Origin of the sequence: Enterocloster lavalensis, assembly GCF_046603895.1 — a bacterium.
Classification (GTDB): domain Bacteria; phylum Bacillota; class Clostridia; order Lachnospirales; family Lachnospiraceae; genus Enterocloster; species Enterocloster lavalensis.
The window spans coordinates 2,360,974-2,417,817 of sequence record NZ_CP176637.1; the positions used below are offsets into that span (position 1 = coordinate 2,360,974).

Sequence of the window (56,844 nt, forward strand, 5' to 3'; positions counted from 1 at the left end):
CCCCGGGACAGCTCCGAGCTTGGCATCTCCAGCACCTCCACGCCGTTCTCCCTGAGAATCCCGTTGGTAATGTAGTTCCGGTCGTAGACCACCACCTTGCCCGGCGCGATGCACAGCGTATTGGAGCCGTCGTTCCACTGCTCCCGCTCCGACGCCACCCGGTCCTTTCCGCCGCAGCGGATCATGGTGACCTGATCCAGCCCCAGGTGGGTGCCCAGGATCACCGGCAGGGAGCTGTCCAGCTCCGTGACATTTAACGTATCCCGGTGGTCGCCCCGGCAGATCTCATACACCCTGAGGCTCCCAAGAATCCCGGGATGCACCGTAAATTTGTCGTAATCGATCTGGGTCATTACCGTGTCCAGGTGCATGTAGGCCCGGATGCTGGGGATATCGAAGGCCAGGATCGTCTCGATCTCCGCCGTGTCGTCCCCGAAAATGTTCTGGGCCAGCAGCTCGATGGCCTCCGGCGTGGTCCGCTGGGAAATGCCCACGGCCAGCACACGGCGGCTCAAATTCAGGATATCGCCGCCCTCGATGGAAAACGGATAGTCCCGCCGGTAATAAAAAGGCGTGCTCCCCGCAAAGTCCGGGTGTTCCTCCAGAATGTAGGACCCGTAGATGGTCTCCCGCCTTCTGGTTCTGGAATACATGTAGTTGAGGCCCACCCCGCAGCCGATGGAGGCAAAGGGGTCCCGGGTAAAGTACAGGTTAGGGATGGGGTCCAGTATGAACCGGCTGTCCGGCCTCACCCGGTCCGCCAGAGGACTGTGTCCCCCCGCCTTCAGCTCGTTCATCCTCACCCCGGCCATGGTCTTTTGAACCAGCTCCCGCTCGTCCTCAATTCCGTCCAGCAGCCGGAACAGCTGGTCCTTGAACTTCTGGGCGATATTCCCGCCCTCCTCGATAAACTGGCGGATGAAGCGCTCCCGAAGCTGGGGCCTGCCCTTTAACGTTCCGGCCATCAGGTCCTCCAGATAAACCACCTCCACCCCCTGCTCCCGCAGTATCCCGGCGAATACGTCGTGCTCCTGCCTGGCGGCCCTCAGATAGGGGATATCGTCAAACAAAAGCCGTTCCAGCTCCCCGGGGACCAGGTGCTCCAGCTCCTGCCCCGGACGGTGGAGCATCACCCGTTTTAGTGTTCCGATCTCATTTTTTACATGGATTGGCATCGCATTCCCTCGCTTTTCGTGTTCTTGATTTCATACTATCCTGAAATGAGCGGACGCGTCGGACAAGATCAGACAAATTTATTGTATTTTAAAATGATTTTCCAAAACGCCTGAAAACACCCTCAGATGAACAAGGTCCGAACCAATCCCCGGCCCGTCTCATAATATATATTAGTTCGAATGGCGGAAAAACCGGTAAAAATGAGGCTCATACGCCTCTCTGACCCTATTTTTTCCGTCTGTTTTCCCGCCGCCTGAATTTTTCTCCTGTCATACCGCACAACTGCCTGTTATAGGCATAAAATCATCTGTTGTAAGAAAGGATTTGAATATTTATGAGACAATTTCGCAGCTTAGCCTGCTTTTCCCTGGCTCTGCTCCTGGCTCTCGCACCGCCGTCCCTGACCTCCTTTGCCGCCAGCCGTGTCTACCACGGGATCGACGTGAGCGAATGGCAGGGCGACATCGACTTTGAGGCCGTGCGGCAGTCCGGGATTGACGCCGTCTACATCCGTGCGGGCGAGGGCTCGGACTATGTGGACGCATATTTTGAGTCCCACTATCAGGGCGCCCTGGCCGCGGGCCTGAAAATCGGCTATTACCACTATGTCACCGCCCAGAACGAGGAGGAGGCCAAGGAACAGGCCCGTTTCTTCTGTTCCCTGATCCGCGACAAAACCGTGGACCTCTACCCGGCCATGGACTTCGAGAGCTTTCCGGGGCTGGACGTGGAGGAGATCAACGCAATCGGCGCCGCCTTTATGGAGACCTTAAACGACTGCCTTGGCTACACCCCCTCCCTGTACAGCGATACCAACAACACCGCCAACGTCTGGGATTCCTCCTTCGCCTCCTACCCGCTGTGGGTGGCGGAATACGGCCCGGCCGTTCCCAGCAACACGGGCTACTGGGCCACCTGGGACGGCTTCCAGTATTCGGACGCGGGAAATGTACCCGGCATATCCGGCCAGGTGGACCTGGATTATTTCAAGGACACCATGCTGATAAGCGGCGGAAACGACTCCGGCTCGCCGGACGACTCCGCCACCTACACCGTGCGGCCGGGCGACACCCTCTGGGCCATCGCAAGGCGCTTCGGCACCACCGTAGAGGCCCTTGTGCAGGCCAATGATATCCCCGATCCCAATCTGATCTACCCCGGCCAGGTGCTGACGATTCCCGGGCGCGGAGAAATGCAGGCCACGTACACCGTACGCCCCGGCGACACCCTCTGGGCCATCGCCCGGCGTTTCGGCACCACAGTACAGGAGCTGGTGAGCTTAAACGGGATCGCCGATCCTAACCTGATCTACCCCGGCCAGGTACTGCGCCTCCCGGACAGCAGCAGCGTGCTGGTTTATCAGGTGGTTCGTGGCGACACCTTATCCGGCATCGCCCTGCGCTTCGGCACCACGGTCCAGGCCCTGGTGCGGGCCAACCACATCGTCGACCCCAATCTGATCGATGTTGGGCAGACTTTGGTGATTCCGCAGTAATTTTTGGCGCATTTCAACCTTCTGAACGACAACAGGGGACTGCCGAGCGATCTCAGCAGTCCCCTGTCTATCTCATCTTCTCCCAGGAAGCTTTTCCTGTTTTAAATATTCAATCAATCCCCCGCAGCGGATAATCCCCATCACATGCTCGGGTATCCTGTTACACCGGTATTCCTCCCCCGTGGTCCGGTTGTAAATCATTCCGCCCAGATAATCGATCTCCAGCACGTCGTCCTTGGAAATCTTGTCTGTCTCCGGGCACTCGATGGTCAGAATCCCTACGTTGATGCAGTTGCGGAAAAAAATCCGGGCGTAATCCATGGCCACGATGGTACGCACTCCCAGCTGCCGCAGCATAAGCGGCGCGTTCTCCCGGCTGGAGCCGGAACCCAGGTTGTGCTCCGCCACGAAAATGTCCCCGGGCTTAAACCCGGAAGCGAAGTCCGGGTCCACCGGCGCCATGGTATATCGGGCGGCCTCCTCCGTACTGAGCTCCAGGGAGGCGGGCGGCGCGATGATGTCCGTGTTGATGTTGTCCTTATATTTCCAAACTTTTCCTTTTATCATAACGCCCTCCTCAAATTTCCCTGGGGTCCGTGATATGGCCCGTCAGCGCCGAGGCGGCCACCGTGACCGGCGAAGCCAGATAGACGCTGCTGGTCTTGCTCCCCATCCGGCCGATGAAGTTCCGGTTGGTGGTGGAAATGCACACCTCGCCGTCAGCCAGGGTGCCGGAGTGAATCCCCAGGCAGGCGCCGCAACTGGAAGCCAGCACCGTAGCCCCGGCCTCGGCCAGAACCTCCAGAATGCCCTCCCGCAGGCACTGATTGTAGATTTCCCGGGAGGCGGGCGACACCAAAAGCCGAAGGCCCGGGGCGATTTTCCGGCCCCGCAGAAGCTCCGCCGCCATTTTCAGGTCGTGATAGCGGCCGCCTGTGCAGGAGCCGATATATGCCTGATGAATCTGTACCCCGCTCTGCTCTGCGGCTTCGTACACGTGGTCCACCTCGTGGGGGCAAGCCACCTGGGGCGCCAGCTCCCCGGCCTTAAAGGCATACTCCGCGCAGAACACGGCGTCCGGGTCGGAATTCAGGTGGTCGTACCGCTCGCTGACCCCGAAACGGGCCAGATACTCCGCGGTCACGTCGTCGTACCCCACGATCCCCGCCTTGGCCCCGGCCTCCACCGCCATATTGGTCAGACAGAGGCGCTCGTCCATCATCATCCCCTGGATGGTATCCCCGGCGTACTCCAGCGTCTTGTAGGTGGCCCCGGAATGCCCCACCGCGCCGATGGTCTTTAAGGAAACGTCCTTGGCCATCACCCGCTCCGGCAGTTCCCCGTTCCAGGTCACCCGGATGGTCTGGGGCACCTTCATCCAGGTCTGCCCCGTGGCCAGCACCCCCGCCATCTCCGTGGAACCCACGCCGGTGGCAAATGCCGCCAGAGCCCCGTAGGTGCAGGTGTGGGAATCCGTCCCCACCACCACGCTGCCCGGGAGCACGTGGCCGTGTTCCACCATCACCTGATGGCAGGGCCCTGCGAACTCATAGTAGCGGCTGATCCCGTGCTCTTTGGCCCACTCCCTGGTGAACTTCACGATGTTGGCCTGATGCAGGTTGGCGGGCGGCGTGTAGTGGTCGGAAATGATTACCACCTTGTCCGGGTCCCACACGTCCACCCCCATTTCCCGAAGGCGGTCGTCGATCTCCAGACGCGGCCCCAGGACGTCGTCCATCATCGCCCGGTCAATGTCTACCCACAGGATGTCATCCGCGTGGACGTGTTCATTTCCCGAGGCCCGGGCCATAATTTTTTCAGAAATTGTATATCCCATACCTGTCTCGTCTCCTTATATTACATAAACAATCCGTATACCCCGGTCATGCCAAAGAGCGCGATCACGATCACGCCGCCGATGGACACCGCGAACAGCTGGATGAACAGCTTGGAGCGCTCCTCCTCGGTGGGATTGGCAATCTGGGTGTAGGCCGCAAGACCCATAGAGCCGCCGGTGGAGATGGGGCTCATTCCGGCCGCGCTGGCCGTGTTGGTGATGGCGGAGAGCAGCGCAAGGGTCGAGACGCCGCCGCCCACCTGGGCCGCCACATCGGTGACCGTGGGAATCAGCGTGGGCATAACCACACCGGAAGTGGAGCTGAACCAGCTCATGATACCCGCGGTGAGTCCCATGACGCCGGGAGCCGTAACCGGGCTCATCAGTTTGGCCAGACCGCTGGCCAGCAGGTCGATTCCGCCCAGCTGGATCACCAGGGCCATCAGCATGTTGATACCGCTGATCATCAACAGGGTGCCCCAGGGAATGGAAGCCACGGACTTCTTCTCGTCCGCAACGCGGAACAGCAGCAGCACGAAGGCGATGGTGTAGGACATCAGACCTACGTCAAATCCCATGAAGATAACCGTTACCACCAGCACCGCGATACCCACCAGGGTGATCTTCTGCTGGGTGTTAAAGGAAATTTTTTCCTTGACAGACAGATCGACGGCGGATTTCAGGCGGTAGCCCTTCAGCACAATGTAGATCACGATAAAATAGACGGTCATGGCCATGACCATGTTGGCCGCGTAAGGGAACTCGATTCCGGTGATCCCCTGTTCCTCGGCCAGGGACAGTCCCAGGATTCCCGTGGGCGCGATGGGCGTCAGGCCCCCCGCGGCGGCTCCCAGAACGGATGTGGCGGACAGCAGCACCGGCGAGGTTTTCATCTCAGCCGCCAGCGAGCAGGTAAATACCGCCATCAGGCTCATAACTGGTACCGTGCCCGGTCCCACGCCCGCCAGTATCGTGGAGAAAATATACACGATAATGGGGATCAGATTCGTCCGGTTCCCCGCCATGTTCACGATCTTGCGCGCCAGCAGCTCCAGCGTCCGGTTCTGCTGTGCGATGCTGAACAGGAACATGACTCCCAGCAGCGTTACAAACAGCTTAGTGGGAAATCCCGTGATCACCGTTCCCGACTTGACCCCCGCAATCTGAGCCAGGACCAGTGACAGACCGAAGGCCACGAACCCCATGTTGATCTTTCGGAAAAATCCGATCAGTATGGCCCCGATCAAAAACACCAGTGACAATGCAGCATAATTCATACCCTTACCTCCTGTTTTTTATTAATTTCAATACTCATAAATAGCAAGATTCATGCCAATCCGCATTTCCCTCTGAAATCCCGGCGTTTTATCCAGCAGCCCGGATCATATCAAAAAAACGTTTCTCCAGGCCACGTCGCAGAGACATTTTAGAGAAACGTTTTGAAACATTTTGAAACATCATTCAATTTCATATTTCCGAATCAGCCGCCACAGCGTGCTTCTGGAAATCCCCAGGGATTCGGCGGCCTTCTGCTTGTGGTAGTGATTGCGCTTCAGCGCGCAGATAATATCCTCCCTGCGGCAGGCCGGAATGGCGCGGGCGGACGGCCCCTCTTCATGCCTGGGGTTCTCGTCCGGTCCAGGGTTTATTTTCCGCTCCGGGTCCATTTCCCTGGTCCCTCCTTCCTCCAGGCCGAACTCCTCCATCATCATGTGGGCGTCGATCTCCATGGGAAAGCCCTGGTCAAGGAGAATGGCGATGCGCTCCGTCACCGCCTGCAATTCCCGTATATTTCCGGGCCAGGAGTATTCCGTCATCCTGGGATACAGCTCCTCCATCCGGGCGAGCACCTCGTCCAGCCGGTCCTCACCGCAGTATTCCTCCAGAAAATGGTCCGCCAGCAGCGGGATATCCTCCTTGCGCGCCCTCAGCGGCGGAATCTCCAGCTTGAGCACGTTGATCCTGAAAAACAGGTCCATGCGGAACCGGCGCTCCTTCACCTCCAGGGCCAGATTCCGGTTGGTGGCGCAGATCACCCGGACGTCGATGGGGATCACCTTGTCGCTGCTGAGGCGGCGCACCTCCTTCTCCTGCAGGACCCGCAAAAGCTGAATCTGCGTCTCCTCCGGGATCTCCCCGATCTCGTCCAAAAAGATCGTTCCCCCGTGGGCCAGCTCGAAGATACCCGGTTTCCCGCCCTTGGCTGCCCCGGTAAAGCTGCCCTCCTCATAGCCGAACAGCTGGCTGCTCAGCAGGTCCTTGGGCAGGGCCGCGCAGTTGATGGCCACAAAGGGACCGTTGCGGCGGGGGCTGCTGTTGTGGATGCTCTGGGCAAACAGCTCCTTCCCGGTCCCCGTCTCCCCGGTGAGCAGGATGGAGGAATCCGCCTGGGCGTAGCTGCGGGCGATGAGCTTCACCCGCTCTAAGCTGGCGCTGGTCCCCAGAATGTCCTCAAAGTGGTATTTTGCCACCAGCCCCTTCTGGTGCAGCTGGAGGCGGATTCTCTGCTCGCTCTTCTGGATGTCGTGGACGCTCTGGAAAAAATAGATCGCGCCCTCAAACTGTCCGCCCATCACAATGGGAATCTTGTTGACGGAGAGCAGCTGCCCCTGAATCCTGATAATCTGCCCCACCACCTGCTCCGGGTTCCGCCGCAGCTCGTCGAACTCCAGCTCCGGCAGCAGCCGGCGGATATCCCGCCCCACGGCGCTGCGGGTCAGATGAAACATCCGGCGGGCCTCCATGTTCATGATGGAGACCATACCGCGGGCGTCCACGTTGATGATGGCGTCCCGGGTGTAGTTCATCAGCATCTGGTGCTTTTGCAGCTGAATCTCGTATTCCTTGCGCTTTTCCCGCTCCTGCTTCTGTACGTTCAACAGCTGCAGGGCCGCGTCCAGGGCGATGCTCACCGACTCGTAGGTATTTTCCACCACCGTGTAGGGGATGCCCTGCCGTTTGGCCTCGTTGGGCAGGGACGCGCCGCCGCCCATAAAGCAGGTGGCGTGGCTGTCCAGGGCCATTTTCACGCACTGTTCGTACTCCGTGGCGTTCTGGTACCCCAGAATCATGGTGTTCTCAACGCCCAGATAGCGGCAAAGTTGCTTCAGCTCATTGATAAAGCTCACATACTCCACGATCACCGTCTTGCCCTGGTACCCCTTTAACAAATCCAGATGGCGCAGGTAATCGTTCAGCGTGGTGCTGATCTTGGCCACCGTAAAATGGTTTCTGGCCAGCACCTCCGCCGTTCCCTTACGGCTGACGAAAATCCTGGCCCCCCGGCTCATCAGCTCCTCCGCCAGCTTGATCCCATCGTCCAGCACCGCCACATAAATCCCCACCTCAAGGCCCCGGTCCGCGGCCACCCGGCGGGTCAGGTCCGCCAGGGACTGGGAGGGCGCGATCAGGCAGATTTCCGGCACCCTTGTTTTCTGCGTATCATTCCCCATCGTATCCCCTCATTTGCTTTGATTCTCTCTTGTATAATAATAGTAATTATTATTGATTTATTTTTTTCTGTATGCTATACTGCTATTATAGTACATAATATAACATAGCGGACGAATCAACTCAATGTCAATGCATTCACTCAAACACACAGAAGGGAGTTATACTATGGATCCAAAAGCATTTTTTAAGCTGAGCTACGGAGTTTATATCGTATCCACCAGCGCGGACGGCAAAAACGCAGGCTGCGTCATCAACACGCTGACCCAGGTCACCGCCGAGCCGGCCCGCCTGTCCATCGCTCTGAACAAAAACAATGAGACCTTGAAGCTCATCGAGATTTCCGGCACCTTTTCCGCCGTGGTCTTATCCGACGACGTGACCATGGACCAGATCAAGCGGTTCGGTTTCCAGAGCAGCCGCGACGCCAACAAGTTCGACGGCATCCCCCAGGGACGGGACGGCCTGAACAACCCCTATCCTACGGACGGCGTCTGCGCCCGCTTTGCCTGCCGCGTAGTCTCCACCCTGGACGTGGGAACCCACGTAATCGTGGTAGGCGAGGTGATAGAGGCGGAGGCCCTGGATATGAACGCTCCGGCTCTTACCTACTCCAACTACCATCACAAGAAAAACGGCGCCACACCTCCGAACGCCCCCTCCTACCAGAAGGACGCGGGCACGGTGGTGGGCTACCGCTGCAAGGTCTGCGGCTATATTTTAGAGTCCGACACCCTGCCCCCGGATTTCATCTGCCCGGTGTGCGGGAAGGATGCGAGCTATTTCGAAAAGCTCTGATCCGGCGGAGCCGCAAAACGCGCCATCAAAAAACGGCTGCTGCTTCCTATTTTAGTGAAGCCGCAGCCTTTTTCCGTCAATTTTTATCATTGGTGGCGTCCCCGTTTCCGCTGACCGGAATCGCCTCGCCCAGGTAGGTGGGCTTGGGCTTTGCGATGGCGTAGAGGAAATCCTTGGTCCGGGCCAGCATTTCCCGGGCGTCCCGGATCTTCTGGCCGCCGTATTTTCTGGGATCGGAGGCCACGCCGTAGGCGTCCATGCCCATCTGCCCGGCGTTGTAGAGCGCCCGGTACATGTGGTACTCCTGGGTGACCACCACGATGCGCTCCGCCTGGAAAATGTCCCTGGCCCGGTACATGCTCTCATAGGTGGAAAATCCCGCGTGGTCCATAAAAATATCCTCGGAGGGCACGCCGTGGTCGATGGCGAACTGTTTCATCAGATTCACCTCGTCGTAATCCACCCTCCCGTGGTCCCCGCTCATGAGCAGCCGGTCCGACACCCCGGCATTGTACAGGGCGATGCCCTGCAAAAGCCGATCGTTCAGCATACCGGAGGGACTACCGTCGTCCCGCACGCCGCAGCCCAGCACCAGTATACAGTCCACCTTGTCCAGCTCCGCCGCCTGCTCCGGGGTCACGATCCGTTTTTTGACCGTCCCCTGCATGTAGAGATTAATTCCCACCACCAGGCAGCAGCCCGCCACCGCAAGATATATGGCCCATTTCATGGGTTTTCGCAGCCATTTCAGAAATTTCATCCTCCGCAGACTCCCTTCCTCCGTTCGCCGGGTCAACTGCCCGCAAGCTTCGCCAAGCGGCCCACTGCATTCAAACAATCGCCAGCGGCCCATTGCATCCACTCAGAAAAGGCCGCGGCCCTTACGCATGACTGTAAGAAGGCGCGGCCTCTATCTGTATTCATTGTTCCACGTATGGTTTCCGGCTATGCTGGAATTACTTTACAGCGATGGCCTCGATCTCACACAGAACGCCCTTCGGCAGAGTCTTCACAGCTACGCAGCTTCTGGCGGGCTTGGAAGTGAAGTACTTTGCGTAAACCTCGTTGAATGCGGCGAAATCGCCCATGTCAGCCAGGAAGCAGGTGGTCTTGAACACCTTGTCGTAGCAGCTGCCCACAGCCTCCAGGATCGCGCCTACGTTCTTGCAGCTCTGCTCAGCCTGAGCAGCGATTCCCTCCGGAACCTCGCCGTTTGCCGGATCGACCGGAATCTGGCCGGAAGTAAATACAAAACCGTTTACCTCAAATCCCTGGGAATACGGTCCGATTGCACCAGGTGCCTTTTCTGTACTGATTACGTTCATTGATTTGTCCTCCTTTTGATCTTCGCGGGGACAATCCGTCCCTGCCGTTTTTTGATATGCGCCGGAGCGCCTTTTATTCGAATACTCGAACCCCAACAGTTATTATAAATGATTATTTCAGATGTTGCAACAGATAATCGCGGGTATTCCGGGACGGATCCTCCAGCACCAGCTCCAGAAGAGCCGCCAGCGTCTCCCCCACGGCCTTGCCGGGCTTCACGCCCGCGTCCATCACGTCCCGGCCCTTCACCGCCAGGGACTTTAAATCCAGGCAGTCGCCGTCCCGGCGGATCTCCCCGCTGAGGGCCCGCGCCCGGCGCAGATCGTCCCCCGTCTCCGGGACGCCGAAGGGCAGAAGGGCTTCTTTTAAGTCCAGCAGGTCGTCGTAGAGGGCCGGTTCAATCCGGCTCATCACTCGGCGGAGGGCCGGTTTCTCCGGCATCAGGGGCTGGCCCAGCAGGTCCACCAGGGTTTTTACCCGGGAAATGGTGTCGTTGTCCAGTTTCAGGTCCTTTAGCACGGTAAACGCCTGGTCGGGCGTGGCGTTTCGAAGGAAGGCAGCCCAGCGCAGGTGCTTTTGCGGGGAGATGGACACGGGAATCGCAGGGATTGGGGATGGGACAGAGAGGCCGCCGGAAGCTGCCGGGGAGTTTTCCTCCGTGCGGACGCCGCTGTAATCCTCCGGCGCATTTGCCGTCCCCGGCATGCCTTCCCCATAAATCTCATGAAACGTCCCCGACACATACCGGCTGATCCCCGTCTCATACACCAGGGCGATCCGCTCCGGGTGGGCGCTGCACAGCAGCTTGGTCAGCTCCACCTGCACCCGTTCCTTGCTCACCTTAGCCAGATTGGGCGCGATGACCCGGATGGCTTCCAGGGTCCGCTCCTCGATCTCAAACCCCAGCTGGGCTGAAAACCGGATGGCCCGCAGAATCCGCAGGGCGTCCTCGGTGAACCGGTCCATGGGCTCCCCCACGCACCGGATGATCCCCCGCCGCAGGTCCTCCACGCCCCCAAACTCATCCACAAACCCGGTGGCCTTGTTGTAAGCCATGGCGTTGATGGTGAAATCCCGGCGTTTTAAGTCCTCCGTCAGGTTGGGCGTGAAGGCCACGGACTTGGGATGGCGGCCGTCCTCGTACTCGCCGTCCACGCGGAAGGTGGTCACCTCGTAGCCTTCCTTCCCCACCATCACCGTCACCGTGCCGTGCTGGATTCCGGTGTCCACGGTTCTGTGGAACAGCTCCTTCACCTGCCCCGGCAGGGCGCTGGTGGTGATGTCCCAGTCCCCCGGCTCCCGGTTTAAAAGCATGTCCCGGACGCAGCCGCCCACAATATACGCCTCGTAACCGTGTTCATTCAGTTGTCCGATAATCCGCTCCACAGGAGCCGGAACTCTGATCTCCATTAATACGCACGTCCCCAGTAAACCATCTTTTTCGCCGGCTTGCCGCAGCAGACACAGTGGTCGGATAAGCTCTCCTGCTCAAAGGGCATGCAGCGGGAGGTGGCGGCGGTGGCCTCCTTGATCTTGTCCTCGCACTCCTGGCAGCCGCACCACATGGCTTTCACAAAGCCCGGCTTGTTGTTGATTGTGTCCACAAACTCATCCCACTGGGTCGCCTCGTAGGTGTGGGCGTCCCGATGGGCCTTCGCCTTCTCGTACATGGCGTTCTGGATCGTATCCAGCATTTCTCCCGCTCTGCTCTCCAGCTCGTCCAGGGAAATGAAGGTCTTCTCATGGTTGTCCCGGCGCACTAAAACGGCCTGGTTCTTCTCCATATCCTTGGGACCGATCTCCACCCGCAGCGGGATTCCGCGCATCTCGCAGTCCGCGAACTTCCAGCCCGGGCTCTTCTCGGAATCGTCCACCTTCACGGAAAATCCGGCCTTGGTCAGACGCTCCTTCAGCTCGAACGCCTTGTCCAGTACGCCCGGCTTCTGCTGCTGAACCGGCACCACCATAATCTGGATGGGCGCGATTCTGGGCGGCAGCACCAGTCCGTTGTCGTCGCCGTGTACCATGATGATGGCGCCGATCATGCGGGTGGTCATACCCCAGGAGGTCTGATGCACATATTTCAGGGTGTTGTCCTTGTCCGTAAACTGAATCTCAAATGCCTTGGCAAAGCCGTCGCCGAAGTTGTGGCTGGTGCCGGACTGCAGCGCCTTGCCGTCGTGCATCAGGGACTCGATGGTGTAGGTGGCCTCCGCGCCCGCGAATTTCTCCTTGTCGGTCTTCTGGCCCCGCACAACCGGGATCGCCAGCACTTCCTCGCAGAAGTCTGCGTACAGGTTCAGCATCTGGATGGTGCGCTCCTCGGCCTCCTCGGCGGTTGCGTGGGCGGTGTGGCCCTCCTGCCACAAAAACTCTCTGGAGCGCAGGAAGGGACGGGTGGTTTTCTCCCAGCGCACCACGGAACACCACTGGTTGTAAACCCTGGGCAGATCCCGGTAGGAGTGGATGTCCTTGGCGTAGAAATCACAGAACAGCGTCTCCGAGGTGGGGCGCACGCACATGCGCTCCTGCAGGGGCTCCAGGCCGCCGTGGGTCACCCAGGCCACCTCGGGGGCGAATCCCTCCACGTGGTCCTTCTCCTTCTCCAGCAGGCTCTCCGGGATAAACAGGGGCATGTACACGTTCTGCACGCCCGTGGCCTTGAACCGGCGGTCCAGCTCATTCTGGATGTTCTCCCAGATCGCGTAGCCCGCGGGTTTGATCACCATGCAGCCCTTCACGCTGGCGTAGTCGCACAGCTCGGCCTTTTTCACCACATCCGTATACCACTGGGCGAAATCCACGTCCATGGATGTGATGGCTTCCACCATTTTCTTGTCGTTTGCCATGATTTTAATCTCCTTCTCAAATAAATGTGTTCGTAACTCAAAAAAGCCATCCGTTCCCACATGCCGGAAAACCGACACATGGGACCGAATGGCTCGGCGGTACCACCCAAGTTGGCTCCCGCAGCCGGGAACCCGCTTTTCATCCGTTAACGCCGGATTTACGTTGCATTCATCATACAAAGCTCCGGGGCCGGTTCAGCCTCCGCCTTCGTAGAGATCTCCCACCATTGATCCCCTCTCTGTGACGCGCGCCCTGCTTACTATTCCCTTTCACAGCCTGTCATTTTTCTTTGCGTGACTCGATTTTACGCCACTTTGGAGGTTTTGTCAATGGCAAAGTACAGTTTACAAGGGACTACACAGGGTAACGGTCTGACGGGAGGTGTGCCGCCCGTCAGATTTTCCATGTGATGTTCAAGCTGTCGCTTGTAGCGGCAACGGTGGTAATCATCAAATCCACCACCCGCCGCTTGTCGTCAAAGGATACATTGTCCCATGTGTCGAGGTAGCCGGAAATCTGATTGACCTGTTCCGGGCTGATGGCTTCCACCGTCAACTCGGCTATCTGCTTCACAAGTTCCTGTTTGCGCCCGTCCAGTTCCGCTATCTTCACATTCACATAGGAGAGCAGAACATTGTTTGCACCCGTCAGACTGTCCACCAGCTTTTCAATCTCGCTGTCCACATGGAGAAGTTCCACTTGCAGGGCGGCAATTTTCGGGTTTGCCTTTGCCGCTTTCTTTCTGCCTGTCAGCGTCTTGTAGCTTGCCAGTTTCTTTACCATCTGCTGATAAACAACCGTTTCCAGTTCCGAAGTGATGATTTTCCCGCACCCGGCACAGCTTTTATTGTCCAGCCGTTTTGTGCAGCGGAGATATTGCTTTCCCACAGGATTGTTAATGCTCATAAGAGCATACCCGCAATTCCCGCATTTGATTTTTCCCGCCAGCCATGTATGGGTGGCTTTCCGGGCGGACTGGATTTTCATGTTGTTCATCAGCTTCTTGCGGCAGGCCAGCCATATATCCGCCGGGACAATGCCCTCATGGGGAGCCAGCACCAGCATTTGGTCTTTCAAGGCGTTTTTCTTGCTGGGCTTCACATCCCGTCCCTGATACAGATAACAGCCGTTTGTCCCCGTAAAATCGGCAGCGTCATTGACAATGACTGTCCCTTGACTTTTGAAAAATTCGTACACATCAAGGTCTGCCTGCACATAGACAGGATTGCGTAACATCTGCGCCAGCGTGGGGCGTATTAGTTCCTTGCCGTTGAATAAAATTCCCTGTTCGGCAAAGTACCGGGTAATGTCCCCGTAGGAGGTTGTGGGCTGGGCGTACATCTCGAACATCAGCCGGATATTTGCCGCTTTGTCTGGGTTTACCACCAGCTTCTTTGTGTTGATACCGTCCATCTTAATCGGCTCTGTATGGAAGCCGTAAGGGGCTTTCCCACCCATCTTGAAACCTCGCTGGCTGCGGGAATAGTAAGCGTCCGTCACCCGCTTCTGTATCGTTTCCCTCTCAAGCTGGGCGAACACGATACAGATATTCAACATCGCCCGCCCCATCGGGGTGGAGGTATCAAACTTTTCCGTAGAGGACACAAACTCTACATTGTACTGTTGGAACAGCTCCATCATATTGGCAAAGTCCAGAATGGAACGGCTGATACGGTCGAGCTTGTAAACCAAGACTTTTGCAATCAAGCCCCGCTTGATGTCCCGCACCAGTTCTTGAAACTTCGGACGGTCTGTGTTCTTGCCGCTGTACCCCTTGTCTGTGTATTCCTTGCAGTTACCGCCTTTCAACTCGTATTTGCAAAATTCAATCTGGCTTTCAATGGAAATGCTGTCCTTTTTGTCCACCGATTGTCTTGCATAGATTGCGTCTATTCGATTATTCATATTGTCGCTCCTTTTCTTAAAAAAGAAACGGAGCTGCTGACAGCTTTATTATACCGCCAGCAGCCCCGCAAATCAACGATGGCTTTGGAAAACCTTATGCCCCGGCTTCCTCACTCTGCCGTTTGTCGGCATACTTGCGGAACACCTCATAAAGTTGCTGTTCCAGTTCCCGGCGTTTTGCCGCTTCCTGCTCCGGCGTGAACACCGGGGAGAGGTTTTCCAGCGTGATTTCCCTGCCTTGAAAAGTCACGACTTCCGTTTCCTTTTTGTATCTGATAGTGGTACTTATAAAATCACCTTTCCTTTCCATGCTGCCGCTGCTGCCGTTTCAGTTCCGCCAGTATATCCGGCGGGATACGGTCAACCAGCCGCTGTAAATTGTCCAGTTCGCTTTTCAGCTTTGCCCGTTCCATCGCATCTTTCATCTTGCCTTTTTCACTGGCTTTTGCCCTTGCTTCCAGCTTTTCATTTTCCGCTAACAGGTCATTGATTGTGACCTTGTATTTTTTCAACTGCCCGGAGAAATTCCCCATCTGTGGGAACCACTTTTTCAGCATGGAGAGGGCTTCCTCTTTTTTCTTTCCGGCATTCAGCGGGTTAATGCCGTCCAGCGTGGCTTCAATGGCTCTTGCCTGTTTGGATAGATTGACCGCCTGCTTGAACAGACGGGTGGGGATATGCTTCCTGCCTGTCTTGCTGGCACTTTCCCCACGCTCCAAGTCGGGATATTTCTCCACCATATAGGCGTGAAAATCGTCCTGCCATTTTGAGAGATTGGCTCTGTTGCCGATAATCTCCTTAGCGCACAGGCGGTTGTCCTCTGTCAGAGGGACAAAGACCAAATGCAGGTGGGGTGTTTTCTCGTCCATGTGTACCACTGCCGATACGATATTTTCCCGGCCTACCCGCCCGATTAAGAAATCAGCCGCCCTCTGGAAAAATTCCTGTATCTCCTTTGGGGGCTTCTTCTTGAAAAACTCCGGGCTGGCGGTAATCAGCGTATCCACAAACCGGGTACTATCCTTACGGGTGCGGCAGCCAGCTTGTTCAATACGGTTCTGTATAAAGTGGTAGTACCTGCTCTCCGGCTTAACAATGTGGAAGTTGTATTTGCTCCGGCTGGTGTCAATGTCGGGATTGCTGGCGTACTGTTCCTTTTGCCGTTCGTGATGGGCTTCCAGCGGCCTTGCCGGGTTGCCCTTGTGTTTCTCAAACCGCAAGATTGCGTGTTGTGCCATTCTGCTCCTTTCCTCGTTCCATTCTTTTCCAGCGGGTTTTCCACAGGGAAAATCCCGCCGAAACTATCTCTGATAGGATTGGAATGGAATAGATATAAATAAAATCGTTTTAATCTCTGTATTTCTATATACCGTCCGGTTTTCGTACTTCAAGAGGATTGATTATCGTACTCTATGAGTGCGGTTTTCAGTCCTCCGGCGTTCCATAACCGGATTTCTTGAAGTCGGTGTTTGAAACCGCTTCATAGGATTTTGGATAAATGCGGTTGGGTTTTCCACAGCCCTGCTTCTGGATTTCCACCAGTCCGGCATATTGTAGCTCCCGCAGGGTATTGACCGCTTTCTGCCGCCCGCAGTGGAGCAGCTCCACTACCTCGTTAATGGGATAGTAGAGGTAAATCCGCCCGTATTCATCTGCCCAGCCGTTTTTTCGGGATAGGTCTGTCCGGCGCAGGATAAAGGCGTACAGAACCTTTGCTTCGTTGGACAGGGGTGTGAATGTGGGGGCTTCAAAAAGGAAATTGGGAAGCCGGGTAAAGCTGACCGCCTTTTCCGGCTGATGGATATAAATGGTGTTTGCCATATCGTGTTTTGTGGACGGTTAGAAGCCCGTTTCCGGGGGCAGACGGTAGTTTCTATTGCCTGCCCCTGTTCTGTGCTTGCAAAGCCTTGAAAATCAAGGACTTTTCAGCCCCTAACTGTCCACAGTAGACCTCCTTTTCCGTTCACTTTCTGTTTTCTGCCGCCTGTGAACTCTGGCGGCACAGCCGGGACAGTATTTCGCTCGGTTGGACTTTGGGACGAACACTCTGCCGCAGACCGCACAGCGTTTTAGCTCCTTATCCCGGAAAATCTCCGCTTCCAGCGTCCCGAATTGCGGCAAGACCGACCAGCGGAACCACTTACAGCAGACCGAGAAAGAAGCCGTCTGCGGGCAGGCGCAGGTGTCCCCATCGTCAAGGACAATGCAGTTGCCGTCCTCACAGCAACAGCACTCCCGGCGTATCAGGCTGGCCGCCTGTTTCCTCTGCGCCGGTGTCATGCGGTAAAGGGAACCGTCCGGCTTGCGCTCCAACGGTGGTAGGCGTTTATATGGATTATCTTTCATGCGTCCCTCCATTTTTCCTTAGCCGATCTCTCCGAAAAGGCTTCCTGCCCCATTCCTGCGGCGTGTTCCGGCGTTGGCACGCTCCCCACAGCTTCGGGACAAGTTGGGGCTGTTGACAAAGTGCCTGATCATTTATTACGAGCGGAAAAAAGCAATAAAAAAGACGCCTACCGGCGTCATCCCATACATCTTATCATCCTTTTTAAGTTCAAAGCGGTCGCCGAGAGGAGGCAGTGGTCCTCCGCTGCCTCTAAACCCCGTCGTAAGACGCGTGTTAAGTTATGTCCCCACTTTTGGGCGGCAAACGTGCCCTCGCACCAGATCTGCCGCTTGCGCAGCGCATCCAGATAGTCCGGCTCGTTTTGCCGGGCGAGATGCCGCCGTACTGTGGGACGGAAGTAGGTATCCAGCAGCCTTCGTGCGCCGCGTTTATCATTTTCGCTCAAACATTTCTCCCGGAAAGGACAGCTCCGGCAGTCTCCGCGGTCTGCCCAATACTCCCAGTACACACCGCTGGCGCTGCGGTACAGCCCCTTCACTCGAAGCTCTTTCCCATTGGGGCATTGATAAACATCTTTCTCCGCATCATAAGAAAAGGCATCCCGTTTGAATTCCGCCTTGGTCCTATCAGCAGAAGGCTGCGGCCTGACATAAAAGGAGATTCCCTGCTCCTCCAGCACACGGTGGGCCAGAGGAAAATCGTAAGCGGCGTCCGCTGTGGCCGCCTGAATGGGGAAGACATTTCGATGGATCTGCTCCAGATGGTCCAGGTATGGCACGGAATCATGCACATCGCCCGGTGTCACCGTCACACCCAGGATCACACCGTGGTCCGTGTCCAGGGTTTGATGGCTCAGGTAGTACTGGCCCTCCGGCTTCCCCGGCCGTTTCATATGCCCTGCCTCCGGATCAGTCCGGCTCACACGCTTGTGGCTGCGGCGGCTGTCCCGCTTGATTTGCTTTGTCCGCTTCTTCCGGCGGTGTCCGGTCCGTTTCTCCAGTTTCTGCAGTCCTTCTTCCTCGTAGCCGTCCAGCCGTTCCCAGTATACGCCCGGTTCCTCGGGCATTTCCACCAGATGCTCCGACGCACGGGAGGCATTGGCCTTTACATGGGTAGAGTCGGTAGCTGCCAATTTCCCGCTGACCAGACCTTTTTCAATGCACTGCCGCACCACTTCCTCAAACAGCCGACGGAAAACCTTGCGGAAAGAAGGCTTGCGACGGCGCAGCTGAGAGATGGTGCTGTGGTCCGGTACCCGGTCAAACAGATCCAGGCCCAGATACCACCGCAGGGCCACATCTGTCTGGATACGCTGTTCGATCTGCCGTTCCGATGGGATCCCGTACAGGTATCCTACCAGCAGATATTTTACCAGCACAACAGGGGCAATGGGTGGGCGGCCGTATCTGCGGTTGTACAGATGGGCTGTTTCTTCATGAATGAAGGACAAGTCCAGCGTGGCTTCCAGTTTTCGCAGAAAGTGTCCCTCTGGGACCAAATCTTCTATCGTTACCATGTGCAGCTTCAGTTGCATTCCCATCCCCCTCTCCGCTCTTTTTTTCATTATATCATATTTCCGGCGCTAAGGGGACTTTGTCAACAGCCCCAAAGTGTCCAGAAATTGGCTCCTTGCGGTGCTTCCCCTGCCGGGGTATTCCTTTTCGGACGGTCATTCATTTTTCAAGGTGCAGCTCATCGATGAACTATCTCAAGTGTATACTTTTTTGATTGCCTGTGCCGTATGTCCATAAAGTCGGAAATCAGCCCTGAAATCTCCCTATTTCCACGCTCTCGGAATTGTGATATAATAAAAATAACGGAACAACAAATCGGAATTTGATGAAGGAGTGTGATTATATGAAAACGAGACGAGCATTAAGGCTGTGTAGCCTTGTAATGCTGATTGTGGCAGTAGTCTTTGTTTTATGCGCTCTGTCCAATCCCGGATTGGGAAGGGCTGTTTATATTGGCAGTATCAGAATAGGAGCAGATGTTAAACGGGTATTCTATACCGCGTATGTTGTTGTCATGGTTGCGTTGCTTGGCATTTCCTTCTTTGTGAAGGATAAGAAGTAGCAACTTCCAGTTTATTGAGCAGACAAGGAGGGAGCATGAACACAACCATACAAGAACGCTTAAAAGACCTGCGTGTGGAACGAGGGCTGACGCTGGAACAGCTTGCGGAGGAAACTCATCTTTCCAAATCTGCTTTGGGCAGTTATGAGGGGGACAATCTCAAAGACATCAGCCACCATGCCCTTATCCAGCTGGCAAAGGTTTATGAAGTGACCGTTGATTACCTGCTGGGACGCTCTAAAACAAAAAATCACCCAAACGCCGATCTTGCAGACCTGCGTTTGAGTGATGATATGATTGAACTGTTGAAAAGCGGGCTGGTGGATAATTCCCTCTTGTGTGAACTGGTGGTACACCCGGATTTCCCCCGGCTGATGGCTGACCTTGAAATCTATGTGAACGGCGTGGCGGTGAAGCAGGTGCAGGCCGCAAACGCCATAGTGGATACCATGAGCGCAACGATTATGAAGCAGCACAATCCCGGCCTGACCGACCCGCAGCTACGGCAGCTTGTCACCGCCCATATTGACGATGACAGCTTTTGCCGCTATGTGATACAGCAGGACATAAACGGCATAGCCCTTGACCTGCGGGAAGCCCACAAGGACGATTTTTTCAGCGTCCCGGAGGACAATCCGCTGGAAGATTTTTTGCAAGCCGCAGAAGCAGCGTCCACTCCGGGCAGCGACCCGGAACAGGCGGCGATGGCGTTTATCTGTAAACGGCTCAAGCTGAACTATGGGAAGCTGTCGGAGGAAGAAAGAAAGTGGCTGAAAAGGATTGCGCAGAAGTCGGACTTGCTGAAAAACCCAAAACCGCAGCGGGGGAGAAAGTAAAGGGATAAATCGGGATTTGGCAAAGGCGTGTATATGAAAAAGTAACTTCCAGTTTGCAAGAGAAAGGTATGGTGAGCGAATGAGAATATTATACGAACTTTCATGGTTATGGGAGACGCTGGTTATTGCGCTTGCGGTTGCGGCTGTTTGCGTGGTTTGCGCCATGCTAATCTGTAAGGCAGTAAAGAAGAACCTCAGCAAAAAAACGGCGGCAGTTATCGGCGCAGCAGCGTTTGCGGGCGCTGTTTTGGCAGTCATTGTGATTGCCCGGACTCCGATGCCGCTTTGATTAAACGGGATGCTTGATTGCCTGTGCATAAGTACAACTTCAAGTTTATCGGGGAAATAGCAAAGCCAGTCGAGCCAGTCAACGGTCAAGATGAACGGCGCATTTCATGCGCCGCCGTTGACAGTCCCGCCCGGCTTTGCTAAAGGGTAATCAAGGCGGGAAAGCCCTAAAACGGCTTCCCGCCCATTTCAATTTTGAGAGAAAAATCCGTCTGTTTTTTCGTGAGTGTGTCCACAAGTTCGGGACATTTTGGGGCTGTTGACAAAGTCCCCTTAGCGCCGGAAATATGATATAATGAAAAAAAGAGCGGAGAGGGGGATGGGAATGCAACTGAAGCTGCACATGGTAACGATAGAAGATTTGGTCCCAGAGGGACACTTTCTGCGAAAACTGGAAGCCACGCTGGACTTGTCCTTCATTCATGAAGAAACAGCCCATCTGTACAACCGCAGATACGGCCGCCCACCCATTGCCCCTGTTGTGCTGGTAAAATATCTGCTGGTAGGATACCTGTACGGGATCCCATCGGAACGGCAGATCGAACAGCGTATCCAGACAGATGTGGCCCTGCGGTGGTATCTGGGCCTGGATCTGTTTGACCGGGTACCGGACCACAGCACCATCTCTCAGCTGCGCCGTCGCAAGCCTTCTTTCCGCAAGGTTTTCCGTCGGCTGTTTGAGGAAGTGGTGCGGCAGTGCATTGAAAAAGGTCTGGTCAGCGGGAAATTGGCAGCTACCGACTCTACCCATGTAAAGGCCAATGCCTCCCGTGCGTCGGAGCATCTGGTGGAAATGCCCGAGGAACCGGGCGTATACTGGGAACGGCTGGACGGCTACGAGGAAGAAGGACTGCAGAAACTGGAGAAACGGACCGGACACCGCCGGAAGAAGCGGACAAAGCAAATCAAGCGGGACAGCCGCCGCAGCCACAAGCGTGTGAGCCGGACTGATCCGGAGGCAGGGCATATGAAACGGCCGGGGAAGCCGGAGGGCCAGTACTACCTGAGCCATCAAACCCTGGACACGGACCACGGTGTGATCCTGGGTGTGACGGTGACACCGGGCGATGTGCATGATTCCGTGCCATACCTGGACCATCTGGAGCAGATCCATCGAAATGTCTTCCCCATTCAGGCGGCCACAGCGGACGCCGCTTACGATTTTCCTCTGGCCCACCGTGTGCTGGAGGAGCAGGGAATCTCCTTTTATGTCAGGCCGCAGCCTTCTGCTGATAGGACCAAGGCGGAATTCAAACGGGATGCCTTTTCTTATGATGCGGAGAAAGATGTTTATCAATGCCCCAATGGGAAAGAGCTTCGAGTGAAGGGGCTGTACCGCAGCGCCAGCGGTGTGTACTGGGAGTATTGGGCAGACCGCGGAGACTGCCGGAGCTGTCCTTTCCGGGAGAAATGTTTGAGCGAAAATGATAAACGCGGCGCACGAAGGCTGCTGGATACCTACTTCCGTCCCACAGTACGGCGGCATCTCGCCCGGCAAAACGAGCCGGACTATCTGGATGCGCTGCGCAAGCGGCAGATCTGGTGCGAGGGCACGTTTGCCGCCCAAAAGTGGGGACATAACTTAACACGCGTCTTACGACGGGGTTTAGAGGCAGCGGAGGACCACTGCCTCCTCTCGGCGACCGCTTTGAACTTAAAAAGGATGATAAGATGTATGGGATGACGCCGGTAGGCGTCTTTTTTATTGCTTTTTTCCGCTCGTAATAAATGATCAGGCACTTTGTCAACAGCCCCATTTTGTCCCGAAGTCCGGCGTGGGACGAGGAACGGGGGCTTTCATATACGCCCTGTCTGCTGATAAAACCAGTCCTGCGTTTGCGGCTCCACGCCACGCAATCACAGCCCTGCTTTCCTGCCGCTTCAAATGCCCTTGCCCTCTCCGGCGGCAACGGCATTTTCACGGCAACGCCGACAGAGCGTATAACACACTACACTTTGCGAGCAAAGTCGTGTGCCAAGGGGCAAGCCCCTTTGGAAACCCCTGACAACAAAACAGGCTGAATATCCCGCACTTTCCCGGTGCTTGATACTCAGCCTTTATTTGTTGTCAGCAGCCCCCGTTTCGTGGTCTGCGTGTAGTTCCTTGTAAACTGACCTAAAGCGCGATAAAAATGCAACCATTTCTACAACGCCTCAAACGCCCGCTTCATCCGCTCCATCCCTTCCCGCAGCTTACTCCTTGGGCACCCCAGGTTCATCCGCAGGTAATTCTCCTCCCCATAGGTCTTTCCGGGCATGATGCCCACCTTACCCACGTGCACCAGGGCGTCCTGGATGGCGGCGCTGTCCGCGTTCACCCCGCTCATATCGATCCAGGCCAGGTAGGTAGATTCCGGTATGACAAATCTCACGCCCTTTGCCGCCAGCTCCGTATCCACAAAGCTTCTGAGCTCCTGCATATTTCCCCGGATATAATCGCAGAGCTGGTCCACGTAGTCCATGCATTCCCCATAGCCCGTGATCAGAGCGTGCATGCCCGGAAGGCTGACGGAATTCAAAAAGTCCTGGTTGCGCATCCTGGAAATGAACTGCTCCCGAATTTCCCTGTCCGGCAGCACGCAGTAGGAACCGATCAGCCCCGGCGTGTTGAAGGTCTTGCTGGAGGAGCTGACCAGGTACACCTTATCGTACTGATCCGCGTACCCGAGAATGGAGCAGTGCTTCCGTTCCGTGAGAATCACGTCCGAGTGAATCTCGTCGGAGATCACCGGAACGCCGTATTCCCGGCACAGCGCCACCATCCGGTCCATTTCCTCCCGGGTCCAGACTCTCCCTGTCGGGTTGTGGGGGTTGCACAGCAGGAAAATGCCACAATCCCTCACCAGCTCCTCAAACCGGTCAAAATCGATCTCGTACCGGCCACCGCGCTCCGTCAGGCGCAGGGGAACCAACTCCCGTCCATTATCCCGGATCACGTGGTAAAATGCGTCGTACATAGGTTCAAACACCAGCACCCGGTCCCCCTCCCGGCCCAGAAGCCGGAACAGGGCCGCGATGGAGTACAGCACGGAAGGGCTGTAGGTCACCCAGTCCAGGCTGATTTCCACGCCGTGGCGCCGGGCAAAATAACCGGCCACCGCGCCCTTAAATGCGTCGTGATTCCAGCGGCTGTAGCCGTAGATGCCGTGGTTCACCACCTCCGTCAATTTCCGCCGCACCGGCTCCGGCGCCATAAAATCCGTGTCCGAGATGGAAAACGGAAGCAGATCCCGCTCCCCGAACCGGTCCTGGATATAGTCCCACTGGGTACAGAACGTCCCGTGCCTGTCGATCACTTCGTCAAAATTATAGTTCATCGCTCTCCGCCTCAAATCCCATTTTTCTGTATGCCTGCGCGTCCAGTTTATCCAGCACGCGCTCCAAAAGCTCCACCATCTGCTCCATGTCCCGGTAACAGCCGATGGAATAGGGGGAATGCCCGTAACGGGTGGGAATCCCCAGAACCACCGTGGGGTGCCCCGCGCCGTCCTGATGGAGCACGCCGCCGTCGGTCCCGCCGTTTAAGAACATGTCGTCCTGCACCGGTATGTCCAGTTCCTCCGCGCAGCGCCGCACCACCTCCACCAGACGCCGGTTGCTCACCACGGTCTTGTCGTAATGCACGATCATGGGGCCCTTCCCCAGCTGGCGGTTGTTGGTATGGTCGCGGACAAATTCGCTGCCGTTGCAGGCCACGTCCAGCACAATACACACGTCCGGCTCTGCCACCCTGCCCGCGGTCTTTGCGCCCCTGGTGCCCACCTCCTCGGAGCTGGTGAAGGCGTAGCTCAAACGGTTCTTATGGACTTTTCCGGCCATCCGCTTCATCAGCTCGCCCATACAGAAGCAGCCCGCCCGGTCGTCCAGCGCCCGGGCCGCAAAGCGGCCGTTCTCGTACTCGTGGAACCCGGAGGCGAAGGTAACCATGTCCCCGGGCCGGATTCCCATTTCCGCGATCTCCCGGGCGCTGTCCTGCCCCAGGTCCACGTAGAGCCCCGTGGCCTCCTTCTTCCCGTTATCGTACTCCGCGTTCAGAATGCCTCTGTAGCTTCTACCGTCAGAGGTAGTCACCACAACCTCCTGCATAAAGCGGGAAAAGGTGCGCACGCTGCCAACCGGCAGCACCATCAGCATGCCCTGGCTGGAAACGGAACGCACCAGAAATCCCACCTCGTCCATGTGGGCGGCCAGCATCACCGACGGGCCCTCCCCCTCCTGGGTGAAAATCATGCTTCCCAGGCCGTCGTAGACGGGCTTCGGGGCGAAGGGGCCGCAGTATTGCCGCAGCACATCCCGCACCCGGCCCTCGTTGGAGGCCACCGCAGGGGCCTCGCACAGTTCTTTTAAAAACTCTTTATTCATCTATAGACTCCTTATTGTGGCGGGCATGGCCTGCCTGTGTGAAAAATTCTCACCAGGCAGATTACGCCCTGGCCTGAATGGGAACCGCGCCCTGACCTGGCGGACTTCCATCCACCAGAACGGCGCGGCCATCGCGCCGGACGCCTCCTCATCCAACGCCAGCCCTTTACCCCACCACCGTCAACTCTTTCCCCGACTTCGTCAACACCTCGCAGCCGTTCTCCGTCACCAGCACGTCGTCCTCGATGCGCACGCCGCCCAGCCCTTCCAGATAAATCCCCGGCTCCACGGTCATGACCATCCCGGGTACCAGCACGTGGTCGTCTCCGGGGGCGAAATTCGGTGTCTCATGGCAGGCGATGCCCAGGCCATGTCCTAGATTATGGGAAAATGCCGGGCCGTACCCGGCCTTCTCAATTATTTCCCTGGCAACCCGGTCTATCTCGCTGCACCGCTTCCCCGGCCGGACGGCGCGGACGGCGGCCGCCTGGGCCTCTCTCACGATCTCGTAGACCTGACGCATTTGCGCCCCGGCGCGCTCCACCACTACGGTGCGGGTGATGTCGGAACAATATTCCCCCACCCGCACGCCGAAGTCCATGGTGACGAAATCGCCCGGCTCGATGACCTTGTCCGAGGCCTTGGCGTGGGGCATGGAGCCGTTCACGCCGCTGGCCACGATGATGTCGAAGGACTCCTTCTGAGCGCCCAGCTCCTTCATATAGTAAAGCAGCCGGTTCTCCACCTGTTTCTCCGTCATCCCCGCCCGAATCTGGCCGAGGATATAGGAATATCCCCGGTCAGCGATCTCACAGGCCCGGCGGATGCAGGCGATTTCTTCCTCATCCTTCACCATACGCATGGAATCCGGCGACACCGGAACCAGCTCAGGCTCCAGTCCATTTTCCAGTTTCTGGTATTGTGTGTAGGAGACGGCCTCCGCCTCGAAGCCCAGCCTGCGGACGGAGTCTCCGGCGCAAATCCGGTTGATGTGTCCGTAAAACCCGCATTTTTCGTCCGCCAGCAGCGCTGCGGCGTTCATCTGCCGGGGCGCCGCGGCCATGCGCTCCTTCTGCTGGACATAGTACCGCCCGTCCACAATGGCGTAGCAGCCATTTCCCGTGATCAGCACGTAGCCGCTGCCGCTGTAAAGCCCGGCCGTGTAGAATTTATTTTCCCTCGATACCAGCAGCAGCCCGTCCAGACCGCTCGCTTCCATAAACTGCCTGCCCTGTTCCAGATGAAACGCCATCGCTCCTACTCCCGTCCTTTACTCAACGTCCAATCAATCGTTGGAATCCACCGTCAGTTTTCCCTTGCTCATCATATTGCTGCGGATAAAGATCACCAGCACGGCGGTCACCACCGCTCCCACCACGATACCTGCGATATAGGCGGGGATGTTCTCACACAGAGGCCATGCCCACACCGCGGACTCGGGGAACCACTGCACCGCGCCGAAAATGGTGGCGGCCAGGGAACCGCAGATTGCGCCGATCATGTAGCAGGGAATGATCACCTTGGGCATTTCCAGGGCAAAGGGAATCGCGCCCTCGGAGATTCCCATCAGCGCCAGGAACATGGCGGTTTTTCCCTGGGGATAGAACTGCTTGTCAAATACATGGCGCTTTACCACTAACCGGTCGATCAGGGTCGCAAGGCCCAGGCCGAAGGAGGGCACCACGATGGCGACCACGCGGGCCGTGATAGGAAGCACCTTGTCGGTGGTGAAGCCCAGGGCCACGAAACCTGCCGCTTTGTTGATGGGGCCGCCCAGGTCAATGGCGGTGGCCGCGGACAGGGCGATGGTGTAACCGTAGGAACCCGCCTTTCCGGCTGCGGACAGACCCGCCTTGATCAGGCTGTTGAGCATTCCGCCCAGGGGCGTTACCACCAGATGCATGCCCAGCATGACGAACACAGCCGCCAGCATGGGGATCAGGAAGGTGGATTTGAAGGCCAGCATGTTGTGGCTGACTTTGATTTTCTGGTTCAGATATTTTACAAAATAACCGGCTGCGATGGCGATAATCAGCGCCCCGAGGAAGGTGGAGGCAACCGGAGCCGTGGTGGTCCAGGTTCCGTCCGCCAGGCTCAGCACCGCGGTGGGCTTGGTAGCCATCAGGCCACCGATGAAACCGGCCGGAAATGCCAGCTTGCCGCCGATGGAATTTGCCATGAAGGCCGCAAACATGGGGATTGCGAACCCAAACAGCGTGCCGCCGAAGTCCGCGCACAGGTTGGCGAACTTGAGCAGTGAAAGGTTAAAGCCCTCGTAAGCGCCGCTGTTCATGGCGTCCACGATGCCCATGGACGGGTCAACGCCCAGAATCACGTAAGGAATCAGCTGTGAAAACGCCAGGATCAGTCCGCCCATGATCAGGAACGGGATCATGTTGCTGATACCGGTCATAACGTGGCGGGACAGCGTGTCCCAAAGTCCCTTTTTCTCCTGCACCTCAGGCGCCTTCTGCGCCGGTTTTGCGGCCGCGCCCGCGTTCTTATTCTCCGCCTGGCCCGTCAGTGCGCTTCTCTTTGTAATAGCCATTTCTTAGTCCCCCTTTTCTTTGGTCTGTTTCATTTAGCCTTCCATACTCTCAATTTCCTGGATAATGCCCTTGGCGTTCTTGATCGCGTCCTGAAGGCCGATCTCATAGATGTCGTAGGCGTCAAACCGCTCGTTGTTCTGAGGCGCGATGGCCACAGCGTGGATAATGATATCCGCCTCGGCGATCTCCGCGGGGGTCAGCTCGTTCTGGATGCCGTCCGCTCCCTGGGTCTCCACCTTCACATCGTATCCCAGCTCCTTGGCCGCGTCCTCCAGCGCTTGAGCCGCCATAAAGGTGTGGGCCAATCCCATGGTGCACGCACATAATGCCACTAATTTCTTCTTTGCCATTGCTTTTTCCTCTTTTCTTTTTTTATTCTATCATTCAGCCGGGTATTTCCGGCAGAACTTGCAAACAGCGGGGGGACGGTAGGGGCGGCCGCCTGGCCTCTCACCCCAAATTCCTTACTCCGCAGCCACCGCCTGGTGGATCACCTCAAAAATCTCTTCCGCAGAGTCGGACTCCGTCAGCTTTCTGCGGAAATCCTGCTTCATCAGCATCCGGGAAAGTGAGGCCAGAATCTGAATATGTTCATTTCCATAATTTTCCTTTGGCACGATCAGCGCGATCATGATCTGCACCGGTTTTCCGTCAAAGGACTCCCACTCCAGCTCCTTCGTGGACTTCATCACCACGATTCCCGTCTGAATCACGGACTCGCAGCGGGTGTGGGGGATGGCGAAGCCGTCCTGCATTCCCGTGGGGCCCTGGGATTCCCGCTCCATAAAACCTTCATAAGTCTCCTCCACATCCCGGCACAACCCCAGCTCCACCGCGCGCTCCGCGATGGCCCGCAGCGCCTCCTCCTTGGTGGTTACCTCCATACCTGTAAAAATATATTCCTTCTTGATTACTTCCTTCGTCATCACAATTCTCTCCTACACATAATAGTTTGAAACTCCTGAAAGTTCTCTGCCTGTATGAGGCGGCGCACCAGCTCGTCCGAGTGAACCACTTTATACAATGTCCTGAAAATCCGGGCGTACTGGTCCCTGGACTGGTTGAAGCAGGCCAGAAATACCATCTGCACCCGTTCATTTCCCCACTGAATCGGATGGTTCAGAATCCCGATGGCAATACAGGAAGAAAATGTTCCCTGCGTCAGCACGTGGGGCACCGCCACCAGATTTCCCACCTCCGTGGAGCTGATCCGCTCCCGTTTCCCGATGGCGTCTATGACCTCCCGTTCGATGCCCTTCTTCTCCACCAGCAGCCCGCCCAGCTTTTCAATGGCCTCGAACCGGTCCTCGGCGTCGATGTGTCCGAAGCAGTCCGGGTAAAAATACCGCATCAGCTCCTTCTCAATGTAAATCTTCTGCCAGAGCTGTTCCTGAATCCCGGCGATTGCCTTCTCGCTGAGCAGATCGTGGGAAACGATCACCGGCACGTCCCCGCCGTAATTCTCCACCGGCACCGCCGAAAGGATCACGTCCGGATTCCGGTCCAGGGCCAGATCCAGGTAACGCACCGGGTACACGCCGCAGATCAGGATATTCTGAATTTCGCTCTGGATTTTCTCCAGAATCATCTGGGAGGTCCCGATGCCGTAGTTGCAGAGAATCACCGCCTTGACCCGCTCCCCGGCCTGGGGCTCGTAGACTCCCAGGTAAACGGTGAGGTAGCCGATCTCGTCCTCGTTGATGGACACCCCGAACCGCTCTTCAAAACGCTGGGCCATGAGGATGGCGTAGTTCATTTCCAGGGGATAGCGGTTCTTGATCTGGGCGATAATGGGATTGGGCGAATAATTCCCCGCCCTGGCCCGCTGCATCAGCGCCTTCAGATGAAGGCTCAATACGTTCATCACCTTCTCGTCCCGGTCGTAATTGATCCCCGTGAGCTCTGAAATCTCATCCAGAAAATCGTCCACAAACCGGCGCATTTCCCGGCAGCCCTCGGCGTCCGCCACGCTGAGATCGTAACCGATAAAACCGGAGTAGACCATCACGTAGAGGCATTCCTCCTCCGTGATCTCAATCTCCAGTTCCTGCCCCAGCGTTTCCATGATGGATAAAATCATCTGGTAATTGTGGCCGGTGACCGGCGCCGTCAGGCTCATGCCCGTCACATGCCGCCCTTTGCGGCTGCGGGACAGCGCGATGACGATTCTGGCGATCAGGTTGTTTAAGTCCATGTCCGCCACGATCAGCCCATACTCCTGAATGCGGTCGAACACCAGCCGGTCCACCCGGTCAAGCTCCTCCTCGGAAATGTTATAGATTCCCGTGTTCACCAGCCGGGCGTTGCAGTAGTCCAGCCCGATATCCCCCAAAAGCGTGCGAATCTCCGTCTCCTCACCGGTAATAGACAGACCGTAATGGGGCTTGCCGCTCAAGGTCAGGTTGTATCTGCCCAGAAACTCCTTCACATCCGGGGTCATCTTGTTCAAGGTGGACGGGCTCAAAAACATGGCCTCGCTGAGCTTCTCGATGGTGATCTCGTCCTGGTCGATGATCTCCAGGATCATCTCATGAATCCGCTTGTCCCCGTCCTTCTGGCGGTATTCCTTTTGAGTGAGCAGTGGCTTAAGCGCCGCCCTGTCCCCCTCCAAAACATAGCCCTGCCCCCGCTTCTGGGAAATGCACACGCCGAAGGTTTCAAGCTCCTCCGCCAATACCGAGAGGTAGCGCATCACCGTTCTGGCCGAAATCCCCAGCCGCTTGGCCAGTTCGTCCGCGCCGATGGCATTTTCCTGGTGCATCAGGCAGTTCAAAAGCTGTATCTGCTTTTGTGTCAGGTCCTGTATCATGCTTTCACTTTCTTTCTGTGTGCCGTCGCTTCTTTCTGTCCCTATTATCCCCCCTTTTCGGATAATTTTCCATTCATTCGTTGTCAATTAAAAATGACAGGTCTGCGCCTGTCGGGTGGGGTGGGAATGAAAGGATTTCTTGCGGTTCCCCGCTCACCAGCAATACTCGTATTACAATAGCTTGCTATACGCACACTATAGTGTTATAATAAAGATGAAGAACATACGGAAAGGAGATGATTTTATGGCACTGTCAACCATAACCGCACGGGTGGATGAAAAAGATAAAGCCAGCTTCGATGCTTTTTGCTCCAATGTCGGTTTAAATACCTCCACGGCTATCAATCTGTTTGTGAAAGCAGTTTTACGCGAAAACCGCATCCCGTTTGAAATTACGCAGGCAGCCGATCCCTTTTATTCAGAATCCAATATCGCTTACGTTAAAAAATCTGTCCAGGAACTCCAGGCAGGAAAAGGCACGGCACACGAACTGATAGAGGTTGCGGATGAGTGAAAAAATCTGGTCTGACGACGCCTGGGAGGATTACCTCTATTGGCAAACCCAGGACAAAAAGACGGTAAAACGAATCAATGAGCTGATTAAAGATATTGAGCGCAACGGCTGCATGAAGGGAATCGGGAAACCTGAACCCTTGCTGGGCGATCTCCGGGGTGAATACAGCCGCCGTATCAATGATAAAGACCGTTTAGTCTACCATATGGAAGGCGGCCGTATCTACATTGTCCACTGTAAAGGACATTACGGGGATAAATAACCAGTTTCTATCATGTAACAAATAGACTGAAAAATAACAATCAAACAAAAACGGAAGCCACAGCCCCTCGTCCGACCGCCGGTCCATCAAACGTCCAACGACCGGCCGCCCCGCTGTGGCTTCCGTTCTTTCCTATCTTACCTCATATTTCAGCCCATCTGCGCGAAGATTTCCTCCGCCTCCTCCGCCGTGGGATAGCTGCTGATGGTGCCGTCCCGCTGCACGGTGATGGAGCAGTATTGGTTGGCGTACTTGCAGGCCTCGAACAGGCTGTCGCCCATGGCCAGTCTGGCCGCCATTGCGCCCATGTAGCCGTCCCCGGCCCCGGTGGTATCCGTGGCCTTCACGCGGATTCCCGGCGCGAAGTGGGTTTCCTCCCCTTCCAGGCAGAAGAATCCCTTCTCGCCCAGAGTCACCACGATGTCACCGACTCCGTAGGCTTTGCGCAGCTTCCTGGCGCTGTCCTCCCAGTTTCCTTCCTCGAATTCCACGCCCGCCAGCTCCAGCATGCGGGCGATCTCCACCTCATTGAGGATCAGGAGGCTGATATCCCCCCAGTAATCCGGCACAAAATCCGGGATGGGCGAGGGATTCACCACGGTCTTGATCCCCAGCTCCCTGGCTTTTCTCAAAATGTGCCGCACGCTCTTCTCGTTGATCTCATATCCGGTCACGCAATACTGAGCGTCCTTCATGGCGGTCAGCGCCTCGTCGATCTCCTCGTCCGGGATGGCCTGCTCGTTGTGGGCCCCCAGCACGATCATGTTGTTGCCCTCGTCGTCGATGAGCACCACGCCGCTGGTATCTTTAATACCTTCCCCTAAAATCACATATGTATCGTCGATCTGCGCCTCTTTTAACACCTGCTGGCCCTTGTAATACCAGTCGCCGCCTTTGACGTGGGCCACCATGGCTACCCGGGCCCCCACCCGGGAGCAGGCTACCGCTGTGTTGGTGCCCTTGGCGCCGTCCATACCGGCGCTGGCCTGGAGCGCGCGGATCGTCTCGCCGGGCCTGGGCAGCTTGTGCACCCGGATGGCCTGGGAGACATTGTGGGAATAGGCCACAATTACCTGTGGATTTCTGTCCATATTGATCTGGTTCCTTTCCTGTTCTTATCTGAGAATGGGCGCGTCCTGGTACTCCCGGGAGATCACGTGGTCCGCGGTCTTGCGGTCGCAGCACATGATGCACTGGGGCACGTACTTGGGGAACAGCGTCACGGGATACTCCACCGTGGGCTCGCTGAACATGGCCACGCGCACCACCGTCTCCTTCCAGGAACCGGTCATGACGATGAAAATGGCCCGTTTGGCGGTCAGCATGGACTTCATGCCGATGGTGATGCCGTTGGGCGGCAGAGCCTCGTAGCAGCCACCAAACTCCCGCTCCGCGTAGGCGATAATGGTCTCGTCCGTCATATGAACCGCCCGGGTCTTGGAATTGGCGTACTGCTCCAGCGTGATGTGGTGCACATTGGAAATGGGGCGCTCGTTCCATCCGATCAGTCCCTTGCAGCCGACGCCGCCCAGAATCGTGTCCACGCCGCCCAGCTCCTCGATCTTGTTGTCGATCAGATCCGGGTCCGCGGGATCGGGGAAATACCTCTGGTCCTCAGGAACATTTAACTCGGGATCAATCTTGGCGTAAAAGGACTGAAGCATTTTGCCCTTCATGCTGAAGCGCAGGTTTGTGGTGGGGAATAAACGGTATTCCCAGTCCAGCCACTGGTCCACGTGGAACACGTACAGATTTTTTAAGCTGATCCGCTCCTCGTTGACTCTGCGGATGAACACGTCGTAAACCTTTCCGATTCCGCCCGGCAGAATCCACACGGTATTCTTGCCGGCCGCGTTATTTGCGATCACTTCGTCGGTGATCATATTTCCAATTTCTTCCAGAAGAGCGGTCTTATCCTCGCCCATCATCAGCTCCATCTTCCGGTCCAGGTGCGTCCCCAGCTCATCCACCGGGACGGAACACCATTTTCTCAGTTCTTCCCTCGATATCACATATTCGTTCATTTTCGTCTCCTTCTGTCATTTTAAATTGCCGTCAGCCCTTGACGCCCGACATGGTAATGCCCTCGATCACATAACGCTGGAAAATCAGGTAGATCAAAAGGGGCGGGATCATTGCGATCAGCATCGCCGCGATCTTCACCCGGGGGTCCACCCAGAAATTGGGATTCAGTAGGTTGGCCACGGTCACGCTGATGGGCTTGATCTTCTGGCCCGTCACCAGGGCCGGCCACAGGTACTGTCCCCAAATCTTCATGAACATCAGCACCACGGTGGTCAGGATGCCGTTGCGCATAAGCGGCAGGACGATCCGCCGGTAAATCTGGAAATGCCCCGCGCCGTCGATCCGCGCGGACTCGATAAAGGAGGCGGGCAGATCTTCCAGAAACTGCATCATGATGAAAACGGACAGGGCCGACACCATCATGGGCATGGAAATTCCGGCAAAGGTATCGGCTAATTTCATGCTGAACACCATGCGGTACAGCGGGATAATGTAAAGCACCTGGGGCAGCATCATGCTGACCATCAGCAGGCCGAACAGCACCTTCTTCATGGGAAACTCATAGAAGGTAAACTCATAGGCAGCCAGGGAGCTGATCAGCAGGATTCCCACCACGGTGATACCGGTGTAGAGGAAGGTATGGATGGTGGCGGTGGCGATATCGATGGTCACCAGGGCCTCCCGGCATTTCAAAATACCGTTGCTCAGCGAATTGGGGAAAAACGTCCGCGTCAGGTTGCTGGAGTCCAGGGAAAACGTGCCGCTGAACAGCACCCAGATGGGGAACAGGCATACCAGGGCCCAGACCGAGGCAAGCAGTAGCAGAATACATTTTTCAAGCGTCCGATTAGCTCTCATCTCTTCCCCTCCTTACACTTTTTTCCGTCTGGCCTTGAACTGGACAATGGTTACCGCCAGAATGGCCGTCATCAGGATTACGCCCTCGGTGCACGCCCGGCCCAGGCCGGATTTGCCGCCCAGATAGATATTCCGCACCATCTCAATCACCGGAAAGGACATCACCTGTCCGGGGCCGCCTGCATTGTTCACGTTGCTGCTGCTGGAAATGATCCAGGGAATATCGTAAACCTGAAGCGCGCTGATAAATCCGTAGGTGATGACGAAGAACAGGATCGGCTCCAGGAGCGGAATCGTGATGCTTTTCATTTTCTGGAAGGTGCTGGCCCCGTCGATCTCTGCGGCCTCGTAGATATCCGGCGAGATATCCGCCATGCCCGCGCTGATCACAACGTAGTTAAAGCCAACCGAGTTCCAGACGTCCACAAACAGCACGTACACAATGGCGTAAATATCCGTGCTGTCCCACGTGACTCCGCGGCCGATTCCAATATTGGCCAGGGCGGAGGACACAAGTCCCGTTCCGGTGGTCATGAACCACTGCCAGATACCTGCGCAGAGGAACAGCGGAAGCACGTACGGAACGAAGTAAATTCCCCGAAACACGCCGAAGAGCTTTTTAGACAAAGCGCGCGTGATTAACGCCAGGCTCAGGGACAGGGTCAGTCCGACGGCCAGGGTCATCGGAACGTAGATTGCAAGGTTCCGAACGGATTTTAAAAACCGGACGGAGGTGGTGCCTTTCCCGGAAAGGACAAATTTGTAGTTCGTAAGACCGACAAAGTTCACGTTTCCCCTGCTGGACACGGACCAGTCGGTAAAACTCATAAACACGCCCTGGAAGAACGGATAGAGGATAAAGACTGCAAACAGCAGGAAAAAGGGCAGTAAGCCTAAATAGTTCAGTGAGTACCGTTTCCATTTATAACCGCGTGACGCCTTGGGGGTCTGATCTTTTTTTACCTTCATAGCATTTACCCCTTTCGCTTTCAGATGTGGCCGGAATCATCCGGCCACATCCAATCTTGTTGATATCTTTTTTAATCGTCCGGCAATTACTCGCCCGCCTCGGCGTACAGTCCGTTGATCCCCTCAATGAACTGCTCGGCCGCCTGCTCCGGTGTAATGCTGCCGTTAGCCACGGAGGGAGCCACATCGGCGATGGCGCTGGTCCAGAACACGCTGCTGTGTCCGAAATCCATCTGGTTCATGCCGCATTTCAGGCCCTTGGCCAGAATCGTCAACATCTCGGTCTGCTGGGTCTCGGGAGCGTCCATCGCGTCCTGACGCAGCATAGAACGTCCGATTACCTGTGCAAACTTCTGCTGTACTTCAAAGGAACCCATCTTCTTCAGCCATCCGCGGATCGCTTCATTTCTGCCCTCGTCTCCGGTGTTCACGCCGTACATGAAGTCCCAGCCCTGAAGTCCGCCGGTGTAACCGTTCTCGTCGTAGGAAGGAATCAGCTGAATGTCATAGTTTACGCCTGCGTTCTTGTAGTCCGGCTCGTTCCAGGGGCCTGCCGCGATAAACGCCAGCTCGCCGGCCTTGAAGGCCTCAGCCGCAGCCTCGTCGTCGTAGGACATGCCGTTGGAGTATTCTTCCAGCTTTTTCACGGTTTCAAAGGTTCTTACCAGCTGATCAGCCTTTAAGGTGGTCTCGCCGTTCTCAACGCCGGCTGTCATGTTCTGAGCGTCGCAGGCCAGGATTGCGCCCGGGCAGTAGTAGCCGCCCTGAGCCCAGGAATGGGTGGCGTCGATTCCGGCTGCCTTTACCTTCTCGCACTCCTCGTAGAACTTATCCCAGGAGGTCAGATCCTCGTTCTCCCAGTCGATTCCGGCCTTGGTCATCACGTCCGTGTTGCGGAAAATGATCGGAACATAACTCATGAACGGAACCGCCCACATCGCGCCGTCCTCGGAAATGGCGTCGATGGCCGCGGGGTAGAAACCATCCTTGTACTCCGGCTCAGCGTAAATGGAGGACAGGTCCAAAAGGTCGATGGCGCCCTTGTACTGCACCATATCGCGGGCGCTGGCGAAGAACATGTCGGGAAGGCCCACGCCTGCCATCAGGCTGGTCAGAAGATCGGAGTCGTTTTTGCCGATCAGGGTGATGGAGTTTACATTTTCATTTTCCTCGCAGTATTCCTTGACCCACTGGTCAAAGAGCTTGCCCTGGTCGTTTAATACCGCGTCGGAGTACACCCAGAATACCAGGTCGTACTTGCCGTCCGCCGTGGTCTTGCCCGCCGCCGCCTGAGCGCTGCCGCCGGAAGAGCCGCCGGAACCGCCGCCCGCCGCCTCAGAGCCGCCCGCCGCCTGGGTCGGGGTGGAGGAAGCGCCGCCGGAGCCGCCGCATCCCACTAAAGAGCCCGCCAATAATGCCGCCGTCATGATAAAACACAATGCTTTTTTCATATACTTCTCCTTTTCACTTTTATTTTTTCAAGAACCCGGGTCAGCCGATCCATTCCCCGGCTTCGTTGAAGTGCGCCTTAAAATCGATATCCTTTGCAAAGAGTCCGAACCGCTTTTCTCCCACCAGGCCGTTCTCCATCTTTCTCACATGGTAGCCGAAGAACCACAGCGGGAACACGTACAGGAACGGAGTCAGATACTCGTCCTCAACCTCCGGCATGCGGACGATGTGGGTGGCCAGCTTCTCCACCGCCGGGGTGGTGCTGCCGGTAAAGAGCACGGTAGGCGTCCCGGAAATGTTGCATCCGGCCAGGAGATCCAGCACCTTCTCCCTGGTCTTTCCGTCCGGGGTGATGATGAACAGCGGAATCTTGCCGTCCATCTCGCGGAAACGTCCGTGGGCGAAGTCCTCCAGCTCCTCTCCGGCTCCGAACTTCCAGGCCATCTCGCAAATCTTTAACGCTCCCTCCACCATGGTGCCCATGTTGGGGCCGGTTCCCAGAACCACCATGTTCTCGGTTCTGGTGCCCTTGTACCAGGTGGCAATTTTTTCCATTTCATTGAACAGTTCCGGCAGACAGGCCATCTTAGCTCTGACGTCCTCAAATTTTTCCTTCCAAACGGCCGCCTGCTTCTCATCCGCAGCCCCGTTCTTTTTCGCCAGAAGCACCGCCACCTCGTAGGCGGCCTCCAGCAGGAACAGATGGGAAACGCTGTAAGCCTGAACATCCGCCGCCTGCTCCACGTTGCAGTCGGTCTTGACCCGCAAGTCCGCGAACTCGGCGCAGGAAGCATTTCCGTCGTTGGAGATCAGCATGGTGTGGGCTCCCATTTCCCTGGCCGCCTTCAGCGCCAGCTTCACGCTCACCGTATTTCCCCCGCAGGTGACGCCAATCACCAGTGTTTTATCGGGGTCCAGGATAAACTCTTCCGGGTACTCCCTGAGCTGGTACGCGTGCAGCGCCCTGGCGTAGACCTTCGCGATATGGGCGATCAGGGATTCCGCGTTGGACGCTGTGGCAAAGGACGTTCCATGGCCCACAATGTAGACGTTCCTGATCCCGCCAAGGTACGGCTCCCCCTCAAACGAGGCGATGCTCTCCGCGATCAGCTCGTCGTTGCGCTTCCAGCTCTCCGCCTTCGCCAGGGAGAGAATGTGCTCCCGCAGCCGCTCATTTAACGCCGCAATTTCTTTCATTTCCATCCTACTCAACCTCCTTATGGTTTTGTTCGTTCAGTTTCATATTATAGAAAGCCACGCTCGCCGCCCCCAGAAGCCCCGCATGTTCGATGCCAAGCTCCGAGACCTGCAGCACGGCGTCCCACCGCTCTCCCACCGCCCGGGACAGTTCCTCAACCGTCCCCTGCAGCTGTTCGAAAAACCAGGGGTCCGAGATCACGCCCCCTACAAATACGAACCGTTCCGGGTTCAGCAGGTGCCGGATGTTGACCGCCGAGGCCGCCAGCATGTACAGGGCCCTCCGTACCACCTTCCCGGCCAGCGGGTCTCCCTCACGGCAGGCCGCCAGCACGTCCCGGGCGGTGAGCTTCTCCCCCTGGGCCGCCAGCGCCGAATCCGGGCAGGCGTCCAAAAGCGCTCTGGCCTGGTCCTCGATGCCTCTGCCCGAGGCCGCCGCCTCCAGCCCGGGAGCCGCTTCGCCGTCCCTGCCTCCCGGCAGATAATCGGTGCTGATCTCCCCCGCGTTATTGTCCCTGCCCCGGATCAGGCGTCCCTCCGCCACGGAGGCCACCGCGATTCCGGTTCCCACGTTATAGCAGACAAAATCGCCGCACTCCCTGCCCGCGCCGAACACAATCTCCCCGCAGGCCACCGCCTTCACGTCGTTGTCGATGTAGACCGGGCGGCCGTACCGGCTGCGCAGCGCCTGGCAGAAATCATATTCCGGGCTGAGCTTCATGATCGTGGTAGCCATAAGCCGCTGGCTGCGGTGATCCACATTACCCCGGCAGCCGATTCCCACCGCCGCGATCCGGTCCCTCATGCCGCAGCGCTCCAGCAGGGCATCCGTCTGCGCCATCAGCTCCTTTGCCCACTCCTCAACCGGAACGTTCCGGTGGGGATAGCGCTGTTTGTCCAACACCCGGCCGTCCTCCGTCACAACGCCGACACATACTTTAGTCCCTCCTACGTCAATCCCCAGGACCACGCGCTCTGTTCTCTCCAAACTTCCAACCTCCAACACGGTAATTCTTCAGACAGCCCCTAAAGCGGCTCTATACGCCAATGTCCCGCCGCCCGGACAATTACCCAAAATGATTTAATTCCAAAACCGCTACCGCCGCCGCTCCCAACAGGCCGCCGTCGTCTCCCAGCCCCGTGGGGCGGATCAGCGGGATCGTCTTGCCTCCGATGTTCAGTTCCTGCTTCACCGTGCGGATCAGCGGCTCTTTGTACTGGTCAAAGGCCAGAGCCACGCCGCCGCCGAGAATCACCTTCTCCGGGTCCAACACGGAACAGCACATGGCGATCACCTGTCCCAGGTATCTGCCTTCCATCTCAAATGCCTTCAGTGCAATGGGGTCCCCTTTCTGGGCCAGTCGGCTGATTGTCAGCCCCTCCGGCGCTTCCCCGTCGATCTTGGGACTGCCTCCCAGCTTCACATAGGTGGCCGCCAGCCCGCGCCCGGAAGCAAAATTCTCCAGCGCGTCCCGCCTGCCGCTGCCGTCCAGTCCCTCATCCACATAACACTCTCCGATCTCGCCCGCATTTCCGAACGCCCCCCGGTACAGTTCCCCGTTTAAGTAGAGGGCGCCACCGATGCTGTTGCTGACCGTCAGATAGATAAAATGGTCCGTGCGCTTGCAGACCCCGTACATCCGCTCCGCGATGGCGCTGGCGTTACAGTCGTTGTCCAGAAACACCCGGTAGCCGAAACGCTCCGTCAAAATCCTTCCGATGTGCAGCCCGTAAATCCCCATAAACCGGGCCGACACCCACACCCCCGCCGCCGGGTCCACCAAGCCGGGAATCGTCATACCCACGGCGCTGATCTGAACGCCCGGATTCTCCCGGATCGCCTGCTGCATGGCCTCCGTGATCTGCTCCACCACGCTGTCCGCGGAAATGTGCCGCCAGTTATACCGGCGCTTGCAGATAATCTGCCCATTCTCCCGCACCAGGCCCACCACATATTTGGAACCGCCAACGTCCACTGATAAAATAACCTTTCTGTCCATATAACCCCCTGCTGCATTCAGTCTTAAAATCTTCCGTTATTTGTGTCTCAACGGCCGTCCGGGTAAAAAAGAAAGAAAATCTTCAACCGGCCTCTTCCGTTCTTTTTATCTGTTAATTATGTAACAATCACTGATATTATCAGTCTATTGCAGGTAAAAAAATATGCCCCCGTCTTTCGAGCGCCCCGTGAGGGAGTATATTCTTTATTTCGAATATCTTCGTCATTTCTAATATACTCACTATTATATACGGCTCTGTTTTTGTTGTCTATCGATAATCTGATGCATCTTTCAACTCCGTTTTTGTATATAATGCACAATTTTTGAGGTTTTTGAGAACATTTTCTTGTATTCTTAGTAATCCAGGCACAATAAGACCGGGGTTATCCGCGTTCAAAAAAGCCCCTCCGACTCCCAAAATCCCCCTTAAATCTCCGCCAACGCATAAAAAAATCAGGGAATAATCACACGCATTTCGCATGATCATTCCCTGATATCCGGCTCTCCGCTCCATCTTCTCCCGCGTTTAACCCCTTCCGTCAGTCTCAATAAAGACGGTTTTCTATTACCACCTGTTTCACCACTTCGATAAAACTTTTCTTGATATTGGACAGGAGGTCTTCCTTCCGGTAGGCCGCCACAATTTTTCTCCTGCAAGGAGGATCCGTCACCGTGCAGCACACCGGCTTCTTGTGATAACCCGGGAAAAAATAGCTGCTTCGCGGAAAAAACGCCACCCCCATGCCCTCTGCCGCAAGCGAATATGCCGTGTTACAGCTTCCGACATACATGCGTTTCCCCGCTTTTATATCACAGAGCGTCAGGATCTGCGCGACGGTTCTGGATGTAGAATTTACCGGCTTTGTCATAATAATCGTAGCGCCATTCAACAATTCCGGGCGGATGTAGACCGGATGGTCTGCATCATTGCCGGAAACATCAATATTCTTTAAAATGGGGTCCTCTGGGGACATAAAAAGCAAAATATTCTCCTCACAGATCTCCTCATACTGGAACTTATCGGAACGTGACGTCCAGGAGGAGATTGCAATATCGATATTTCCCCGGGCCAGCATCTCCTCATAATCCTGTTGAAAGCCGTCATAAATGTGCACCTCTATCCCTGGATACAAGCGCGAAAACACCGGCAGAATTTGCGGCAGCCAATACTCGCCCTGTCCGATTCCAATTCCCAGATTAATTCTGCCCCTCTTCATTTTGGAGATTTCTTCCATCTCTGCCCGCATCTTTTTTTCCATACCGGACTGCAGCTTCGCATACTCCAGATAAACCTCCCCCGCATAGGTCAGCTGAATCGGCGTACTCGTTCGGTCAAACAACTGGACTCCAAGCTCGTCCTCCAGTGTGCTGATATATTTTGTCAGCGCAGGCTGGGAAATATACAAATCGCGGGCGGCTTGGGAAATACTCTTCTTGTCTGCAATCGCAATGATATACTGTAACTTTGAATAACTGCTGCTCATTGTATATCTCCTCCTTTTTTGCCCGCAAACGGCAGAAATGCTTTCTCCCGAAACCATTTCTGCCGTTGCGCCCATAATATCACATATATTTTTTGAAAAATTCGCCAAACGCGGCCATCCGCTTTTCGTCCCCTTCAAGGCTCTCATGATCCACTCCGTCCAGCACATTCAACTGTACGGAAATTCCATGAGCCTCAAAATTTTGTTTCAGACATTTCAAACGCTCAATTCTGGTTGACCCGCAAGGGCTTTCTCCCACATATTTACAGTCCAGACTACCCACAACCATCTGTACATGTACCTTTCTCAATGTTTCCAGGTCGATCCCATGGCCAAAATGTTCTTTTAAATCCCGAACACCCATGAAATAATCCTGTTCAAAATCGATCAAAGTAGGCCTTCCAGGCGCACTGATGGAAACCGCCGTCAAGCGGTCCGGGTGTACAAACAGGAAACGGTTTGTGAACTGGCCGCCTCCGGAATGCCCGCAGAGGAAGAACTGATCCGTCTCAACGCCCTCATATCGATATCTCAACTCTTCAATCATCTGAAGCAGAATTTCATCATACCGTATGCCGTCGCAGGCGAGCAGTTTGTAACTGTTGAAATCACTCAGCTCAAACAACCCGCTGGGAAATACCGGCGCCAGCATAACCACGTGCTGCTCCTCCAGAAGCGGCGCTGCGGCCTGAAGGTACCGCTCCACCTCGCAGCCGGTGCCGTGTATCACAACGACCAGCTTATACCCTCGCCTGTTTTCGTCCTCCAGATAACACTTGGGAACCCTCACCCAATACTGGAAACGGGGGGCTGCCCTGCAATACCAAAGCATGTTATAGTCCGCATCCCCCACGATCCCCTTCCTCGCCTCCGGGTCATCCGTTACCGCAAGAACTTTACAACTAATCATCTTTTCCCCTCCCGCCTCTCACTCATAAACTGTAGTGCCGGTACGTTCCCTCGCAGGGATTTCCGCAGCAGACAAAGGCTTCCTTCGCCGTGAGATCATAAATCTGCGAGGCGATGGTTACGGCCCATCGCTCATCATGATTGCACACCGCTTCCCCGGACTCTGGATTCTCCCGATAATGATCTTTCAAACAGTCCTGTATAAATTCCGGGTTAATGCTTCCGCGCCTCCGCTCCAACAGAGAGTATAACCGCACATCCCGGAAAAATGCCTGATCAAAATCCTTTTCCAGCTCCCTGTGCACCCGGAAATGATTCGCATGGGTGAGAATACCATTGTCAGGCATGATTCGAATGTCATACTTCGGATTCACTTCCAAGTCTATGGTACCATTTTCCGACCCGATCATCAAGTTGCAGGAAACCGCCCTGGGTGCCGATACAATATGATCCACTGCCTCCTCCATAGACCGGCTGGTGATTACCCGTCGCCTCATGAAATTCGTGGGCACGCCGACTCCATCCGTATCCGCCTTGCTGTCAAGATTGTTGGTAACAATGCCGACTCCAAAGTTGTTGAATCCATGCCGGATCAGCTGTCCTGCCTCCGTCATGCAGAAATACCGGATGCCATTCTGCTCATTGACGTGAAAGAGCAGCGAGCTATCCTGCATCCAGCGCGCGTTATCCCAGTTCATCCCCAGATAAACATGCCGGTTCTCGGATGCGTCAGGCAGGACGGCAAATGTGGTGCATTCCTTGGCAAACGGAAATTTTGACAGTTCATAGCGGGTATTAAGAACCATCATATCCTCGAAATCAACGCCCGCACCGTCTCCAATGCCTCGGATTTCGTCCAAAAGATCACTGTAATCCGCCGTCAAAAACTCCACGTACCGCTCCGCCTTCTCCCGCACCGTCTCCCATGGCGCTTTAAACTTCCTGTGGTAACGGTCCAGCCCAAGACCGATCAACTCCCTTGCGGCCTCACCGTGCTGTTTTCCCCTTTCATATGGTGTGTTGCCGTCGATTGTAATATATTTAAATTCGCGCATCCTGTTCCTCCGTCCCTCTCTTACAAAATAGTCGCACCATTATGCATTATGGCTGCATTTCAAATGTATATTTTTGATACCGGCTTTGGCATGGATTTCCCGCCGCCACATACATCACCCGGTCTGTCAGGTCAAACACCAAAGAAGCCATGGTCCGATATGTATTGTGGAGACTGGGATGCATGCAGATGCTGTAGCACGGATGGTCGCCATGATCTCTCAAAAACGCCTGAATCAAAGCCAGATCAATTTTCCCTTTATTGTCTTCGCTTAGTTCTGTAAACCTCTGATACCGCACCAGCGAATCCTCCATCTCATAAGGATTGCTCTTTTCATACTTCGCCATTTCAGGATGAACGAAGTGATTCGTGTGAATCAGGGAGCCATTTCCATGGATCTCTCCCACGCCCACCGGCAGGATCTCATAATTCACCATGTGCCCTTTATGATCCGCCAGAAGGATATTCCGGGATGAGGCAATAGAATTTATGCGCTCAAGGCTTAGGCATGCCTGATCAAAGTCTTTCTGCTCCAGCATATAACGCGACAGCAAATACCTCGGAAATCCCGTCTTCCAACCGGTACAGGGAAGAAAATTACAAGCTGTGCTCATACCCAATTCGTTCATTCCCATAAAGCTTATCTGTCCCGCCGGAACCAACATCATGATCCGCGGCTTGCCGGTCACAGCAAACGTAACAACATTTCCAACATTCCTGAACTCTCCGTCCTGATCGGTATTCTGACCGCTATATACCTTTCCGTCACAAGTATAGGTACTGTCAAACGCAAAGGAAGTACAGGCCTGATCTGACGGCACCGCGTTCCCGAACCTCGCCGCATATACAATTTCCTGTTTCATTTGAAGCAGGAGGGCTTCTCTGTATTCAATCCCCGCCCCCTGCGAAAGCCCTTTCAGTTCTTCTATAAAACCGGGTGTATACTTCGCAATAAACGGTTCATAACCATCCACAAGCTTCAAAACAGCATCCCTGGACAATCCGGAATTTCCCGCTGCCAGTTCCAGAATCATATTCATATGGTTCCGTATATCTTCGCGAAACGCTTCTCCATGCTGGATTCCCACCTCAAAATGAGAACCTTTAAAAATATAGTGGCTGAAACATTCTCGTTTTTTCATCACATAAAGCCTCTCATTTTCTACGCAAAAAAGCCAAACAAAATACTTGCGATCACCAGCGTAATCGCTCCGCCGATCCGCGTTGCCACGGATGAGAAAGCAAGCAGATCAAGCCGTTTGCCAGCGCTCAGTGTCATCAAATCTCCTGAATTTCCCGCGTTCGCCTGACACAAGCCCGCTGTCATGGCAATCTCAACCGGATAGAAGCCCAGCAGATATCCGAACGCCCCCGTGCCGATGATTGCCCCGATCATGACCATGGTGATAATAAACAGATTTTTGGGCAGCAGCATCTCGCCGAAGTCGTGCAGGGACGAGGCGCAGCCCATAATGATCATCTGGGCAAATACCATGTATTTGGCGAAAAACTTGGAAATCGCGGCGCAGCCCACCTTAATCTTTTCCGGCAGAACGTCCGTGCCGATCAGAACCGCCATAAAAATAACCAGCCAGGCGAAAGCATGGATGCTGAAACCCAGTCCCGCATTGTTGATCAGTGAAATCTTGGAATAAAAGTTTGCCACAATGTACATAAATACTGCAAATGCAAGACCCAGCGCATACTCTTCCACCGTCGCTGGACGCATCTGTGCCTTTGCGGACTCCACAGTTTCCCGGGAGTTGATCTCCTTTTTTCCGGGACGCATCATAGAGGGATATCCGCTTAGCTTTGGGAACTTCTTGCCAAGCACATTCAGGGAGGAAGCCAAAATGATCGCCAGGGAATCTGCCACACAGAGCGCCGCGAACGCTGGCCCAAACCAGGTGCCGGAATCCTGTCCTGTAGCGGCTGCAAACATCTCAGACATAGGAACCGCCCCCGCTCCGGTACCGCCGCCCATTACAGGGAGCGCATAATAAATCATGGCTCGGATCGGGTCCACCCCAACGATCAGGGCCGCTCCCATTCCAAACAGAATCGCTGCAAGCAGGCCCACGACGCAGGTGGGAATAAACCCCACAATAGATTTTAACAGAATCTTACGGTTGACCGTACAAATCGATCCCACCACCAGAACGACGATAAAGAAATCTCTCCAGCCGCCGTCAATTCCGATATCTACGATACAGGAAATAGCGCTCTCCGGCAGCCAGTTGAAGGTGTAAACCGCGGACATGATAATCCAGGTCAGCATAATTCCGCCGCCAAACCAGGCGTTCCAAACCGGTATTTTGTCTCCGATGTATCCCAGAAACGCTCCCACAATCATTGAGAACGCAAGCATTCCAGCCAGGTTGTATGGTAGATAGTCAAATTTCGCAATCAAAAGAGTAGCAGCTGTGAGAATTGTAAACAGCCACAACGGTATCCCTAATATCTTCTCAGACTTCAATTTTTCCAACATAAAATCCCCCTTTTTTCGTTTGAAACAACATTGCCTGACACCACATCCCGGGATTGTGTTTACATTGATTTTATCCACTAAAAATCGAATTGTCCAATACCATTTTGTACCATTTACCCATAACTCTTTTTTATGCGCTAATATTTACTTCATTTTTTGTCAGATTAATCTGTTTATTTTGGATATTTTGTGTATTTATACTTTTAGCTATGCCAACTGACCCAAACAACCTCATTTTCGGCATGTAGTTGTGCTCCATGAGACGAACCGGTGCAGCTTTCTGCATCATTACTGCTTAAATTTCTCAGAGCAATGGCCTGCAGTCTATCCAACAGCTCATTACACTCAAAAAAATACCGCCGCCCACCCGGATTCCCCAGATGGACGGCGGCCTCAACTAATTCCCGCCTCAAATATACAGTTCGTTCTCCTTGCGCTCCCCGCAAATCTTGCTCAACCTCTGCTCCACCGCCGCAATCCCCGCCGGGTCCAGCTTTCTGGCGCCTGCCGGGCAGACTTTGATACAGCGCATGCAGGAAATGCAGCGTTCCCGGTCCGTGGTGTTCGGCGCCTCTACCGGGATGGCCTTCACCGGACACTGTTCGGCGCAGGTTCCGCAGCCCACGCAGCTCTCATCCGCCGTTGGCTTCATAGCGGAACCGCCGTACTCCTTGTAAGGGCGTTTCCCCTTTACCTCCACCTGGCCGTCTGCCGGCGCCGCAAGGTCCTCCAGTTTCTCCCAAATCGCCCGGGCAGCCTCCCGCAATTCGTGGCGGTCCTTCTCATCGGGTCTCCCTGCCGCGATGGAGGGCGCGATGGAATGTTGGGCGATCGCGGCCAATCCGGCGATCACCGTAAATCCCCGTTCGGCCAGAATATCTTTCATCTCCAGCAGCGTATCGTCGTAATCCCGGTTGCCGTACACCGCGATCACCACGGCCGCGGTCCCGTCTCCCCGCAGATTCTCCATACGCTTGGCCGCGATCCCCGGCACACGCCCGCCGTAGGACGGAACGCCCACACAGACAACGTCCTCCGGCCCAAACTCATGAACCGCCTCATCCTCCTCCGTTTTGGACAGGTCAATGTTCTCCCCCTGTCCGAGACTTCCGGCCAAAGCCATCTCCCCGGCCACCAGCCCGGTGATCTCCCCGGAGCTGAATGTGGGGCTGAAGTACACCGCGTTCACCTTTGAAATTTTCATATTATGTAACCCTCCTTCTGTCATTGTTGCACAGCAGATTCCTTGATCGGACATCTTAGCCGGATATGCGCTGTTTCCGGCATCCATTTCATCGTTTCAATCCCATGTCGTCCCACATTTGGCATATCCTGGTTTTCGCATATCATACCACATTTCCAGCCTGTTTACCAGCCCTGGGGCGTGTTTTCCGGCTGGCTGCGTGTGTTTTCGTTACGGTTCACAGGCAATGTCCCGCGAGGTGTTTTTTTGAGCGGAGCGCAGCGGAAGTCACAGAAAACCCGAGGATAGCGGCGCGAAACGGCGTTTTTTGCCGTTTCTGTGCATCGCGAAGCGTGTTACTGGGAACGGAGTGTACCGTAACGTGTTTTCCGGCGGTCGGGGCGGCATTTTCCCAACCGTCCAGACGGCGGCTGAGCCATGCCGGCATTCCCCCGCCCCGTCCCACACCGGTTCCGGTTCACAAAAGGGCTGCTTTTTGTATACCTGTCCGCGTATCCCCTGACAGGCCGCACAAAGCCGACGGCCCCGCACGCGATTTGCACTGGCGCGGCCTTCGCCCATGGCCTATAATCAATTATCATAATGTGGCATTTTCAGCTTAGGAAACGCCTCTACACGACCAAACCAAGGAGGTATCTATGATCATAGCCGGATTTTCAGGAATCGGCAAAACCACCTTTTGCCAAAACGTCGAAAACGCAGTGGATTTTGGCTGTATGCCGTTTAAGTATTCCAATTTTGACAAGCTTTTGGCCTCCGGGCGGCCAGTTGAGTCCTTTAAGGCCAGTCTGGAATTGGATTTTATCTTTGGGTGGGAGTTCTCCTACCTGGAGGCAATTCTGGAATACCACCGGCAAAATCCACAGGGCTACCTTGTCATTCCGTCGGTAGCGCGGGTCCTGGAGAATTTGGGGCAGGCCGGTGTTCCTTATGTACTCTGTTATCCGGAAACCGGGGCCAGGCAGGAATATCTCAGACGCTATAAAAGCCGGGGAAATTCCCCCGACTTTATCGACATTTTTATCGGCGGCTGGGACAACTGGATGGAATCGCTGCGAAAGGATTCTTGCGGAATCCACATCGAAATGAAGCCCCACCAGTACCTGCTGGATTTAAAAGATCCGATCGACCGGCTGGCCCCCCTTACGTCCACGCTTCCACCAGATCCTCAATCAGCAGCAGCCCCAGAGGCCCCAATATAAATCCCAGGAATCCAAACAGCTGCAAGCCAACGTACACCGCCGCCAGCGTTTCCAGCGGAGACAGTCCCACCTGGTTGGACATCAGCTTTGTTTCCAGATATTCCCGGATCAGATAACAGATCAGGTACAATGCAAACAGCGCCAGCGCCCTCCCCCACCGCCCCATAAACAGGCAAATGAGGCTCCACGGGATCAGCACCGTTCCCGTTCCGAAAATAGGCAGGGCGTCCAGCACCCCGATCCCGATTCCGGCCATAATATAGTAAGGGTTGCCGATGGCCGCCATCCCCAGAATGCACAGCATGGTAATCAGGCTGAGGATAATACCCTGGGTCTTGAACCAGGCCTTGCCCGTGTGCACGATGCGTTTCCCGATCATGGCGAATTCCCGCCGGAACACGGACAGGTCCCGCCGCACCCGAAGATCGTCCATTTCCTGGAGAGAGAGCACCACGGCCAGGAACAGCACGACAAACACCACGATAATTCCCACTCCCCAGCGGATTACCGTGACGGAGTTGGCCATCAACACCGGCATGGCCGACTGCTTGCCCGCCTGGATCAGATTGGTCAGCATCTCGCTGACCACATCGGCCACCCGGCCCTCCCGCAGGCCGAAGGTCTGCTCCATTTCCCGGCAGCTTCCTGTCAGCCAGCGGTCGAACTGCTCCACCCAGATGGGCAGCTGGAGCGCCAGCATCTTGCCTTCCTGGCACAGCTTCACAAGCCCCCAGTACAGCCCCGCCCCCAGCAGTGTGATCAGCAGCAGAAATTCCGCGCCTCCCACCACTCCGATGGGCAGATGGCGGGTCTTTCCCTTAATACGCAGCCGCAGGCGGTAGGACAAAAAGCGCGCCGAGGGGCGCAGCATAAGCGCAACCAAATATCCTATGAAAAAAGGAGCCACGAGGGGCAGCAGATACCGGAATCCTGCGTACACCACTCCCGTGGTTCCTGTTATGACAATTAATTTCTTCAGTTTCTTACCGGGCTTTTCCATGGACTCACCTGTTTCTGATTTGTACTTCCTTTGTACCTTCTTAGTATGAGCCCGGCCTCTTAAAATATGCTGCTAAGATTTACCACCATTCAAAATGATTTTTAACCATCATATAGGGCGGCCATATTTTGTATCCGGCGCTTCATTTCCGCACGGACATGCAGCGGCTCCAGACACTCACATTGATCCCCGAAGCTGATCAGAATATCGTAGTAATATTCGTTCTCAATAAACGGAAAATTGACAATATAATGCTCCTCGCCGTCCGGCACAGCATGTTCGCAAGTACAAAAATCGAGCAAACGGTCCATCGCAGATTTTTGAACGCGAAGCTTGATGGTTGTCTGCATGGTTTTCAGAATATCCCCAAAATCCAAAACCGGTTTTTGATAATCCCGCGGCGTAAACGTCTCCCGGCTCATTTGCAGGTTTGAAATGCGGGATAGTCGGAACAGGCGAAAATCTTCTCGTTTGCGGCAATATCCCTGAAAATACCAATGGCTGCCCTTCAGTACAATCTGGTACGGCTCCACCGTCCGCACCGTCTTATTTCCGAAGCGGTCCGCGTATTCAAATGAAAGTAGCCTGCTTTCCTGCAAAGCCGTTTTGACCAGTTCCAGATAGGGCTGAATGTTCCGGTTGCCCATCCAGGGACTTAAGTCGATATATATCTGGTTTGCTCTCAATTCAATTTCTTTGGCTCTGTCAGCGGGGATGAAACGCCTGACCTTTGCAAGGGCGTTTACCAGTTCATTTCCCCGCACCATTCCGGAAAGGCTGGACAGCCCCATCAGGATGGCGGAGAGGTCGGCAGCGGAAAAAACATTTTTATCGAGCTTGTACTCCTGCATGATTTCAAAACCACCGCCCACCCCCGGCGTTGAGCGGACCGGAATCCCCGCCATGTTGATGGTCTCTATGTCGCGGTAAATGGTCCGGGGTGAAACCTCAAATCTGTCTGCTAATTCCTGCGCGCTTACGCGCTCTTTGTCCAGAAGCATCATGATAATGCTCACAAGCCTGTCTGTTTTCATCTGACAACCGCCCTTTAACATTTCTTTTTTATTAGTATGGATTATGGCCATACTGTTGTCAACAATCACATGGTAAAATTCTGTCAGAGACAGCGCTATACAAGAAAATTAAAATGGAGGAATTTTATGTTTACAATCTATGTTTACGTTCTCGATACATTGGCCGACTGGGAATTGGGGTATGTCACCGCGGAGCTGAACTCCGGGCGTTTTTTCAGGAAGGGCGCGCAGCGCGTGTCACTCAAAACGGTCAGCGATTCCCGGGAAAACGTCACTACCATGGGCGGATTGATGATTATGCCTGACTGCTTAATTGATGAGATGGTTGCGGATGAGACGAGTATGCTCATATTGCCGGGCGCGAATACCTGGAGCTCCCCAAGGCACGGCGCTGTTATTGAAAAAGCAGGTGAGTTTCTATCTGCAGGCGCCGCGGTGTGCGCAATCTGCGGGGCCACCACAGCGCTGGCGGGCTGTGGGCTTCTGGATCAGCGTCCGCATACCAGCAATGGGCCGGGATTCCTTGACATGTTTTCCCCCGGTTATAAAGGGCAGCGCTTTTACGTCGATCAGCCGTCGGTGGCGGACCACAATCTGATTACAGCCGGCTGCGCCGGGGCTTTGCTGTGGGCCAGGCAAATAATCGAGTATTTAGATGTATTTCAATCAGACACGCTTGAGGCCTGGTATGAATATTTTCGTACTGGTAAGCATGAGTATTTTTATGCCCTTATGAAAACATTGCCGTGCGACAGCGATACGGCTTCTTGACAGATTGGTTTACACGATGTAGACTAGCAGTAGGCTACAAATTGTAAACCAACATTTAAAAAGGAGCTGCAAAATATGACACAGTACAGACTGGGCGAAATAGAGGCAAAGTTCGCCGCGCTGATCTGGGACAACGAACCGCTGACCTCCGGCAGGCTGGCAGAGCTGTGCCGCGAAACACTGTCCTGGAAAAAATCCACCACCTATACAGTCCTGCGGCGGCTGTGCCAGAGGGGTATTGTACAAAACGACGGTGGAGTGGTGACCTCTCTGCTGAGCCGTGAGGAATTCTCCGCCCTTCAGAGCGAGGAATTCGTGGAGGAGGCATTTGACGGATCCCTGCCAAAATTCCTCACCGCCTTTACGTTTCGAAAAAAGCTGAGCAACGAGGAGATCGACCAGCTCCAGCAGCTCATCGACAAGAGCAGGAGGTGAGGACATGCGCGGTCTGTTCCTGATGGTACTCTCAATGAGCGGGACGGCAAGTCTCGTCATTTTGCTTGTGCTGCTTCTCCGCCTGTCCCTGCGAAAAGCGCCCAGGGTGTTCTCCTACGCCCTGTGGGTGGCGGTACTGTTCCGGCTGCTCTGCCCCATAACCTTCGTAAGCCCGGTGGGTATCATTCCCAGCGGAATGCCGGTTTTGCTGGAGCGGAGGTTGGAGGTGACGGACCGCCTGCGCGTGGCCGACCACTTGGGCGCACCTGATTCCTCCGGCGCGGCCAACATTTCCAGCGATCCGGATACTCTCGCCGTGACGGAGCAGGCAGCGGATACAGGCGGAATCACAGGCTCCCAGGAAGGCAGGGCTCCACAGTCTGCCACCTCCCCTGCTGGTCTGCTGGCAATCGCGACGGCTGTCTGGCTGTGCGGTGCAGCAGGGTTGCTTCTCTACAGTTTAATCTCTCTGTTTCAGCTGCAACGGCGGCTTTTGGGGGCCACTCCCCTTGCGGGGGAGAGACAGGTCTGGCTGGCCGATCACATTTCCTCCCCCTTTGTGCTGGGACTGTTCCGGCCCAGAATCTTTTTGCCCTCGGACCTTCCCAAAGAAGAGCGGGAGTACATCCTGTTTCATGAGCGGACCCACATTCGAAGGCTGGATCCCTGTCTCCGGGCCCTGGCGTGGCTGGCTGTGGTTATACACTGGTTTAATCCATTGGTCTGGCTGGCCTTTTATCTGGCCGGAAGGGATATGGAAATATCCTGTGATGAGGCAGTTCTGCGAAACATTGGCCGGGATATCCGGGCCGATTACTCTTCCACCCTGCTGCGGCTCTCCACCGGAAAACGGCTCCCAATCGGCCCCCTGGCATTTGGGGACAGCAAATTGCAAAGCCGGATCAAACATGTGCTGCATTATAAAAAGCCAGCGCTGTGGGTCATAAATCTGGCCCTGATCACAGTGCTGGCCGCCGGGACGGCTCTGGCCACTGACCGGAATGCCAAAATGGCGGGGGTTAGTGGGAGAATCGGGCTGGATGGGCAATCTGGGAAGCCTGAACAATCCGGGCAACTTGGCCAGGATGGACAGAACGGACAACATGAGCAGAACGGCCACTCCCAGTCTCTCCTCCCGTCAACACCGGCCTCACCCAACACGGGCGATACCCCCTCTGAAAAAGGCCTTCCTGAAACGGATGTAAACCACAACGGCATCCCGGAGACACTGCGTCTGTCCGAAACCGGAAATGAGCTTTCGCTGGATTTCCAGGAGAACGGGACAAAAATCTGGTCGGCATGGGGCAGCCGTGCACCATCGGAATGGAACGCCCTCTTCCTGTGTACCCTGGATGGGGAAGATTATCTGCTGCGCTACCGGCCCACCATGTATCAGGGGAATTTCTCCTATCACTACGAACTCTTTTTCCTGAAAGACGGTGTGGAAACCACGGTGCAGCAAAAAAGCATCTCCTTTGACACCAATTTCAGCGCACCCTTCCACGGAACATTTGACCCTATAGCCATCTCTACGTTTGTGGATGAACTTAACGGCCTGTTGGCCCACAGCGTCCAGCTCTTCAATACCCACGCGGACCTTCAAGCCGCCTTCGATCAAGCTGGAACGCTGGCCGAAACACTGTGGTGGCTGGACGATTTAGACGGGACCTTCACCAGAGATCCCTCGAAAACCATGTCTGAAAATCTACAGGATTTTCAGACAGCTATGACCCTAACTCAGACGCCCGCCGTTCCCGTGAAAACCGATTCCCTGCCCTTAAACCATCCTTTGGAAATGGAATTTCTCAGCGGAGCCGGGGCGTGGCGGACCACCCTTACCCTGAACCCGGACGGTTCCTTTGCAGGAGAATACACCGACTCCGACGCAGACGTGCAGTACATCTGCCGGTTCCACGGAAGCTTTGGGGATTTCACCCGTCTCACCGGCGCCTCCTGGTCCCTGACGTTGAAGGAGTTGGTGCTGGACACCGGTCATCCACTAGGCGAAGAGTGGCGCGAAAACGGCATCCGCTATATCTCCAGCGGCCCCTATGGGCTGGATGGCCCGGACGGCGCGCCCCTGGTGCCCGGTTCTGCCTTTCTCCTTTACACCCCTGAGGCCACAGGATATGCTCCTGGTACAGAATTGTACGGCGCCCTTCAGTTTTGGACCTGGTGGCCGGGCCGCCGCCAGTTTATCGATGCCAGGGATCAGCTGGGCTGCTACGGTCTGCATAATCTGGCAACCGGGTACGGCTTTTTCTCCCCGGACGCCTAATGAATCAGTATTTCCCATGGAAAAGGGGGCGGAAAACCTGAAGTTGCAGGTTATCCGCCCCCTTTTCTTAAAAATCCGCTTTGACAACGCGTAAACGCGGCTATCGTTCACATCAATTCTCACCCAGATACGCCAACGCCGCCCGCAGGCAACCGTCCACGCCCACCAGTCCGCTTTCCACGCACAGGTGATAATTCTGAGCCCTGCCCCACTGAGCCCCGGTATAATACTGGTAATAATCCTTGCGCTTGCGGTCCACCTCACGAATCCGCTTCTCCATCTCCTGGGGATCCGCCTCCGGCTCCAGGGATACCATACGCTTCACCCGGTCCTTCATTTTCGCGTAGATGAACAGATTAACGCTATCCGTCAGCACCCGGTCCGCGCAGCGTCCTACAATCACGCAGGGGCCCTGCTCCGCAAGGCGGCGGATAAAACTGGACTGCGCCACAAAAATCTGATCCGACATAGGCACCTTGTACACCGCGGAGAATGGGTTGTAATAATGCCGGTCCAACGGGTCATGCATGTCCGGAAGCTTCTCATCGTAGTGCTGGAACGCCGTCTCCGCCATATCGGCGTGATCCGCCGCCATGGAGATCAGCTCCTTATCGTAAAAGGGAATCCCAAAATGTTCCGCCAGGCGTACCCCCAATTCCCGGCCGCCACTGCCGAATTCACGGCTTACTGTAATCACTTTGTCCATAATTGCCTGCCTCCCCTTCTCTTTGTAAGTATCTCCCAGTATAGCACAAACGGAGGGGATTTCCTAGCGTTTGGTGGAAAAATGATGGGCAGGCTGCCTTATCTTTTAAAGCAGCCGAGGGTCTGCTGCACCGGCAGACGCCACTTCACTTTACTGCTTTTTGAAATCCAATCCGTTTCGATCCGCCCATTCCTCAAAAACCTGGATATAAAGTTCCTCACACGCCTCTGTAAAATAATCATATAAATCCAGTTCACGAAGCTTCTGGCCTTGATTCTGCAATCATAATTGTCAGGGCCACCAATGTATGGTCAGCAATCACCTTTTCCCATCCCGAAATAGCGCCTGATTCCTATCCATAAAATATAAGAAAATAGCAGCAGCAATTCTTTTATTCCCATGTTTAAACCGAAATCAAATGGCCGAATTGTTTGAGCGTGATGTAAAAACAATTGGAAAACATATTAATAATGCTTTGAAAGAGGAACTGCAGGATCAGGCCTCAACTGTCGCAAATTTTGCGATAGTTCAAAAAGAAGGGGAAAGAATCGTAGTACGGCAGGTTGCTCACTATAATTTGGATGTTATTATTTCTGTAGGATATCGAGTAAAGTCCAAACATGGCATACGGTGTCTTGTTCTGGCGTTATAGGGACTTCTAACGCGATATTGCCGTCAGTGAACAAAACAATTTCCTTTATAGTACAAAAAAGCACATCATACTTAAATATTAAGTCAAGACCACCGGCTTAGCCGGTGGCTTGTTCTGCCCCTATAAGGGGCTGTTACCTGCTTGCGCCCGGAAGGCGCACTGAAAAGTCTGCCAGCTGCACCACATTCTCAGCTGCCCTTAAAAGGGCATATTCAGTGCTTCCTTACTCCGGCTTTGCCCCAAAAGGGGCTTGCTGGTTTGCTTTGACTCCCTACTGACTCTTAAGAGTCCTACTTCTTGTTTTTCTTCACCGGCTCACCCGTAAACGGGTCTATGTACTCTACTAACGACATCTGGTCATATTCCAAGTCCTCTTTTATCTGATTTTGGATGTATGCCTTTATTGCCGCCGTATTCTTTCCTACTGTGTCCACGTAATATCCACGGCACCAGAAATGACGGTTTCCGTACTTATACTTTAGGTTCGCATGCTTCTCGAATATCATGAGTGAACTTTTTCCTTTGAGATATCCCACCACCTCTGATACTGAATATTTGGGTGGAATGCTTACCAGCATATGAATATGATCTGGCATGCATTGTGCCTCGATTATCTCGATTCCTTTTCTTCGGCATAATGTCCCAAGGATTTGTCCTACATCTGCCTTGATATCTTTATAGATTACCTGTCTACGATATTTTGGTGCAAAAACCAGATGATACTTGCAATCCCATTTTGTGTGCGCTAAACTATTATTGTCCATTTTGGACCTCCTGTGCTTTTTATTTGTGGTTTGCAGACCTACATCTAGTTTAGCACAGGAGTTGCTTTTATCTGAAGATATTCCCTCCACCTGCAGAGCAGGTGGTTTATTTTTACTGTGACACAATAAAGGGGGTGTCGCAAAATCATCAAAATAGATGATTTTGCACACCCTCTGTATCATGACTATTTTTATATTTTCCCGGTCCGTCCGGCGCTCAGGTCTCGGGCCTCAATCAACCGCAGCTTCTCCCCCCGTCTCAGCCGCTTGATCGCATATTCCCTGCGCATCGCTTCCTCCTTGGTGTCAAAGGCTTCCCAGTAGGATAACACAACGGGCCGGCGCGCCTTGGTATACTTGGCGCCCCGGCCTTCATTATGGGCTTTCACCCTCTGCTCCAGATGGTTTGTCCAACCGCAGTAGAGCGTTCCGTCCGCACATGTCAATATATAGGTGTAGTTGCTTTTTTCTTCCATAATCTGTAAATCTAATCCCGTGCTGCGGTGGCGTGCTATGTAAACGGCAACGACATCCATAACCTGTCATCGCCGCCCGGAGATAAAGCGCCCCGTAATCTATTTAAAGCACCAGCTGGATGCGCACCGCATTACCATTTGATGATGCCGACTGCAGTCTCTAATATAGTATATCATAAATCCCGGAAAATGTGCATGAGGCGCGCATTTACCATTTTTTAAACGTTTGGCGGGACGGGCGGGTGCCTTAAAACCTGCCGCCTCCGCCTCCGTGGCTCCTGCCGCTGCTGGAGGTATGGGTGGTGCTGCGGCCGCCTCCGCCCGCTCTGCCACCGGATGAGGTGGAAATCCGGGTGTGGGTGGTAAACTGCTTGACCAGAATGTCCTGTATATTGTTCATACAGAAATTTGCGCCCGCCCGGTAGGCCATCAGACCATTCTCCTTCTGGCGGCGGCTGGGCTTCATGGAATACTGGCGCATCACGCCCAGACAGGCCGAGAGCGCCACACCGGCGGCCACCGCTACGGCAAAGAGCGCCTCGTACCAGCGGATACTGTGGTATCGGCTGATCCTGCCGGTTTCCGAGTCGTAATTGTACTGCCCTGACACAATGCCCTTGTCCACATAATAGGACGCGTCGCGCATAAACTGCTGTGCCGCTCCCACATAGTCCTGATCCTTGAGAAAGCTCACCACATTGGCCTTCATGGTGTCGATGCGTTTGTCCGTGAGAATCCGGATCATGACTCCGGTGGTGGAGATCCAATAATCCCCGGTGACGGAGCCCGGCCGGTCCAGATAGATCAGAAACAGAACGCCGTCCGCATCCGATCCCTCCCCGAAACCGCCGTAATCGTAAAAATCGTCGGCATATTCCATCGCGGTATGCCTGCCGTCGTTGAAGGCCGTCACCACCACCAGATCAACTCCCATCTCATCCCGGTAGCTGGCCGCCATCTCTTCCAGATGAGCCCGTTCCCTTGCGTCGAACAGCCCCGCGCTGTC

55 protein-coding genes and 1 other annotated feature (2 of these 56 cut by a window edge) are annotated in these 56,844 nt (G+C 55.2%); of the genes, 13 read left to right on the plus strand and 42 right to left on the minus strand.

The features are described 5' to 3' along the window. Positions 1-1,175 carry the 5' portion of an arginine deiminase gene (locus ACK2JC_RS10505; RefSeq protein ID WP_320936092.1) on the minus strand. 52 nt of this gene lie to the left of the window's left edge, so 1,175 of the gene's 1,227 nt are visible here — the first part of the coding sequence; its start codon is at positions 1,173-1,175; the stop codon falls past the left edge of the window. A 335-nt stretch (positions 1,176-1,510) separates the two neighbouring features. Between ACK2JC_RS10505 and ACK2JC_RS10510 the strand changes: the two genes are divergently transcribed. Beyond that, positions 1,511-2,671 (plus strand): LysM peptidoglycan-binding domain-containing protein, encoded by a 1,161-nt coding sequence (locus tag ACK2JC_RS10510; protein WP_320936091.1) that lies wholly within the window; start codon positions 1,511-1,513, stop codon positions 2,669-2,671. A 72-nt stretch (positions 2,672-2,743) separates the two neighbouring features. On the opposite strand, the gene ACK2JC_RS10515 is transcribed toward ACK2JC_RS10510, so the two are convergent. The 4 genes from ACK2JC_RS10515 to ACK2JC_RS10530 all read right to left on the minus strand — a co-directional run bounded on the left by ACK2JC_RS10515 (position 2,744) and on the right by ACK2JC_RS10530 (position 7,960). Further along, positions 2,744-3,238 carry a 3-isopropylmalate dehydratase gene (locus ACK2JC_RS10515; RefSeq protein WP_092372043.1) on the minus strand — a complete coding sequence of 165 codons (495 nt, stop codon included), beginning with the start codon at positions 3,236-3,238 and terminating at the stop codon, positions 2,744-2,746. Between the two features lie 10 nt (positions 3,239-3,248). Beyond that, positions 3,249-4,508: a 3-isopropylmalate dehydratase large subunit gene (locus ACK2JC_RS10520; RefSeq protein ID WP_368272188.1), complete on the minus strand. Its 1,260-nt coding sequence runs from the start codon at positions 4,506-4,508 to the stop codon at positions 3,249-3,251. A gap of 20 nt (positions 4,509-4,528) precedes the next feature. Then, positions 4,529-5,785: an SLC13 family permease gene (locus ACK2JC_RS10525; RefSeq protein WP_092372039.1), complete on the minus strand. Its 1,257-nt coding sequence runs from the start codon at positions 5,783-5,785 to the stop codon at positions 4,529-4,531. A gap of 180 nt (positions 5,786-5,965) precedes the next feature. Then, positions 5,966-7,960 (minus strand): sigma 54-interacting transcriptional regulator, encoded by a 1,995-nt coding sequence (locus tag ACK2JC_RS10530; RefSeq protein WP_320936089.1) that lies wholly within the window; start codon positions 7,958-7,960, stop codon positions 5,966-5,968. A 166-nt stretch (positions 7,961-8,126) separates the two neighbouring features. Between ACK2JC_RS10530 and ACK2JC_RS10535 the strand changes: the two genes are divergently transcribed. Continuing rightward, positions 8,127-8,756: a flavin reductase gene (locus ACK2JC_RS10535; RefSeq protein WP_107435838.1), complete on the plus strand. Its 630-nt coding sequence runs from the start codon at positions 8,127-8,129 to the stop codon at positions 8,754-8,756. A 76-nt stretch (positions 8,757-8,832) separates the two neighbouring features. Here ACK2JC_RS10535 and ACK2JC_RS10540 read toward each other — a convergent pair whose 3' ends face one another. The 10 genes from ACK2JC_RS10540 to ACK2JC_RS10585 form a co-directional block, all read right to left on the minus strand. Then, positions 8,833-9,516 carry a vancomycin high temperature exclusion protein gene (locus ACK2JC_RS10540; RefSeq protein WP_092371255.1) on the minus strand — a complete coding sequence of 228 codons (684 nt, stop codon included), beginning with the start codon at positions 9,514-9,516 and terminating at the stop codon, positions 8,833-8,835. 196 nt (positions 9,517-9,712) lie between these two features. After that, on the minus strand, positions 9,713-10,081 hold the full coding sequence (locus ACK2JC_RS10545) for a RidA family protein (RefSeq protein ID WP_092371253.1): 369 nt from the start codon (positions 10,079-10,081) through the stop codon (positions 9,713-9,715). Positions 10,082-10,193: 112 nt separating this feature from the next. Beyond that, entirely contained in the window at positions 10,194-11,492 is a 1,299-nt protein-coding gene (locus tag ACK2JC_RS10550) for a CCA tRNA nucleotidyltransferase (protein ID WP_320936088.1), read from the minus strand. Further along, positions 11,492-12,931, minus strand: a complete 1,440-nt coding sequence (gene proS, locus ACK2JC_RS10555; RefSeq protein WP_107435842.1) for a proline--tRNA ligase — start codon at positions 12,929-12,931, stop codon at positions 11,492-11,494. The genes ACK2JC_RS10550 and proS overlap by 1 nt, the downstream gene beginning before the upstream one ends. A 76-nt stretch (positions 12,932-13,007) precedes the next feature. Next, positions 13,008-13,214 (minus strand) — a binding site (T-box leader). Between the two features lie 111 nt (positions 13,215-13,325). Beyond that, positions 13,326-14,837, minus strand: coding sequence for a recombinase family protein (locus tag ACK2JC_RS10560; protein ID WP_368272203.1), 1,512 nt, complete (start codon positions 14,835-14,837; stop codon positions 13,326-13,328). Positions 14,838-14,931: 94 nt separating this feature from the next. Next, a complete protein-coding gene (locus ACK2JC_RS10565) occupies positions 14,932-15,147 on the minus strand; it encodes a hypothetical protein (RefSeq protein WP_006772915.1) in 216 nt (71 codons plus the stop codon). After that, positions 15,131-16,075, minus strand: coding sequence for a MobV family relaxase (mobV, locus tag ACK2JC_RS10570; RefSeq protein ID WP_368272202.1), 945 nt, complete (start codon positions 16,073-16,075; stop codon positions 15,131-15,133). The genes ACK2JC_RS10565 and mobV overlap by 17 nt, the downstream gene beginning before the upstream one ends. A 187-nt stretch (positions 16,076-16,262) precedes the next feature. Beyond that, complete coding sequence (locus ACK2JC_RS10575) at positions 16,263-16,658, minus strand: replication initiator protein A (RefSeq protein WP_006772917.1); 396 nt, start codon at positions 16,656-16,658, stop codon at positions 16,263-16,265. Between the two features lie 111 nt (positions 16,659-16,769). Further along, on the minus strand, positions 16,770-17,183 hold the full coding sequence (locus ACK2JC_RS10580) for a cysteine-rich VLP domain-containing protein (protein ID WP_368282751.1): 414 nt from the start codon (positions 17,181-17,183) through the stop codon (positions 16,770-16,772). A gap of 176 nt (positions 17,184-17,359) precedes the next feature. After that, positions 17,360-18,724, minus strand: a complete 1,365-nt coding sequence (locus tag ACK2JC_RS10585) for an IS1182 family transposase (RefSeq protein ID WP_411337769.1) — start codon at positions 18,722-18,724, stop codon at positions 17,360-17,362. A 317-nt stretch (positions 18,725-19,041) separates the two neighbouring features. Between ACK2JC_RS10585 and ACK2JC_RS10590 the strand changes: the two genes are divergently transcribed. From ACK2JC_RS10590 to ACK2JC_RS10605, 4 genes are all read left to right on the plus strand, one after another. Continuing rightward, positions 19,042-19,260: a hypothetical protein gene (locus tag ACK2JC_RS10590; protein WP_368272749.1), complete on the plus strand. Its 219-nt coding sequence runs from the start codon at positions 19,042-19,044 to the stop codon at positions 19,258-19,260. 35 nt (positions 19,261-19,295) lie between these two features. Beyond that, positions 19,296-20,096 carry a helix-turn-helix domain-containing protein gene (locus tag ACK2JC_RS10595; RefSeq protein ID WP_368272748.1) on the plus strand — a complete coding sequence of 267 codons (801 nt, stop codon included), beginning with the start codon at positions 19,296-19,298 and terminating at the stop codon, positions 20,094-20,096. Between the two features lie 79 nt (positions 20,097-20,175). Next, a complete protein-coding gene (locus ACK2JC_RS10600; protein ID WP_003503778.1) occupies positions 20,176-20,385 on the plus strand; it encodes a hypothetical protein in 210 nt (69 codons plus the stop codon). Between the two features lie 318 nt (positions 20,386-20,703). After that, positions 20,704-22,068 carry an IS1182 family transposase gene (locus ACK2JC_RS10605; RefSeq protein ID WP_411337769.1) on the plus strand — a complete coding sequence of 455 codons (1,365 nt, stop codon included), beginning with the start codon at positions 20,704-20,706 and terminating at the stop codon, positions 22,066-22,068. A 460-nt stretch (positions 22,069-22,528) separates the two neighbouring features. On the opposite strand, the gene ACK2JC_RS10610 is transcribed toward ACK2JC_RS10605, so the two are convergent. The 7 genes from ACK2JC_RS10610 to ACK2JC_RS10640 all read right to left on the minus strand — a co-directional run bounded on the left by ACK2JC_RS10610 (position 22,529) and on the right by ACK2JC_RS10640 (position 30,104). Continuing rightward, a complete protein-coding gene (locus ACK2JC_RS10610; RefSeq protein ID WP_320936087.1) occupies positions 22,529-23,701 on the minus strand; it encodes a PatB family C-S lyase in 1,173 nt (390 codons plus the stop codon). Further along, positions 23,691-24,746: a M20/M25/M40 family metallo-hydrolase gene (locus ACK2JC_RS10615; protein WP_320936086.1), complete on the minus strand. Its 1,056-nt coding sequence runs from the start codon at positions 24,744-24,746 to the stop codon at positions 23,691-23,693. Before ACK2JC_RS10615 ends, ACK2JC_RS10610 begins: the two co-directional genes overlap by 11 nt. A gap of 166 nt (positions 24,747-24,912) precedes the next feature. Further along, the gene (locus ACK2JC_RS10620) at positions 24,913-25,998 is read right to left on the minus strand and encodes a M24 family metallopeptidase (protein WP_320936085.1); all 1,086 of its coding nucleotides are present in this window, start codon (positions 25,996-25,998) and stop codon (positions 24,913-24,915) included. 33 nt (positions 25,999-26,031) lie between these two features. Further along, on the minus strand, positions 26,032-27,294 hold the full coding sequence (locus ACK2JC_RS10625) for a PTS fructose transporter subunit IIC (protein ID WP_007705517.1): 1,263 nt from the start codon (positions 27,292-27,294) through the stop codon (positions 26,032-26,034). Positions 27,295-27,327: 33 nt separating this feature from the next. Beyond that, positions 27,328-27,645 (minus strand): PTS fructose transporter subunit IIB, encoded by a 318-nt coding sequence (locus tag ACK2JC_RS10630; RefSeq protein ID WP_092371235.1) that lies wholly within the window; start codon positions 27,643-27,645, stop codon positions 27,328-27,330. A 114-nt stretch (positions 27,646-27,759) separates the two neighbouring features. After that, positions 27,760-28,221: a PTS sugar transporter subunit IIA gene (locus ACK2JC_RS10635; RefSeq protein ID WP_227167821.1), complete on the minus strand. Its 462-nt coding sequence runs from the start codon at positions 28,219-28,221 to the stop codon at positions 27,760-27,762. Beyond that, positions 28,221-30,104 (minus strand): BglG family transcription antiterminator, encoded by a 1,884-nt coding sequence (locus ACK2JC_RS10640; RefSeq protein ID WP_320936084.1) that lies wholly within the window; start codon positions 30,102-30,104, stop codon positions 28,221-28,223. The genes ACK2JC_RS10635 and ACK2JC_RS10640 overlap by 1 nt, the downstream gene beginning before the upstream one ends. 244 nt (positions 30,105-30,348) lie before the next feature. Between ACK2JC_RS10640 and ACK2JC_RS10645 the strand changes: the two genes are divergently transcribed. Together ACK2JC_RS10645 and ACK2JC_RS10650 are read left to right on the plus strand one after the other, a co-directional pair. Further along, entirely contained in the window at positions 30,349-30,618 is a 270-nt protein-coding gene (locus ACK2JC_RS10645; protein ID WP_118755155.1) for a type II toxin-antitoxin system RelB/DinJ family antitoxin, read from the plus strand. Further along, positions 30,611-30,880, plus strand: a complete 270-nt coding sequence (locus tag ACK2JC_RS10650; RefSeq protein WP_118755154.1) for a Txe/YoeB family addiction module toxin — start codon at positions 30,611-30,613, stop codon at positions 30,878-30,880. Before ACK2JC_RS10645 ends, ACK2JC_RS10650 begins: the two co-directional genes overlap by 8 nt. 149 nt (positions 30,881-31,029) lie before the next feature. On the opposite strand, the gene ACK2JC_RS10655 is transcribed toward ACK2JC_RS10650, so the two are convergent. From ACK2JC_RS10655 to ACK2JC_RS10720, 14 genes are all read right to left on the minus strand, one after another. Continuing rightward, positions 31,030-31,971, minus strand: a complete 942-nt coding sequence (locus ACK2JC_RS10655; RefSeq protein ID WP_411338487.1) for a ribokinase — start codon at positions 31,969-31,971, stop codon at positions 31,030-31,032. A gap of 24 nt (positions 31,972-31,995) precedes the next feature. Then, a complete protein-coding gene (locus tag ACK2JC_RS10660; RefSeq protein ID WP_320936082.1) occupies positions 31,996-32,904 on the minus strand; it encodes a glucosamine-6-phosphate isomerase in 909 nt (302 codons plus the stop codon). A 31-nt stretch (positions 32,905-32,935) separates the two neighbouring features. Further along, positions 32,936-33,763: a carbohydrate ABC transporter permease gene (locus ACK2JC_RS10665; RefSeq protein WP_118755151.1), complete on the minus strand. Its 828-nt coding sequence runs from the start codon at positions 33,761-33,763 to the stop codon at positions 32,936-32,938. Positions 33,764-33,775: 12 nt separating this feature from the next. Beyond that, positions 33,776-34,732 carry a carbohydrate ABC transporter permease gene (locus ACK2JC_RS10670; RefSeq protein WP_007705498.1) on the minus strand — a complete coding sequence of 319 codons (957 nt, stop codon included), beginning with the start codon at positions 34,730-34,732 and terminating at the stop codon, positions 33,776-33,778. An 86-nt stretch (positions 34,733-34,818) separates the two neighbouring features. After that, positions 34,819-36,183 carry an ABC transporter substrate-binding protein gene (locus ACK2JC_RS10675; protein WP_118755150.1) on the minus strand — a complete coding sequence of 455 codons (1,365 nt, stop codon included), beginning with the start codon at positions 36,181-36,183 and terminating at the stop codon, positions 34,819-34,821. 40 nt (positions 36,184-36,223) lie between these two features. Beyond that, entirely contained in the window at positions 36,224-37,387 is a 1,164-nt protein-coding gene (locus tag ACK2JC_RS10680; protein ID WP_320936081.1) for an SIS domain-containing protein, read from the minus strand. Position 37,388: 1 nt separating this feature from the next. Further along, positions 37,389-38,369, minus strand: a complete 981-nt coding sequence (locus ACK2JC_RS10685; protein ID WP_320936080.1) for an ROK family protein — start codon at positions 38,367-38,369, stop codon at positions 37,389-37,391. 79 nt (positions 38,370-38,448) lie between these two features. Further along, the gene (locus tag ACK2JC_RS10690; RefSeq protein WP_227167815.1) at positions 38,449-39,381 is read right to left on the minus strand and encodes an ROK family protein; all 933 of its coding nucleotides are present in this window, start codon (positions 39,379-39,381) and stop codon (positions 38,449-38,451) included. 545 nt (positions 39,382-39,926) lie between these two features. After that, on the minus strand, positions 39,927-40,865 hold the full coding sequence (locus ACK2JC_RS10695) for a LysR family transcriptional regulator (protein ID WP_368272257.1): 939 nt from the start codon (positions 40,863-40,865) through the stop codon (positions 39,927-39,929). A gap of 79 nt (positions 40,866-40,944) precedes the next feature. Further along, positions 40,945-41,775: an alpha/beta hydrolase gene (locus ACK2JC_RS10700; RefSeq protein ID WP_320936078.1), complete on the minus strand. Its 831-nt coding sequence runs from the start codon at positions 41,773-41,775 to the stop codon at positions 40,945-40,947. A 22-nt stretch (positions 41,776-41,797) separates the two neighbouring features. Then, a complete protein-coding gene (locus ACK2JC_RS10705) occupies positions 41,798-42,829 on the minus strand; it encodes a C45 family peptidase (protein WP_320936077.1) in 1,032 nt (343 codons plus the stop codon). Positions 42,830-42,875: 46 nt separating this feature from the next. Next, positions 42,876-43,970 carry a C45 family autoproteolytic acyltransferase/hydolase gene (locus tag ACK2JC_RS10710; RefSeq protein ID WP_118755143.1) on the minus strand — a complete coding sequence of 365 codons (1,095 nt, stop codon included), beginning with the start codon at positions 43,968-43,970 and terminating at the stop codon, positions 42,876-42,878. A gap of 20 nt (positions 43,971-43,990) precedes the next feature. Next, the gene (locus tag ACK2JC_RS10715; RefSeq protein ID WP_320936075.1) at positions 43,991-45,316 is read right to left on the minus strand and encodes a 2-hydroxycarboxylate transporter family protein; all 1,326 of its coding nucleotides are present in this window, start codon (positions 45,314-45,316) and stop codon (positions 43,991-43,993) included. A 409-nt stretch (positions 45,317-45,725) separates the two neighbouring features. Continuing rightward, positions 45,726-46,520, minus strand: coding sequence for an EFR1 family ferrodoxin (locus ACK2JC_RS10720; RefSeq protein WP_320936074.1), 795 nt, complete (start codon positions 46,518-46,520; stop codon positions 45,726-45,728). Between the two features lie 638 nt (positions 46,521-47,158). On the opposite strand from ACK2JC_RS10720, the gene ACK2JC_RS10725 reads away from it, so the two are divergent. Continuing rightward, complete coding sequence (locus ACK2JC_RS10725) at positions 47,159-47,722, plus strand: hypothetical protein (RefSeq protein ID WP_178620119.1); 564 nt, start codon at positions 47,159-47,161, stop codon at positions 47,720-47,722. Here the strand turns inward: ACK2JC_RS10725 and ACK2JC_RS10730 are convergent. Beyond that, complete coding sequence (locus ACK2JC_RS10730; RefSeq protein ID WP_092371199.1) at positions 47,664-48,722, minus strand: AI-2E family transporter; 1,059 nt, start codon at positions 48,720-48,722, stop codon at positions 47,664-47,666. The genes ACK2JC_RS10725 and ACK2JC_RS10730 overlap by 59 nt on opposite strands. A gap of 101 nt (positions 48,723-48,823) precedes the next feature. Continuing rightward, positions 48,824-49,756, minus strand: coding sequence for a YafY family protein (locus ACK2JC_RS10735; protein WP_320936073.1), 933 nt, complete (start codon positions 49,754-49,756; stop codon positions 48,824-48,826). 126 nt (positions 49,757-49,882) lie between these two features. On the opposite strand from ACK2JC_RS10735, the gene ACK2JC_RS10740 reads away from it, so the two are divergent. The 3 genes from ACK2JC_RS10740 (at position 49,883) to ACK2JC_RS10750 (ending at position 53,240) form a co-directional block, all read left to right on the plus strand. Further along, complete coding sequence (locus ACK2JC_RS10740) at positions 49,883-50,527, plus strand: type 1 glutamine amidotransferase family protein (protein ID WP_320936072.1); 645 nt, start codon at positions 49,883-49,885, stop codon at positions 50,525-50,527. 75 nt (positions 50,528-50,602) lie between these two features. After that, entirely contained in the window at positions 50,603-50,962 is a 360-nt protein-coding gene (locus tag ACK2JC_RS10745) for a BlaI/MecI/CopY family transcriptional regulator (protein ID WP_118755136.1), read from the plus strand. Positions 50,963-50,966: 4 nt separating this feature from the next. Then, positions 50,967-53,240 carry a M56 family metallopeptidase gene (locus tag ACK2JC_RS10750; protein WP_320936071.1) on the plus strand — a complete coding sequence of 758 codons (2,274 nt, stop codon included), beginning with the start codon at positions 50,967-50,969 and terminating at the stop codon, positions 53,238-53,240. Between the two features lie 112 nt (positions 53,241-53,352). Here the strand turns inward: ACK2JC_RS10750 and ACK2JC_RS10755 are convergent, their stop codons facing one another. Next, positions 53,353-53,946 carry an AAA family ATPase gene (locus ACK2JC_RS10755; protein WP_092370974.1) on the minus strand — a complete coding sequence of 198 codons (594 nt, stop codon included), beginning with the start codon at positions 53,944-53,946 and terminating at the stop codon, positions 53,353-53,355. A 418-nt stretch (positions 53,947-54,364) separates the two neighbouring features. On the opposite strand from ACK2JC_RS10755, the gene rhuM reads away from it, so the two are divergent. Then, on the plus strand, positions 54,365-54,598 hold the full coding sequence (rhuM, locus tag ACK2JC_RS10760) for a RhuM family protein (protein WP_276854426.1): 234 nt from the start codon (positions 54,365-54,367) through the stop codon (positions 54,596-54,598). Between the two features lie 290 nt (positions 54,599-54,888). Here rhuM and tnpA read toward each other — a convergent pair whose 3' ends face one another. The 3 genes from tnpA to ACK2JC_RS10775 form a co-directional block, all read right to left on the minus strand. Further along, positions 54,889-55,362, minus strand: coding sequence for an IS200/IS605 family transposase (gene tnpA / locus ACK2JC_RS10765; RefSeq protein ID WP_048931400.1), 474 nt, complete (start codon positions 55,360-55,362; stop codon positions 54,889-54,891). Positions 55,363-55,553: 191 nt separating this feature from the next. Then, positions 55,554-55,838, minus strand: a complete 285-nt coding sequence (locus ACK2JC_RS10770; protein WP_092371045.1) for a GIY-YIG nuclease family protein — start codon at positions 55,836-55,838, stop codon at positions 55,554-55,556. 247 nt (positions 55,839-56,085) lie between these two features. Then, positions 56,086-56,844: the 3' portion of a TPM domain-containing protein gene (locus tag ACK2JC_RS10775; RefSeq protein ID WP_320937983.1), read on the minus strand. The gene runs 186 nt beyond the window's last position; the window shows 759 of its 945 coding nt (coding positions 187-945); its start codon lies beyond the right edge, outside the window — the gene reads right to left on this strand; the stop codon is at positions 56,086-56,088.

Bases quoted from the DNA above. Each gene is read 5' to 3' on its own strand.
- ACK2JC_RS10510 (WP_320936091.1), top strand. From the start codon at position 1,511: ATGAGACAATTTCGCAGCTTAGCCTGCTTTTCCCTGGCTCTGCTCCTG.
- ACK2JC_RS10515 (WP_092372043.1), bottom strand. From the start codon at position 3,238: ATGATAAAAGGAAAAGTTTGGAAATATAAGGACAACATCAACACGGAC.
- ACK2JC_RS10520 (WP_368272188.1), bottom strand. From the start codon at position 4,508: ATGGGATATACAATTTCTGAAAAAATTATGGCCCGGGCCTCGGGAAAT.
- ACK2JC_RS10525 (WP_092372039.1), bottom strand. From the start codon at position 5,785: ATGAATTATGCTGCATTGTCACTGGTGTTTTTGATCGGGGCCATACTG.
- ACK2JC_RS10530 (WP_320936089.1), bottom strand. From the start codon at position 7,960: ATGGGGAATGATACGCAGAAAACAAGGGTGCCGGAAATCTGCCTGATC.
- ACK2JC_RS10535 (WP_107435838.1), top strand. From the start codon at position 8,127: ATGGATCCAAAAGCATTTTTTAAGCTGAGCTACGGAGTTTATATCGTA.
- ACK2JC_RS10540 (WP_092371255.1), bottom strand. From the start codon at position 9,516: ATGAAATTTCTGAAATGGCTGCGAAAACCCATGAAATGGGCCATATAT.
- ACK2JC_RS10545 (WP_092371253.1), bottom strand. From the start codon at position 10,081: ATGAACGTAATCAGTACAGAAAAGGCACCTGGTGCAATCGGACCGTAT.
- ACK2JC_RS10550 (WP_320936088.1), bottom strand. From the start codon at position 11,492: ATGGAGATCAGAGTTCCGGCTCCTGTGGAGCGGATTATCGGACAACTG.
- proS (WP_107435842.1), bottom strand. From the start codon at position 12,931: ATGGCAAACGACAAGAAAATGGTGGAAGCCATCACATCCATGGACGTG.
- ACK2JC_RS10560 (WP_368272203.1), bottom strand. From the start codon at position 14,837: ATGAATAATCGAATAGACGCAATCTATGCAAGACAATCGGTGGACAAA.
- ACK2JC_RS10565 (WP_006772915.1), bottom strand. From the start codon at position 15,147: ATGGAAAGGAAAGGTGATTTTATAAGTACCACTATCAGATACAAAAAG.
- mobV (WP_368272202.1), bottom strand. From the start codon at position 16,075: ATGGCACAACACGCAATCTTGCGGTTTGAGAAACACAAGGGCAACCCG.
- ACK2JC_RS10575 (WP_006772917.1), bottom strand. From the start codon at position 16,658: ATGGCAAACACCATTTATATCCATCAGCCGGAAAAGGCGGTCAGCTTT.
- ACK2JC_RS10580 (WP_368282751.1), bottom strand. From the start codon at position 17,183: ATGAAAGATAATCCATATAAACGCCTACCACCGTTGGAGCGCAAGCCG.
- ACK2JC_RS10585 (WP_411337769.1), bottom strand. From the start codon at position 18,724: ATGGGAATGCAACTGAAGCTGCACATGGTAACGATAGAAGATTTGGTC.
- ACK2JC_RS10590 (WP_368272749.1), top strand. From the start codon at position 19,042: ATGAAAACGAGACGAGCATTAAGGCTGTGTAGCCTTGTAATGCTGATT.
- ACK2JC_RS10595 (WP_368272748.1), top strand. From the start codon at position 19,296: ATGAACACAACCATACAAGAACGCTTAAAAGACCTGCGTGTGGAACGA.
- ACK2JC_RS10600 (WP_003503778.1), top strand. From the start codon at position 20,176: ATGAGAATATTATACGAACTTTCATGGTTATGGGAGACGCTGGTTATT.
- ACK2JC_RS10605 (WP_411337769.1), top strand. From the start codon at position 20,704: ATGGGAATGCAACTGAAGCTGCACATGGTAACGATAGAAGATTTGGTC.
- ACK2JC_RS10610 (WP_320936087.1), bottom strand. From the start codon at position 23,701: ATGAACTATAATTTTGACGAAGTGATCGACAGGCACGGGACGTTCTGT.
- ACK2JC_RS10615 (WP_320936086.1), bottom strand. From the start codon at position 24,746: ATGAATAAAGAGTTTTTAAAAGAACTGTGCGAGGCCCCTGCGGTGGCC.
- ACK2JC_RS10620 (WP_320936085.1), bottom strand. From the start codon at position 25,998: ATGGCGTTTCATCTGGAACAGGGCAGGCAGTTTATGGAAGCGAGCGGT.
- ACK2JC_RS10625 (WP_007705517.1), bottom strand. From the start codon at position 27,294: ATGGCTATTACAAAGAGAAGCGCACTGACGGGCCAGGCGGAGAATAAG.
- ACK2JC_RS10630 (WP_092371235.1), bottom strand. From the start codon at position 27,645: ATGGCAAAGAAGAAATTAGTGGCATTATGTGCGTGCACCATGGGATTG.
- ACK2JC_RS10635 (WP_227167821.1), bottom strand. From the start codon at position 28,221: ATGACGAAGGAAGTAATCAAGAAGGAATATATTTTTACAGGTATGGAG.
- ACK2JC_RS10640 (WP_320936084.1), bottom strand. From the start codon at position 30,104: ATGATACAGGACCTGACACAAAAGCAGATACAGCTTTTGAACTGCCTG.
- ACK2JC_RS10645 (WP_118755155.1), top strand. From the start codon at position 30,349: ATGGCACTGTCAACCATAACCGCACGGGTGGATGAAAAAGATAAAGCC.
- ACK2JC_RS10650 (WP_118755154.1), top strand. From the start codon at position 30,611: ATGAGTGAAAAAATCTGGTCTGACGACGCCTGGGAGGATTACCTCTAT.
- ACK2JC_RS10655 (WP_411338487.1), bottom strand. From the start codon at position 31,971: ATGGACAGAAATCCACAGGTAATTGTGGCCTATTCCCACAATGTCTCC.
- ACK2JC_RS10660 (WP_320936082.1), bottom strand. From the start codon at position 32,904: ATGAACGAATATGTGATATCGAGGGAAGAACTGAGAAAATGGTGTTCC.
- ACK2JC_RS10665 (WP_118755151.1), bottom strand. From the start codon at position 33,763: ATGAGAGCTAATCGGACGCTTGAAAAATGTATTCTGCTACTGCTTGCC.
- ACK2JC_RS10670 (WP_007705498.1), bottom strand. From the start codon at position 34,732: ATGAAGGTAAAAAAAGATCAGACCCCCAAGGCGTCACGCGGTTATAAA.
- ACK2JC_RS10675 (WP_118755150.1), bottom strand. From the start codon at position 36,183: ATGAAAAAAGCATTGTGTTTTATCATGACGGCGGCATTATTGGCGGGC.
- ACK2JC_RS10680 (WP_320936081.1), bottom strand. From the start codon at position 37,387: ATGGAAATGAAAGAAATTGCGGCGTTAAATGAGCGGCTGCGGGAGCAC.
- ACK2JC_RS10690 (WP_227167815.1), bottom strand. From the start codon at position 39,381: ATGGACAGAAAGGTTATTTTATCAGTGGACGTTGGCGGTTCCAAATAT.
- ACK2JC_RS10695 (WP_368272257.1), bottom strand. From the start codon at position 40,865: ATGAGCAGCAGTTATTCAAAGTTACAGTATATCATTGCGATTGCAGAC.
- ACK2JC_RS10700 (WP_320936078.1), bottom strand. From the start codon at position 41,775: ATGATTAGTTGTAAAGTTCTTGCGGTAACGGATGACCCGGAGGCGAGG.
- ACK2JC_RS10705 (WP_320936077.1), bottom strand. From the start codon at position 42,829: ATGCGCGAATTTAAATATATTACAATCGACGGCAACACACCATATGAA.
- ACK2JC_RS10710 (WP_118755143.1), bottom strand. From the start codon at position 43,970: ATGAAAAAACGAGAATGTTTCAGCCACTATATTTTTAAAGGTTCTCAT.
- ACK2JC_RS10715 (WP_320936075.1), bottom strand. From the start codon at position 45,316: ATGTTGGAAAAATTGAAGTCTGAGAAGATATTAGGGATACCGTTGTGG.
- ACK2JC_RS10720 (WP_320936074.1), bottom strand. From the start codon at position 46,520: ATGAAAATTTCAAAGGTGAACGCGGTGTACTTCAGCCCCACATTCAGC.
- ACK2JC_RS10725 (WP_178620119.1), top strand. From the start codon at position 47,159: ATGATCATAGCCGGATTTTCAGGAATCGGCAAAACCACCTTTTGCCAA.
- ACK2JC_RS10730 (WP_092371199.1), bottom strand. From the start codon at position 48,722: ATGGAAAAGCCCGGTAAGAAACTGAAGAAATTAATTGTCATAACAGGA.
- ACK2JC_RS10735 (WP_320936073.1), bottom strand. From the start codon at position 49,756: ATGAAAACAGACAGGCTTGTGAGCATTATCATGATGCTTCTGGACAAA.
- ACK2JC_RS10740 (WP_320936072.1), top strand. From the start codon at position 49,883: ATGTTTACAATCTATGTTTACGTTCTCGATACATTGGCCGACTGGGAA.
- ACK2JC_RS10745 (WP_118755136.1), top strand. From the start codon at position 50,603: ATGACACAGTACAGACTGGGCGAAATAGAGGCAAAGTTCGCCGCGCTG.
- ACK2JC_RS10750 (WP_320936071.1), top strand. From the start codon at position 50,967: ATGCGCGGTCTGTTCCTGATGGTACTCTCAATGAGCGGGACGGCAAGT.
- ACK2JC_RS10755 (WP_092370974.1), bottom strand. From the start codon at position 53,946: ATGGACAAAGTGATTACAGTAAGCCGTGAATTCGGCAGTGGCGGCCGG.
- rhuM (WP_276854426.1), top strand. From the start codon at position 54,365: ATGGCCGAATTGTTTGAGCGTGATGTAAAAACAATTGGAAAACATATT.
- tnpA (WP_048931400.1), bottom strand. From the start codon at position 55,362: ATGGACAATAATAGTTTAGCGCACACAAAATGGGATTGCAAGTATCAT.
- ACK2JC_RS10770 (WP_092371045.1), bottom strand. From the start codon at position 55,838: ATGGAAGAAAAAAGCAACTACACCTATATATTGACATGTGCGGACGGA.